This is a genomic window from Flavobacterium sp. CSZ (assembly GCF_015350725.1).
Classification (GTDB): Bacteria; Bacteroidota; Bacteroidia; order Flavobacteriales; family Flavobacteriaceae; genus Flavobacterium.
The window spans coordinates 56,215-113,885 of record NZ_JADKPQ010000001.1; the positions used below are offsets into that span (position 1 = coordinate 56,215).

The window sequence follows — 57,671 nt, forward strand, 5'->3', positions numbered from 1 at the left end:
CTATCCGTTAAACCTTGAACAATTGTTCCATCAGCAAGAACTGCTTGAATCGGGTCAATATCACGGCTTAAAGTCTGCAATTCGAAAGGCAAGTATTTAACCACCTGACCGTTTGCATACTGGTATGACAAATCACTTACCGAATTATGTACAGTCATAACAGCCAAATCAAATCCCTGAACATCAATTTTTTTGTTAAACTCCTCAGAAGCAACAGATTTTTGTTCAAAAAAGAATAAATTATTTGTTTGCTCAGGCTCTTCAATACCGTGTAAATCATAGCGTTTACCTGCAATTAAATCTTCAAGAGTAATTTTAATACTCTCTTTATCTGCAAGATAAATTGAACCTTCATCCGCCAATTCACATAAAGCGATTAAAGCATTATTAGCATCCGATTGAGTGTTTTCAGTTCCGTAAGTACTCGCTAAAATGAAATCTTTAAGCAATACTTTGTTTGCTAAAATCACATTTGAACCGTTACCACGTTCAATGTAAACACTAATTTTTTCAGTAGTCAAAGCCGATAAAGCTAAATCACTTGAAACAATCAAAGAACCAATTGATTTTGTCACTTGTAATTCTGGCGATTTTGTAACGCCTGTAATAGTTGCAATTTTCATTTGTTATAAATTTTATTTGTTTAAATTCTTTCACAAAGGTTATTGCAACTATAAAACAGGGTTAACTAAATTTGATGATTTTTGATGATTTTTAAATAATTTTGACGATTTTTAAAACATCATTTTTAAGATAATTCTATAAAATACCGTATTTAATTAAATCCGAAATCATCAAATAAGACCGCTTTAACTCAAGGCTATCTATAATAACCTGATATTCCTTTAGAGCAGTATTATAACTTACTCCAAGCAAATGCATTAATTCAGTCTTAGTTACTTTTTGGCTTGTATTCTGTGTTTTCATGGCTTATAAAAATAAAAGTTGGTGTTCGTGGAATAATTCAGAATCAAAATCATTTACTAATTTTTCCTTTGTTCTAAATTCGTGCAGATAAAAATGTAATTTGTTTTTAAACCATAGTAAAAGCGGTTTTTCGGTAATCATGTCCATATCTTCAAGTAAAAGATTTAGAGCAACGATATAAGATATATCCTGATTGTTTGCGTAATACTCTCTAAACAGAGATTTCGCAAGGCGTTTTTTAATTGTTGTTGACGAAAGGACAACTTTCTTCAAACGTTTGATTATAGGATTGAATTTTGTAATTTGAGATTGTAAAAAATCAAAATCAAACAGAGTTATAAGCTTTTCTTTATTGATCTGACTTTTGCCAGTATTCTCACGAAGTTCAAAAAAACCTTTATTTGCAATCTTCAACAACTCATAAAGGTTTGCTTTATCAAAAATACCCCAAGTCATTGTCTGACTGATAGTTTCATTAACTTTTGAATGTTCATTTAAACCTCTGAAAAACGCAGAATTTAACTGATATTCAAAACGCCAAACATTATCATTTTTTAAACCATTATTTGTGTAATATTCATTTATATATGGTTTTTCAGTCAGTTGCAACGACAGCGTTTTGTTGTAGCATCGTATTATTTTATCAGATGTTCTTTTTCCAATTTGGAAACCGTTAAGAATTGATTTTCCTTTATAGGTTTCAAAATAGCTTTGTAAATTTTTCGGACGCCCTGAAATAAGATAGTTACCTGCAACAACATTACTATATAAATTACGGTAAGAATTGTTGATATCAGACTTATCAAGGCATATATCCAGTCTATTAACTGACTTAAATAAATAGTTCGTTTCATCGCAAAAAGCGTTTATGACACCCCTTAAGGCATCGTTAGACAATGTGTAAAATAGATTGTTTTCGAATTGTAATTGCGCAAATTGTTCGCTCATAATAACTGAACGAGGTTTTGCGGTATAAATACCAATTTTTAAATCTTCATAATATAAGTCGGCTCTGAGTTCAAAAATCTTAGTTCCATATTCGTATGGTTTCAAACGAAACTTTGAATTTTCAGGAAATTCTCCAAAAGGCTGACCCTCGAGATTAATAATTAAGTAGTCTATATTTATAAGAGTTGGTTTTAAATTATTGTTTTTAAATTTAGTTTGGGCTTGATGCCTTTCTTTATATGAAATCATTGTTTTTATGTAGGTTTGAGTGAGTTAGTTGCCGTTATACCCTACGGCAACTATTGAAAAATCGAAAGGGGAGTAGCAAAAAATTAATTTTCTAAATTTTGCCACAACGAATAATGATTTTTAGGTAAATCGTTAATTGTAAATTCCTTTTTCGAAACAGCTTCAGTTATTTTCTTTTCGACTTCAAAAAATTTGTTTTTATAATTTGAAATTTGAGAATTAAAAAAAACATTTATCTGCTGACCAATTTTTGTAATTTCTCTAATAGTAAAATCATGCTGATACTTAAGACCAATCAGGTCAACAGTTTCTACAGGGTTTTTTGAATACTCGTTTAAATCGTGATTTAATCCAGCTAATTCCAGTATTAAATTTTCTCGTTTTTGAATTAAGAGTAAAATTGTTGACATATATTAAGGTGTTAAAAGATTATGTTTAAGAAGTTTTGAAAGAAGCGTTTTATGTGAATTGCAATAAAAAATAAACTCATGTACACAAAAAGATTGAGTAACTATAAAACAATCCGTACAAACTTTAATAGTTATTCCTATATTTGAACCACGTATTCGAATGAATAATATTTTGTGTTTTAAGTGCGAAGTCTTGCAAAATGGACGCATTTTCTTTAAAAATGTTTTTGCTTGAAAATCTGTGTGACGCATTTTGGTTAACTCTACAAGTAATAGAGTATAATTCTCCAAAGAAGATCGTTTTAAGGCCATGTGATATTGTTAATTAGTTATATCACAAATGAACTATAATTTATATTATGTAAAATAGAATATTTTAAAACCTTCTCCAATACAATCTCCAATCCAGTCTTTTTTCTGAAACAAAATCAGATAATTTAACCACAAAAGAATTCTTTAGAATTAATTGCTGCTCTATTTCCGGATATGCATATAATTTCAAATGATAATAATGATTTTAAAATCCCAAAAAGTCATTTTTAAAGCCTGTAAATCATTAAATTTTAACATTTTATTAAAATAATTACATTCTGGCAAAGATGCTTTCATTGTAAGAGTTTATTTTATTATTTTTACATTCGATACTTTAAAAAAATTATCAAACATATGAATACAATTGCTGAGCATATTGCAGATTTTTTAAAAGAATACCCGCCATTTGATAATTTAACTTTTCAGGAATTATCTGATATTGCTACGAACATTCGTGTTATCAACTTAGAAAAACACGCTATACTTTTTCAAATTAACGACTTACTTCATGATAGTTTTTATGTTGTGGCTTCGGGTGTCATAAATTTAACCACAATTGCTGATGCTGAAGAAACAATTATAAACAAATGCCATGAAGGCGACATTTTTGGTTTACGTCCGTTTTTTGCCAAAAATAACTATATGATGACAGCAAAAGCACGTGAAGAAAGTATTATTTATGCTATTCCGATCGCTGTTTTTAGGCCTTTTGTCGCTAATAATTCTGATGTTTTAAACTTTTTATTAGAGAATTTTGCAATTAATTCAAGACATGCAAAAGACAATGTAAACTCTAACGGAAAACTGATTTCTGATACTGCTTTCTACGTAGATCAGCAATCAGAAATGCAATATATTCAATCACTTGCCTATAATAATTCTCCATTAACAACAGAATCTAATCGCATTATTAAAGATGTTGCGATCCTGATGACGGAATCAATGGTAGATAACATTGTGATTTGCGAAAAGAATAATCCAATTGGTATCGTAACCAATGCTGATTTATCCTCTAAGATTGCAACTGGCCGCTATCCTATAACAGAAACGATTGATAAGATTATGTCATCTCCGGTAGTTACTGTGATCGAAAACGTTTCTCTTGCCGAAGCGCAATTGCTTATGCTTAAAAATAACGTAACGCATTTATGTGTTACCAAAGACGGTACAAGCAAATCTGCTGTAAAAGGAATCATTTCTGAGCACGATTTAATTGTAGCTCAGGCTAGTAATCCTGGTGTTTTAATTAAAGAAATTAAACGCTCTCAGCTTCCTAAAGACTTAAAACAAATACGTGATCGTTTATCTGACTTGATTCAAAATTCGATTCAAAAGAATATTCCGATTTCACATGTTAGTAATATTGCCAGCGAAATTAACCTGGCTATCATAAAACGTGCTGTTGAGCTTTCGATTTTAGATTTAGGCTCACCTCCTGCCCGTTTTGCATGGTTAAGCATTGGTAGTCAAGGACGTAAGGAACAACTTTTACTTACAGATCAGGACAGTATTCTTATTTTTGAAGATGTTGCTCCTGAGAAATACAGAGAAGTAAAAGATTATTTTTTAAGACTGGCCAAAAGAACGACTTCTATCTTAGAAAAAGTTGGTTACGAATATTGTCCAAATGGTCATATGGGAAGTAATATGTTATGGTGTAAATCATTGACAGACTGGACAAAACAATACAACAGCTGGATGAATACTCCAGGTGAAAACAGTAATGATTTAAGCAGTATTTTCTTTGATTATGAAATTGTTTTTGGAGAACCAAAGATCGAAGAAGTAATCGAAAATGTTATTTTTAAGAATGCTGTCAATAATACCTTATTCTTTGACTTTTTAGGCAACGATGCTTTAAAAAGAAATTCTCCTTTAAGTTTCTTCAAGAAATTTATTGTTGAAGAAGAAGGTCCGCATAAAACAAAATTTGATATTAAAACCCGCGCATTAATGCCATTAATTGATGCAGCACGTTTATTAATTTTAAATGCCAATATCAAAGGAATCAAAAATACTTATTTAAGATTCAAACAATTAGCAATAACAGATTCTAAAAATGCTGAAATTTATTTAAGCTGTGCCGAAGCTTTTTTAACGCTGTCAAAATTTAGAACTGTCGAAGGATTAAAGAATGATGACTCAGGACAATATATCAATTTGCGAGAAATGTCTAAAACAGACAAAGAAAAGTTAAAAAATGCCTTAACCCCAATGAAAGACCTTGAGGAACTAATTAAGAGTAAATTTCAACTTACACAATTCTCATAAATATGCTAGACTGGATTAAAAATATCAACAAAGAATATCCGGATTTCTGGAAAGAATACCTGACAAAATTCGAAACAAAACCTAATAGATTTGTAGTTTTATCTACTGAAACTTCTGGGTTAAACCCTAATAAAGATGTTATTTTATCTCTGGGTGCTTTTTCAGTAATTGATGATGGAATTGTAATAAAAGATAATTTCGAAGCTGTTTTACTGCAATACAAATTTTTGCAGGATAACGGACTTTCGAATGAGTTTATCATTGAAAGCAAAATGCTTAAAATGCCTGAACCAGATGCTATTGAAGCATTTGTTAACTTTATAGGCAATTCTATTTTAGTAGGACATCATATTAATTTTGATATCGAAATGCTAAATGCGGCTTTAGAGCGTCTGGATTGTGGAAGATTGAAAAATGAAGCTTTAGACATTGATATGATGTACAGAAAATTAATGGACATCAATGACAAACAGTTTTCTTTGGACGACTTAAGCGAAATTTACAAAATTCCAAAAAGCGACCGAAATTCCTCTGCAGAAGATGCGTATAAAATTGCGCTGTTATTTTTGAAGTTGAAATCGAGATTAGGAATTAAGTAAAAAATTCAAACCATATAATATAAGTTATATAAGGAAATTTAAGTTTAGAATCTTTGCTATTATTATTTAAAGAAAATATAAGAAAACCCTTTTCTATACGGAGTTACTTGCGAAGATTTCTCCTTACGTCGAAATGACAAAAAACGCGCTAAAATCTACAATTAATTTTTACAATATAAAAAAATGCCTCTTAAAATTAAGAGGCATTTTTTATTCTATTATTTTCAAAATTAAGAAATTCTTTCGTTCTTAATTTCGTCTACAATTTCCGGATTCAATAAAGTCGAAATATCTCCAAAGTTCGAGTAATCACCTTCGGCAATCTTACGTAAAATTCTACGCATGATTTTTCCTGAACGTGTTTTTGGCAAACCAGATACGAACTGAATTTTATCTAATTTGGCAATTGGTCCAATATGATCAGAAATATATTGATTGATCTCTTTGGTTAAGTTAGCTCTATCTCTATATTCTCCAGTTTCTTTTAGAATCACAAAGCCATATAAAGCATTTCCTTTAATATCGTGTGGGAATCCAACAATTGCAGATTCTGCAACTGCAGGATGCTCGTTGATTGCATCTTCGATAGGAGCTGTTCCTAAATTATGTCCTGAAACAATTACAACATCATCTACCCTACCGGTAATTCTATAATATCCAACTTCGTCTCTTAAAGCTCCATCTCCTGTAAAATATTTTCCAGGGAAAGCAGAGAAGTAAGTGTCTTTGTAACGTTGGTGATCTCCCCAGATTGTTCTGGCGATTCCTGGCCATGGAAATTTTATACACAAACTACCTACAACCTGATTTCCTTCGATCTCGTTGCGTTTTTCATCCATCAAAACGGGTTGAATTCCCGGTAATGGCAAAGTTGCATAGGTTGGTTTTGTTGGCGTTACAAAAGCAATTGGCGAAATCATGATTCCACCCGTTTCTGTTTGCCACCACGTATCAACCACCGGACATCTTTTATCTCCAACGTGGTCATTAAACCAGTGCCAGGCTTCTTCGTTGATAGGCTCCCCTACTGATCCAATAACTTTTAGCGATTTTAGAGGATATTTTTGAATATAATCTAAACTTTCTTTTGCTAATGAACGGATAGCGGTTGGTGCTGTATAAAACTGAGTTACTTTGTGTTTTTCGATAATATCCCAAAAACGGCTAAAATCCGGATAAGACGGTACACCTTCAAAAATTACGGTTGTTCCTCCATTCAATAATGGTCCGTATAATATATAAGAGTGACCTGTAATCCAGCCAATATCTGCAGTACACCAGAAAATATCATTTTCTTCATGACTAAAAACATTTTTAAAAGTATAGGCTGTGTAAACCATATATCCGGCTGTGGTATGCACCATTCCTTTAGGTTTTCCTGTAGATCCGGAAGTATACAAAATAAATAAAGGATCTTCGGCATCCATAATTTCAGCAACGCTATTATCTAAAGCTGCATCCAATAAAGGCTGTAACCATTGGTCACGTCCTTCTTTCATTTTAACGTTAGTGTTTGTTCTTTTTACAACCAAAACGTTAGAAACAGATGGGCAGGTATCTAATGCTTCATCTACAATTCCTTTTAAATCAATGTTTTTATTTCCTCTGTAACCTCCATCTGAAGTAATTACCATTTTACACTCGCAATCATTGATTCTTGCAGAAACCGCCGAAGCTGAAAATCCTGCAAAAATAACAGAGTGAATTGCCCCTATTCTGGCGCAAGCTAAAACTGCAACAGCCAATTCAGGAATCATTGGTAAATAAATACAAACTCTGTCTCCTTTACGAACACCTTGCTCACGCAAAACATTCGCCATTTTCGAAACTTTTTCGTATAGTTCGTTATACGTTATATGTAAAGCACTTTCTGAAGGATCATTTGGTTCAAAAATAATCGCCGTTTTTTCCCCTCTTTTACTTAAGTGTCTATCGATGCAATTTTTGGTAATGTTAACTTTTGCGTCAGTAAACCATTTCACTTCGGCATCAGCCATATTAAAATCAACTACTTTTTCCCATTGTTGGTACCAGGTAAAATTTTCTTCAGCAATCTTCCCCCAAAACTTCCTTGGTTCCCTTATTGACTTATTGTAATGTTTAAAATATTGTTCTAAATTTTCAATTTTATAATAACTCATATGTTTTTGGAATTTTTTTATAAATGTATTAAATATCAGCGTATTCTTAAAATTATTTAATTCATAAATTTTATCTAAAAAAAACACATATTAAAAAAAATATTGCTTTTTTCTACATAAACTATAAAATTTTACTTTTTTAACCAAAAAAGCATGTTGCAAAAAAGGCACAGTAAATGAATACCATGCCTTTTTATTTTAACAATTTCAATAACAATTAATTTTGTAATTCTGTATTACAATGCATTGGTCTATTTTGAAAATAGCAGCATCTGTATTAATTATAAATGAAACTTCAACAAGTATATCTTTTACCAAATATACCCCTTATTAGGGATTAGCTTCACTTAACTTACTTGCTCGCAGAAGTTAAGTGAATGCAATATGCATCTATATCCATTTTTTTTTAATAAGTGCTTACTAATTCAAAATATCATACAAAACAAAGATACAGTGCAAATTCCACAACCGAATGTGTGGTAATTCCCAATTTATTATCCAATTTTTTTCATTGCAGTCATAGACTCTCTCAACCATGCTCCTACTTCTTCGATAGGATGTTGACGAATTTCTTTGTTTACTGCAATTAAGATTGCATTGTCTACTCCGTTAGAAGTCGAGAATGGTTTTCCTATAACATTAGTTTCAACAGTTTTCATATAATCTGTCAATAACGGTTTACAAGCGTGGTCGAATAAATAACAACCATATTCTGCTGTATCCGAGATTACACGGTTCATTTCAAATAATTTTTTTCTTGCAATTGTATTAGCAATCAAAGGCAATTCGTGTAATGACTCATAATAAGCTGATTCTTCGATAATTCCAGCTTCTGTCATGGTTTCGAAAGCTAATTCTACACCAGCTTTCACCATTGCAATCATTAAAACTCCGTTGTCAAAATATTCCTGCTCAGCAATTGGCGCATCAGTTGGAGCTGTTTTCTCAAAGTTAGTTTCTCCTGTTGCAGCTCTCCATGTCAATAAGTTTTTATCGTCATTAGCCCAGTCAATCATCATAGTTCTTGAGAATTCTCCTGAAATAATATCATCCTGGTGTTTTTGGAATAACGGACGCATAATGTCTTTTAATTCTTCAGCAATTTCGTAAGCTTCGATTTTTGCCGGGTTAGACAAACGATCCATCATATTGGTAATACCTCCATGTTTCAACGCTTCTGTGATAGTTTCCCATCCGTATTGAATTAATTTTGAAGCATATGCAGGCTCGATTCCTTTTTCTACCATTTTATCAAAACACAAAATAGATCCTGTTTGCAATAATCCGCAAAGGATAGTTTGCTCACCCATTAAATCTGATTTTACTTCAGCAACGAATGATGATTTTAAAACTCCTGCTTTATGTCCTCCGGTTGCTACAGCATAAGCTTTTGCCTGATCTAAACCAAAACCGTTTGGATCATTCTCCGGGTGAACAGCGATAAGTGTTGGCACACCAAATCCTCTTTTGTATTCTTCACGAACCTCAGAACCTGGACATTTAGGCGCACACATAATTACTGTAATATCTTTACGAATCTGCATTCCTTCTTCAACAATATTAAATCCGTGAGAGTATGCTAAAGTCGAACCTTGTTTCATTAATGGCATAATGGCGGTAACTACAGCAGTATGTTGTTTATCTGGTGTTAAGTTACAAACTAGATCAGCAGTTGGAATTAATTCTTCGTAAGTACCTACTGTAAATCCGTTTTCAGTAGCATTTTTATAAGAAGCTCTTTTTTCAGCGATTGCATCTGCACGTAATGCATATGAAATGTCTAATCCGGAATCTCTCATGTTTAACCCCTGATTCAAACCTTGTGCACCACAGCCTACAATGACAACTTTTTTTCCTGCTAATGCTGAAATCCCGTCTGCAAATTCTGATTGCTCCATAAATTCGCAAACGCCTAATTGTTCTAATTGTAATCTAAGTGGTAATGTATTGAAATAATTTGCCATTTTGTTTTTAATATTTAATGAGTGTTGTAATTTAATAATTGATTAATATGTAACTAAGATGATACTATTTGAATGTTTCTAACAATGATGAAATTTCCATTTTTTGTTTAGAAACTGATATTCTGCCCGAACGCACAAATTGCATAATGCCGTAAGGTTTGAACTTTGCATATAATTCTTCAATTTCAGAACGTCTTCCTGATTTTGAAATCACGAAGAAATCACGAGAAACGGTTACGATTGTTGCCTGACTTTCTTTGATGATATTTTGAATTTGTTTTTCATCAAACAATAAACTTGAAGCAATTTTGAATAAAGCATTTTCAAGATAAATAGTCTCTTCATCTGTATGATAAAAAGCTTTTATTACTTCTATTTGCTTTTCTATCTGCCCCACAATATTCTTAACCCATTTCTCCGTTGTATTTACAACGATAATAAATCTAGAAACATTCTCTATTTCTGATTCTGAAACATTTAGGCTTAATATATTAATGTGACGCTTTAAGAATATACCTGATATTCTATTTAACAACCCCACGTTATTTTCTGAGTATACCGATATGGTAAATGTTTTATCTTCCATGTAATTTTTGTTTAAAGTTTATTTTGTTTCAGGTTTGAAGTTCCAATCTTAACTTGAAACTTTTAACCTGAAACCTGAAACTTTTTTTCTTTAGCTTAATCTAATTTCAGAAACACATGCTCCTGTTGGAATCATTGGGAATACATTATTCTCTTTTTCGACCATAACTTCTAAGAAATAAGAATCTTTTGAAGCCATCATTTCTGCGACAGCTGCATCCAGATCTTCTCTTTGTGTTACTTTTTTAGATTTAATGTAATATCCTTCTGCAATGGCAACAAAATTTGGATTAATCATATTTGTAGAAGCGTATCGGTTATCAAAAAATAACTCTTGCCACTGACGTACCATCCCTAAGAATTCATTGTTCAGGATAACAATTTTTACCGGAACTTTTGTCTGGAAAATTGTACCTAATTCCTGAATGGTCATCTGGAAACCGCCATCTCCAATGATAGCTACTACTTCTCGATCCGGCCTTCCCATCTTAGCTCCAATCGAAGCCGGCAATGCAAATCCCATTGTTCCTAAACCTCCCGAGGTAATATTACTCTTGGTCTGATTAAATTTAGCGTAACGACAAGCAAACATTTGATGTTGTCCAACATCTGAAACAATAATCGCATCGCCTTTTGAGTGTTTGTTGATCATTTCCATAGTTTCACCCATCGAAATACCTTTATTGTTTGTTGGGTTTAACTCTTCGTTTATAACCGTTTCTACTTCTATTTTATGTAATTCTTTGAATTCGTTATGCCACAAATCATGTGATTTTGCTTCAATTAATGGCAATAACGCATTTAAAGATTCTCTTACGTCTCCTAAAACAGCTACTTCAGTTTTTACGTTTTTATCAACTTCTGCAGGATCAATTTCAAAGTGAATTACTTTTGCCTGTTTTGCGTAAGTTTTTAAGTTTCCGGTAACACGATCGTCAAAACGCATCCCTAAAGCAATTAAAACATCGCATTCGTTTGTCAATAAATTTGGCGCATAATTCCCATGCATTCCTAACATTCCAACGTTTAACGGGTGATCTGTAGGCAAAGCCGAAAGTCCAAGGATAGTCCATCCTGCCGGAATTCCTGATTTTTCGATAAATGCTTTTAATTGTTCTTCGGCCTGACCAAGGATTATTCCCTGACCAAAAACGATAAACGGTTTTTTAGCACTATTGATCAAAGCAGCAGCTTCGGCTACTTTGTCTAATTTTAATTTAGGAACCGGAATATAACTTCTGATTCCTGTACATTTTTCGTAACTAAATTCGAACTCATCAAACTGAGCGTTCTTAGTAATATCGATCAATACAGGCCCCGGACGTCCGGAACGTGCAATGTAAAATGCTTTTGCTATAATTTCAGGAATTTGAGAAGCTTCAGTAACCTGATAATTCCATTTGGTCACCGGAGTTGAAATCCCGATAATATCCGTTTCCTGAAAAGCATCAGAACCCAACAAATGCCTTCCCACCTGTCCTGTAATACAAACCATTGGTGTTGAGTCGATTTGAGCATCTGCAATTCCTGTGACTAGGTTTGTAGCTCCCGGTCCTGAAGTAGCAATCGCTACCCCCACTTTTCCTGTAGCTCTTGCATATCCCTGAGCTGCATGTGTTGCACCTTGTTCGTGACGCACTAAAACGTGGTGTAATTGATCCTGAAATTTATATAATTCGTCGTAAACAGGCATTATGGCTCCTCCCGGATATCCGTAAACCAAATCTACTCCCTCTGCTAATAAACATCTAATAACGGCTTCTGCCCCTGATATTTTCATAGTATATTTTTTCTCAAAAATCAATATCAAAAATCAATTTAAAATTCAATTTAAAATTCAATAGCAATGTCAAAAATCAATTTCAGTATTAGTATTAAATTGATCTTTCTTTATTTCTATTTGCTATTGAATTTTGTTATTGTAATTGGTATTGCATTTGATATTGTAATTGACATTGTTATTTAATTATTTATCGGTAACACAACCTGTAGAAGCGCTTGAAACCGATCTTGCGTATTTAAGTAAAACTCCTTTTGTAACTTTTAGCGGTGGCTGAATCCAAGCCGCTTTACGAGCTGCAAATTCTTCGTCAGATATCTTCAGGTCGATTGTATTCTTTACAGCATCGATAGCAATTAAATCACCATCTTTTACTAATGCAATACCTCCACCATCATATGCTTCTGGTGTAATGTGTCCTACGACAAAGCCATGTGAACCTCCGGAGAATCTGCCGTCTGTAATAAGTGCGCAGCTGCTTCCTAATCCGGCTCCAATAATGGCAGATGTAGGTTTCAGCATTTCAGGCATCCCCGGACCACCTTTTGGTCCACAATACCTGATGACGACTACATTACCTGGTTTTATTTTTCCGGCCTCAAGACCAGGAATCACTTCAAATTCACCTTCAAATACAACAGCCGGACCTTCAAAATATTCTCCTTCTTTACCGCTGATTTTTGCTACAGCGCCTTCAGAAGCAAGATTTCCGTATAAAACCTGAATATTTCCGGTTGGTTTCAACGCTTTTTGAATTTCATGAATTACTTGTTGTCCGTCTTGTAAATCCGGAGTAGAAGCTAAATTCTCTGCTACTGTTTTTCCTGTTACCGTCAAACAATCTCCGTGAATCAATCCTACTTTTAATAAATATTTCATTATAGAAGGAATTCCTCCAACTTCATGAATATCTTCCATCATGTATTTTCCACTTGGTTTCATGTCTGCCAATACAGGTGTTCTGTCATTAATGGCTTGAAAATCATCCAGAGTAATTTCGATATCCACCGCATGAGCCATAGCGATTAAGTGCATAACTGCATTTGTAGAACCTCCTAAAACTGCAACAATTGTAATGGCATTTTCGAAAGCTTTACGAGTCATGATATCTCTTGGCTTAATGTCTTTTTCTAATAATATCTTAATAGCCTCTCCTGCAGCCAAACATTCATCTCTTTTATCCTGACTTAGAGCAGGGTTCGAAGAACTGTATGGCAAACTCATTCCTAATGCTTCAATTGCAGAAGACATTGTATTTGCAGTGTACATTCCGCCACAAGCACCAGCTCCGGGACATGCATTTTGAATTACACCTTTAAAATCTTCCGGAGTAATTTCATTTTTAACTTTTTTTCCTAAAGCCTCAAAAGCAGAAACAATATTCAAAGATTCACCTTTCCATTTTCCGGAGTGAATTGATCCTCCGTAAACCATGATAGACGGACGGTTTACTCTTCCCATCGCAATTAAAGCTCCGGGCATATTTTTATCACAGCCAGGAATTGCAATAATACCATCGTACCATTGTGCCCCTACAACTGTTTCTATAGAATCTGCAATCACATCACGGGAAACCAATGAATAACGCATTCCTTCAGTTCCGTTAGAAATTCCGTCACTTACGCCAATGGTATTAAAAATAAGTCCGACCAGATTTGCATCCCAAACACCCTTCTTCACATCTTTTGCTAAATCATTCAGGTGCATATTGCAAGTGTTACCATCGTAACCCATGCTCACAATACCTACTTGTGCTTTTTTCAAATCTTCTTCAGTTAAACCAATACCGTACAACATCGCTTGCGCCGCAGGTTGTGTTTGATCTTGAGTGATGGTTTTGCTGTACTTATTTAATTCCATTATTGTATTATTTTATTTTAATTTTTATTCAAAAAAAAACCTTCCAGTATTTGGAAGGTTTCTAATATAGTTTTTCAATTATATTTATACCATTCCCGATGCAGATGTGCTAAACACATTGACAACAACGACAGAAGTAATAATAATTGAGATTTGCATCATTTATTTTTTAGTGTCACAAAAGTATGAAAACTTACAGGACTAAAAAAATAAAATCTCAACATTTCACATACTTCTTGTTATTTATTTCATTATTTTAATAAAAAACCTAAACAATTGTCGATTGACCGATATGAACATTGTCATTATTAAAATATAGCAAGTCATCTTTGCTGAAAATAAAATTTGAAACAAACTCGCCTACTTCATTTGTACCGAATTTTGAATCTGGTTTTAAATCAACCGTAACAACTTTATATTCGATTGCTTTTTCAACCGCCTGATAAATTACATTTGCTTCTTTGAATAAACCAAAATGCTCTAACAGCATCGCAGCTGATAAAATGGAAGCAATTGGGTTGGCAATATTTTTTCCTTTTGCCTGAGGATAAGAACCGTGAATTGGTTCAAACAATGCATTTTTTTCTCCTAAAGATGCTGATGCCAATAAACCGATAGATCCTGTAATAACACTTGCTTCATCTGATAAAATATCTCCAAATAAATTTTCCGTCAAAATCACATCAAATTGTTTTGGATTCAAAATCAATTGCATTGCTGCATTATCCACAAATAAAAAATCTAAAGCCACATCAGGATAATTCGCACTCACTTTCTGAACAACTTTTCTCCATAATCTTGAGGTTTCCAAAACATTTGCTTTGTCGACCATTGTCAGCTTTTTGCGTCGGTTTTGTGCCGATTTAAAAGCTAAATGTGCAATTCTGGTAATTTCTTCTTCTGAATATTCACATAAATCCGAAGCATGTGTTCCTTCTTCATTTAATGTTTTAGCTCCAAAATAAGCGCCACCTGTTAATTCTCTGAAAATAGTAAAATCAGCTCCTTCGATAATTTCTCTTTTTAAAGGAGAAGCATCAATTAAAGCTTTATAAGGTTTTATAGGACGAATGTTAGCAAACAATCCAAGCTCTTTACGAAGCCTTAACAATCCCTGCTCCGGACGAACTTTTGCATTTGGATTATTATCATACTTAGGATCCCCGATCGCACCAAACAAAACCGCATCTGTGTTCAAACAAAGATTCAGGGTTTGCTCCGGTAATGGATTTCCTGTTTTATCAATAGCAATGGCTCCCATGAGCGCCTCTTCAAATACAAATTCATGATTGTACACCTCACCAATAGCGTATAATGCTTTTTTGGCTTGTAAAATTACTTCTGGTCCAATTCCGTCTCCTGATAAAACTGCTATTTTCAAATTCATAACGTCTCGTTCTTTATGTATTTAAATCCTTATTTTTTGTTTCTTCTTTGTTCTATTCTCTTTAATCTATTCTCTTTATTCTATATTAACTAGCTTCTGATTAAATCACCTTCAATTTTTGAAGCTTCAATAATCTGGTGAATATCTGCATCGATCACTTCTTTTTTGATATCAGCAAACTTCAAAAACTCAACATATACAATGTCTAATTGTACTTTTGTAAGTTCGTAACCTACTTTTTTAGCACGGTAAGCCAAAGCAGCTCTTCCGCTTCTTGCTGTAAGTATAATCGAAGATTCATTTACACCCACATCAAGCGGATCCATGATTTCGTAAGTTGCTCTGTTTTTGATTACACCATCCTGATGAATTCCTGAGCTGTGCGCAAATGCATTCGCTCCAACAATAGCTTTATTAGGCTGCACGATCATTCCCATACTTTCAGAAACTAATCGGCTCATTTCGTTCAATTCTCTTGTATTAATGTTGGTATCAAGATTTAAGTAAGGATGTTGTTTAAAAATCATTACCACTTCTTCAAGAGCTGTATTTCCGGCTCTCTCACCAATACCATTGATTGTACATTCTATTTGTCTTGCTCCATTTATAGCACCTGCAATAGAGTTTGCAGTAGCCATTCCTAAATCATTATGACAGTGACATGAAAGGATCACGTTTTCGATTCCTTTTACGTTTTCTTTTAGATATTTAATTTTTGCTCCGTATTCTTCTGGTAAACAATATCCTGTTGTGTCTGGGATATTTAGTACAGTAGCACCAGATTTTATCACTTCTTCACAAACCTTAGCCAAAAAAGCGTTATCAGTTCGTCCGGCATCTTCTGCGTAAAACTCAACATCTTCTACATAAGATTTTGCGTGTGATACAGCATATTTTGCTCTTGCGATAATATCTTCTCTTGTGGTATTTAATTTATGAAGTATGTGAGATTCAGATGTTCCGATTCCTGTGTGGATTCTAGGTCTTTTAGCATGCTTTAGTGCAGCTGCAGCAACATCGATGTCGTTTTTTACGGCTCTTGTTAGTCCGCAGACGGTGGCGTTTTCTACAATTTTACAAATCTCAGAGACCGATAAAAAATCGCCCGGACTTGACACAGGAAAACCTGCTTCGATAACGTCAACTCCCATTTTATCAAGTCGTTCTGCGATAACTAATTTTTGTTTAGTATCTAACTTACATCCTGGAACTTGTTCGCCGTCGCGCAAAGTGGTGTCAAAAATTTGAACTTTCTCTCTATTCATATTCATTTATTTAATGTAATTTCACATCTTGATAACAAATATATATTGTACTTCTTCAGTACGAAATTCATTTTAATGAAATTATACTGTTCATAAAGCAATTTATAACGTATTAAACAATTAATAATCAATAAGTTACACTATTATATTTTACAATGGCTAACCATCAAAAAGATTTCTTATTTGTATTAATAAAATCACTTTCTAAATCCGAAAAAAGACAGTTTAAGATTTTTGCAAGCCGTTTAGAGACGAGTTCAAATACGAAATTCATCGAATTATTCAATATCTTAGATAAATCTGAAAACTACGATGAAAAGCTTATTCTTAAGAGCGGGATCATTAAAAAAGTACAGTTATCTAACTTAAAATCATACTTATACAAGCAAATTCTGGTAAGTATTCGACTGAATATTCCTAGTCAGAACATTCGTTATCAATTGCGCGAACAAATAGATTTTGCCGGTATCCTATATAATAAAGGTTTATATAAACAGAGTTTGAAGATTCTGGATAAGACAAAAATCATTGCTCTTGAAAATGATGAGAAATATATGGCGTATGAGATTGTGGAGTTCGAAAAACTAATCGAATCACAGTATATTACCCGAAGTATTCAAGGGCGCGCGGATGAATTGGTTATTCAGGCCAAAGAATTAAACTATCGAAATACAATCTCAAGCAAATTATCGAATTTATCGCTTCAGCTTTACGGGATCATGCTTAAAACAGGTTACGTTAAAAATGATGAGGAATACAAATATATCGATGATTATTTCAACAAACATATTGCTAAGTTAGACGAGAGCAAGTTTGGTTTTCGCGAAAAGTATTGGTTTTATAATGCTAATTTATGGCGTAGTTTTCTTGTTCAGGATTTTCTGGCAAGTTATAAATATGCCTATAAATGGGTTACGTTGTTTTATGACAACCAAAATATGATTTATCAGAATCCCGTATTTTTTCTAAAAGGAAATCATTACTTTCTGGAATCTTTATATATGTTGAAATACAAATCGAATTTCAAAAAATACCTTTCTCTTTTAGAAGAAACAATTAAGGATGAAAAATTCCCTGTAAATGACAACATTGCATCGCTATCATTTCTATACGTTTACAACAATAAGCTAAATTTGCATATTCTGGAAGGTACGTTTGCCGAAAGCGAATATTTGATTCCTGAGATTTTAGAAAAGATCAAAATACACAGCGAACATCTTGATGAACATCACGAAATGTTGTTTTTCTATAAAATAGCGTCTATTTATTTTGGAAACGAAAAGTATAATGAATGCATCTTTTATCTAGACAAAATCATTAACAATAAAAACTTATCTATGCGTGAGGATCTAATGTGTTTTGCGAGACTCTTGTCTTTAATTGCGCATTATGAGCTTGGAAAAGATTATTATCTTGAAAATCATCTTAAAAACACCTATAAGTTTCTAATAAAAATGAATGATCTTCATGAGGTTCAAAAGGAAATTATCAAGTTTTTAAGGAATTTGAACAACTTATATCCTGCAGATATCAAAAAAGAATTCATTAAAATGCGTTTGCGTTTTATTGAATTAGAAAAGAATACTTATGAAAAAAGAGCTTTTCTTTATTTAGATATTATTTCATGGCTTGAAAGCAAAATCGAGAATAGAAAAATTGCTGATATTATTAAAGAAAAAGCGAAGTTGAATAGTCGATAGAAAATTAAATTTCAAGTTTTTATCTTGAACGAAGTCTCGGTAGCAAATTCCAATAAAAAAGCCTGAAAAGACCTTAATCTTTTCAGGCTTTTGTCATTTCGACGCAGGGGAAATCCTCGTGAGAAGCTCGACAAAGATTGGGTTTTCGTTGCGGAGTTACTTGCGAGGATTTCTCCTGCGTAGAAATGAGAAACTGCACGGAAATAGTGTTGCGAAATGATTGTCCTAGCCCCGATAGAAGTGGAAATCCTTTTGTGTCCGCCGTGGCGGACACAAAAGATTGGAACGTATAGCGGGATTAGCTCCTAAAAAAATAGTTTTATGGCGGAAATTGAAATGACAAGATTGTCTATAAACAATAAACCCGACAAGTTTTAAAAACCTGTCGGGTTTACTATTTGCATACAATTCAAATGCAATAAAAAGATCCCAAATCCTAAATGGTTTATGTCCCAACCTTTGTCAAAGTTTTAAACTTTGACAAAGATCTTTGCCTAAAGTTATCGAATAAAAAATCCCAAACTCCAGTCAAGAATTGGAATTTGGGATTTTAAAAACTTGAAAATTTTTAGGTTTTATTCTATAATATTAGAAGTCGTCACATAAAAATCTTTACTCACTTCTACTTTTCTATCTTCATTATTTGTCTTCTCTGATTTCCATTCTGTTGTTGGTTTTAACCAAATATCTTCACCATTCAAATTCACTTTTACAGGCATATCAAACTTTGCTACACAATTTGTCCAGTGATATCCAAAAGATCCGTCTTTGAACATATATTCAAAAACAGGAATTTGAGTTGTAGTCAAATATTGCGCATAAACCCTGTTGAAGTTAATTCCTGATTGTGTATTGATATAATCCTCAATTTGCTTTCCGGTAACAGTTTGATGATAAAAAGTACTGTTTAAACCTCTTAAAATAGATTTCCATTTTGCATCGTCATTGATAATCTGGCGCATCATATGCAGCATACTTGCTCCTTTTGGATACATATCGCCTGATCCTTCATTGTTTACCTCATAATTACCTATAATTGGCTTATCGTTTTTGATACCTTTTCTGCAGCCAATGATATATTCGGCAGCAGCATCTTTTCCGTAATAATATTCAAGGAAAAGGCTTTCAGAATAGTTGGTAAAACTTTCGTGCACCCACATATCGGCAATATCTTTATAAGTGATATTATTAGCAAACCATTCATGTCCTGATTCGTGAATAATAATAAAATCAAATTTTAATCCCCAACCCGTTCCGCTTAAGTCACGGCCTAAATAACCATTTTTATAACCATTTCCGTAAGTTACGCTACTTTGATGCTCCATACCCAAATAAGGAGCTTCGACCAATTTATAGCTGTCTTCGTAAAAAGGATACGGTCCAAACCAGTTTTCAAACGCCTTAAGCATTTTTGGAGCATCTTTAAATTGCTCTTTGGCCAAAGCCAAATTATAACTCAAAACATAATAATTACAATCTAAATCGCCTTTTTCTCCTTTAAATTTCTCTGAGAAGTTTACATAATCACCAATATTAATGTTTACGCCATAATTATTAATTGGGTTAGAAACATACCAATTAAAAGTCTTGGTTCCGTCTTTTTCCTTATTAACGCTTTGCAGTCTTCCGTTTGAAACATCAGTCAAATGTCCGGGAACATTCACGCTAATCAGCATATTTTCGACTTCGTCATACATATGATCTTTGTTTGGCCACCAAACGCTGGCGCCTAATCCCTGACAGGATGAAGCGATAAAATCTTTTCCGTTTTTGTCTTTTTTCCAGGTAATTCCGCCATCCCACGGTGGATTAACCGCTTCTTTTGGTTTTCCTCCAAATGAAATTACGATTTCCTTCGTCTCACCTACTTTTTGCGCAGCTGTTAATTCAATAAAAAAAGCATTTCCGTCTCTTTCAAATTTCAATTCTTTTCCATCTTGAGTCACTTTGTAGATTTGCATAGGTTCCTGCAAATCAATCTGCATTTTATTATAAGCTGTCAAAACAGTATAACGAACCGTATTTGAGCCTGTAATCGTTTTTTCTTTTGGATTTACTTTTACATCTAAATGATAATATTTTAAATCCCACCAGGCACGTTCTTTTGTAATGCTTCCGCGTAAAGAATCCTGATGTGTAAAAACGGTTTCAGACTTATTCAGAAGTCCTTGTGCATTGGCAGTAAAACCAAACAAAAAGGCGATAAAAACGCCACCAAAGTATTTTTTCATACGAAGTAAATATTTCATTTAATCGAAATAAACAGAGCATTTCGACAAGCTTAAAGTTCAACAAATGTAAACATTCGAATCAAGTTTTGAATGATTTTATAATCCTGATTCGGAGAATTTAATGTTAAAATTTATTTATTCTTCTGTATTTTAGCCAATCAAATTCATTTATACCATTTTATGAAAATTAGTGCCATTATTACCTTTTTAATTTTTACATGCTCGGCGACAAATTATTCACAAACGATTCCAATTCATAAAACAAATGAAAAAATAAACATCGACGGAGACTTATCCGATTGGAAAACTTCATTTTTAGGGCCATTTGTAATTCATAATTCCGGAGAAAGCGCCACTCAAAATACTTTTGTCTCACTTGCGTGGAATGATCAAAACCTATATATTGCCTATCATTCTGACGATTCTAAAATAGTAGGAACACCTCAAAAAAAAGATGCTTCAATTTTTAATACCGATGATTTGGTCGAATTTTTTATTGATCCCGACGGCGACAGCCAAAATTATCTGGAAATCGGAGTAAATGCTTTTTCGTCTAATTATGATTTATTGCTAAAATGTATTTCGCCCAATTGTGGCGGTTGGAATACTACTATGAGTTTTGATATTGCAGGATTAGAAACTGTAAGTAAAATAACTTCCGAAGGTTATAATACTGAAATTAAGATTCCTTTTTCGAGTTTAAAAACCATTAAAAACGGCAATTTTAATCAACCAAAAGCAGGAACAAAATGGAAAGGAAATGCTTTTAGAATTGATTACGGTAACACAACGGAATATCTTGCATTACAATATCATAAGAGTTTAAAACATGGCTTTCACCAACCGGAGGAATTTGCGGTTTTTGAGTTTATGGAGTAGCGCCGAGATGGTACGCGGATGACACTGATTCGCTTACGCGAAAACACGGATTTATAAGGATTTTTTATTCTTTTTTATTAATTTCAATTTTCGTCAGACTGAACGAAGTCGAAGTCCCGCAAAGTGATTCAACAAATTAGACTTTGGATTTGTGAAGTACTTTTTTTAATCTTTAATTGATAAACTGTGGTAGCAAATTAAATTTAACTTCAGAATAAGGTACATCGTTTTGAACTAAAAATTTAAAAACCTTATTATTTTCTTTCATTTTATAAATTTCAAATATAGTTTTATTGGACTGAATATAAATATTTTGCAAGAACCGATCATTTAGATCTCCGCAAACTTGATAAGTTTGTAAAAACATAGAAATCCCTTCTTTTAAAACTTCAGGACTAGTAAATTCTTTTGGGAGAAATATATTAACAAAAGAATTACTATCTATGTATATCTCTCCAGTGCTACCATTAATTGTACTAAAACTACCGTGAGCACTTTTTTCTAAAAACAAAATTAATCGTTGACCAGTTTTTAACTCTTTAATTTTTGGATCACAAATCCATTCCTTCCAGATCTGGACCTTAATTTTTAAAGATGATCTCCCTTTTACAAACTGGTTTATTGTAAATTCATATTCATCCTTTGAAACTTTAGAAATGGTTCCGTCAACAATTAAATCTGCCTTCGCAATAACAATTGCATATGGTACTTCATGTTTTTTGAATCCGTAGTTTAAAGTTGGAAGCAAAAACAAAAACAGACACACAAATAGTTTCATAAGACTTATGCTTTTAGCTAAAATAATACTTTTTTATCAGACTGAGCGAAGTCGAAGTCCCCGCAAAGTGATTTAGCAACGGGACCTCGACTTCACTCAGTCTGACAATTGAAATTATTTTTTATTACTTCTGACGTTTCTTCAAAACATCCACAACATCATTCAACTGAAAGCCTTTTGCCTGCAATAAAATCAAATAATGAAACAATAAATCCGCGCTTTCGCTTAAGAATAAATCGTCATTATCATCTTTTGCTTCAATAACCACTTCTACAGCTTCTTCGCCTACTTTTTGGGCGATTTTATTGATTCCTTTTTCGAATAATGACGCCACATAACTCTTCTCAGAATCGGCATTTTCTCTTCTGGTTTTGATGGTGTTTTCTAATTGAGAAATAAAACCGTAATTTTCTTTATTTTCTTCTTGCCAGCATGTATCAGCGCCTGTATGACACGTTGGCCCTACAGGTTTTGCCTGAATTAAAAGTGTATCGCCATCGCAATCATTTTTAATACTTATCAGATTCAAAAAATTACCACTCTCCTCGCCTTTTGTCCAAAGTCTTTGTTTGGATCGGCTAAAGAAAGTTACTTTTTGAGTTTCTATTGTTTTTTGAAGCGATTCTTCATTCATGTATCCCAACATCAAAATATTCTTTGTTTCAGAATCCTGAATTATCGCCGGAATCAATCCGTGTGCGCTTTTTATATCTATGTCCATATTTATTTTAGATTTTAGAGTTCAGATTTTAGATTACCGAATTCTATATTTTATTTATTTCTTCTTGATTCTTTGTTCTATTTTCTATGCTCTATTTTCGATACTCTATTTTCGATACTCTATTTTCTAAAGCCTAACCTCAATATCATTATACCTAAGTTCCTGTTTTAGAGCTTTTATCTCGATTTCTTTAAAGTGAAAAACACTCGCTGCCAACGCTGCATCTGCTTTTCCTTCTTTAAACGAATCTACAAAATGCTGAATATTTCCTGCACCACCCGAAGCAATAATCGGAATATTGATTAACGTTGATAATTTAGCCAAAGCTTCGTTTGCAAAACCATTTTTGGTTCCGTCATTGTCCATTGAGGTGAATAGAATTTCTCCTGCGCCACGCTCGGCCACTTCAACCGCCCAATCGAATAGATTTAGCTCTGTTGGTACTTTTCCTCCAACCAAATGCACGATCCATTGTCCGTTAATTTGTTTAGCATCGATGGCAACTACAACACATTGACTTCCGAATTTTTGGGCCAAATCATTAATTAGTTGTGGATTTTTTACTGCTGATGAATTAATCGAAACCTTATCAGCTCCATTATTCAACAGAATCTCTACATCTTCTACAGATGAGATTCCGCCACCAACTGTAAACGGAATATTGATTTTTTCGGCAACACTTCGTACCATATTGACCAATGTTTTACGACGTTCTTCAGTAGCTGAAATATCCAGAAAAACCAATTCATCAGCTCCTTCTGCCGAATAAATTTCGGCCAATTCTACCGGATCTCCCGCATCACGCAAGTCAACGAAATTAACACCTTTTACGGTTCTTCCGTTTTTTATATCTAAGCAGGGTATGATTCTTTTTGCTAACATCTTTTTAATGTGTCAATTTTAATTTGTCAATGAGAAAATTAGGTAATTAGATAATTTATTTACACAACGTATTAATTATTTAATTATCAAGTTATCTCATTATCTAATTATCTAATTTATTTAAATACAGGGCTTAAAAATGTTCTTTCATAACTTAGAATACATCTTGTATCTTCGGCAATTTTAAAAGCTTCTACACACTCCTGATCGTCTTTAGAAAACATTTTTGTTCGGTAATTTTCATAATCTGCGAGACTTGGAAAAGAAAATAAAGCATACGCAACATTATTTGCTCCTTCCGAAGGCATAAAATAACCATGATGCTGACCGCCTAAACGATTTACGATTTTAATCCATCTTTTACCATAATCCTCAAAAGCCTCTAATTGATAAGGATCTATAATGTATTTTAAATGACATGTTATCATAGTCTGTGTTTTTAATGCGTTAATTAGAAAATTTGATAATTAGAAAATTTTAAACACAACGTAAAGAATTATCTAATTGACTAATTTTCTAATTATGTAATTATGTAGTTTTCCAGTTGTTTCAAAGTAATTCTTCCTTCGTAAATTGCTTTTCCAATGATTGTTCCTTCACAGCCTAATTCAGCTAATTTAGGCAATTCGTCAAAGGTTGAAATCCCTCCGGAAGCAATTAGTTTTACGCCAATAGCTTCTTTCAATATCTTTTCATACAAATCAAAACTTGGTCCTTCAAGCATTCCGTCTTTTGCAATATCAGTACAAATAACATATTGAATTCCTTTGGATTGATAATCCTGAATAAACGGAATCAAATCTTCATCTGAATCTTCTAACCAACCTGAAACGGCAATTTTTTCGTCTTTGGCGTCAGCCCCAAGAATAATTTTATCAGATCCGTATTCTAAAATCCACTTTTCGAAAATAGTTCTGTTTTTAACCGCAATACTTCCTCCGGTAATTTGGTTGGCACCACTTTCAAAAGCAATTTTCAAGTCTTCATCAGATTTTAAACCTCCCCCAAAATCAATTTTTAAAGTGGTTTGTGTGGCAATTTGTTCCAGAATTTTATAATTCACAATTTTACTCGATTTTGCCCCGTCAAGATCTACTAAATGTAGATATTCGATTCCGTGCGCTTCAAATGATTTTGCTACTTCAAGCGGATTTTCGTTGTAAATTATTTTGGTATCATAATCGCCTTTTGACAAACGAACGCATTTTCCGTCGATGATATCTATAGCTGGTATTATTCTCATTTTTTGATATTTTAGATTTTAGAGTTCCGATTTTAGATTATTTAAAAACGATTTATCTAAATTGATATTTTGATTGATTTTTGATATTGTTATTGGAATTTTAAAATTTTACATTTTTAAGAAATTTTCTAAAATCTTTTCCCCTACTGCCCCGCTTTTCTCGGGATGAAACTGAGCTCCGTAAAAATTATCTTTTTGTAAAGCCGATGCATATTCCAATTCGTAATTTGTTATGGCAATAGCTTCAACACAATTTGGAGCGTAAAAACTATGTACCAGATACATAAATTCATTCTCAGCAATTCCTTTAAACAAATCCGATTTTAAATCATAAATCTGATTCCATCCCATTTGTGGTACTTTTACTTTTGATGTAAATTTAATCACATCAACATCAAAAATCCCTAAACCTTTGGTATTTCCTTCCTCAGATGATTTACACATCAATTGCATTCCGAGGCAAATACCAAAAACCGGTTGTTTCAAATTCGGAATCAAATTATCCAAACCGCTTTCTTCCAGTTTTTTCATCGCCGAACTCGCTTCTCCTACTCCCGGAAAAATCACTTTATCAGCGGCTAGAATTTCTTCGGGATTATTACTCAAAACAGCTTTAAAACCAAGCCTTTCAATAGCAAACATAATGCTCTGAATATTTCCTGCTCCGTAATTTATAATTACTATTTTCATTAAAAAAAGCTTTAAGCTTTAAGCCTTAAGCTTTAGGCCTAATGCCTATCGCTTATAGCTTAATGCGTTTTTACAACATTCCTTTTGTTGATGGTAAAATCATTTTCTCTGTATCTCTTTTCACCGCTACTTTTATGGCTTTCGCGAAAGCTTTAAAAATAGCTTCGATTTTATGGTGTTCGTTTGTTCCTTCGGCTTTTATATTGATGTTGGCTTTGGCACCGTCTGAGAAGGATTTAAAGAAATGATAAAACATTTCTGTTGGCACTTTACCTACCATTTCACGTTTGAATTCAGTTTCCCAAACCAACCAGTTTCTTCCTCCAAAATCAATCGCAACCTGCGCCAGACAATCATCCATAGGCAAACAGAAACCATAACGTTCGATTCCTAGTTTATTTCCTAACGCTTTAGCGAAAACTTCACCCAAAGCAATAGCAGTGTCTTCTATTGTATGGTGTTCGTCGACTTCAAGATCGCCTTTTACAAGGATTTCCAAATCCATTTGCCCATGACGCGCAATTTGGTCTAACATATGATCAAAAAAAGCAATTCCGGTTTCGATTTTACTTTTTCCTGTTCCGTCTAGATTCAAATCGATAAAAATATCGGTTTCATTCGTTTTACGCGTAATCGAAGCCGAACGTGCTTCCAGTTTCAAAAACTCATAAATCTCTTTCCAACTCATCGTTTGAAGAATAATCGTTTCGTTTAACTCTTCACGTTTCGACGCAATTTCATTGCTTCCAATTCCGTCATTATCATTGATAAAAATTGCTTTTGCCCCAAGGTTTTTAGCCAATTCAACATCTGTCAAGCGATCACCTAAGACAAAAGAATTTGCTAAATCATATTCCGGATTACCCAAATATTTCGTCAACATTCCCGTTCTTGGCTTGCGGGTTGGCGCATTATCTTCAGGAAAAGAGCGGTCAATAAAAATTTCATCAAATAAAACTCCTTCATTTTCAAAAGCTTTCAGGATAAAATTTTGCGTTGGCCAAAACGTATCTTCCGGAAAACTATCCGTTCCTAATCCGTCCTGGTTGGTCACCATCACCAATTCATAATCTAATTCAGTGGCAATTTTAGCCAGATATTGAAACGCTTTTGGATAAAATTCTACTTTCTCCAAAGCATCTAATTGATAATTTTCAGGTTCTAAAACAATCGTTCCGTCACGATCGATAAAAAGTACTTTTTTCATAAATTATATTTTTTGTTCTTCCACTCCCGATAGCTATCGGGATACACAGATTCAAATGATTTTCTTTTGCCACGAATTTGCTTCGCCTGTTCGCTATCACTCGAGTCACGAATTCTCACTGATTCTTGTTTCACACAGATTTTAAAAAGATTTAAGCAGATGCACCGGGACTATTTTAAATTTAAAATCAAAATTAAATATGCTTTAATCAGCAGAATCTGCGTGAAAAAATCTTTTTAATCCTTTAAATCTGTGGCAAAAAAACTTTGCGTTCCTCGCGGTTAAACATTTACTTCAACAACTTCAATTCTTTAATTAAAACTGCATTTTCCTCCGGGATTCCAATTGTAAAACGAAGGCAATTTTCGCATAAAGGCTGAGTTGTTCTGTTACGAATTACAATTCCTTTTGCAATTAATTGATCGTATCTTTTATTAGCGTCATCTACTTTTACCAATACAAAATTAGCTTCTGTAGGATATATTTTTTCAACAAAATTCACCTCAAGTAATACTTTAAGCAATTCTTCTCTTTGCTCAATAATAGAAGCTATTTCTTGTTTTATTTTATCTGAATCATTCAAACGAACGATCGCTCTTTGCTGAGTTAATTCATTGACATTATAAGGAGGTTTTATTTTATTCAAAACCGAAATTAGCGCTTCAGAACCATAACAAATTCCCAAACGAATTCCGGCCAAACCATAGGCTTTTGAAAGCGTTTGTGTAATCACCAGATTAGGATATTCGTCGATTTCTGTCAACCAGCTTTCTTTGTCCGAGAAATCGATATACGCTTCATCAATTACAATTAAACCTTTAAAGTTTTGAAGTAATTTTACCACACTTTCATCCGAGAAAGAATTTCCAGTTGGGTTATTTGGTGAGCATAAAAAGATGATTTTTGTATTATCGTCAACAGCATCTAAAATCTTTTCAACCTGTGGCTGAAAACCTGTTGAAAGCAATACTTCTCTATTTTCTACCGCATTAATATTCGCCAGAACGCTGTACATTCCGTATGTAGGCGGCAGCGAAATAATATTATCGATCTTTGGTTCGCAGAAAGCTCTAAAAAGCAGATCCAAAACTTCATCGCTTCCGTTTCCTAATAAAATCTGGCTTGATTTTACATTATTATTCTTAGCCAAAATCGCCTTAACCGAACTCTGTTGCGGATCCGGATAACGATTTACGCCATTTTGAAACGGATTTTCATTGGCATCCAAAAAAATCATTTCGGCCGTATCAAAATCCTCAAACTCATCACGTGCAGATGAATAAGGTTTTAATGTTTTTACATTTTCTCTTGTTATTGTATTTATATCGAATTTCATTATCTTATTTTTTAAGGAGAAGAAAGAATATAGAGGCAAGAATAAAGACTTAATCGAACCCTTTCTCTTGATTCTTTGTTCTTTCTTCTATAATCTATTCTCTTTCTTCTATTCTCTTTCTTCTATTCTCTTTCCTCCAAACTCTTCAATCTCAGCGTTACAGCATTCTTATGCGCTTGCAGTCCTTCGGCTTCAGCCATAACTTCAATTGCTTTACCGATGTTTTGGATTCCTTTTTCTGAGATTTTCTGAAATGTCATTGATTTCATAAAGCTATCGAGATTTACTCCGCTGTAATTCTTAGCGTATCCGTTTGTTGGCAGGGTGTGATTCGTTCCTGATGCATAATCCCCTGCACTTTCCGGAGTATAATTCCCAATAAAAACAGAACCTGCATTCAATACACCATTGCAATAGAAATCATCAAATTCTGAACAGATTATAAAGTGTTCAGGTCCGTATTCGTTGATTAAATCTAAAGCAATCTGATCATTTTTAACATAAATCAGTTTTGAATTTTCAATCGCTTTTTTGGCAATTTCTTTTCTAGGAAGTGCTTCTACCTGAATTTGAACTTCTTTTTCTACAGCATCAATCAGCTTTTTTGAAGTCGAAACTAAGATTACCTGACTGTCTGTTCCGTGTTCTGCCTGAGATAATAAATCGGAGGCTACAAAAGCGGGAACAGCAGTATCATCTGCCACAACTAATAATTCTGAAGGGCCCGCCGGCATATCAATCGCTACTCCAAATTGTGTTGCCAATTGTTTTGCAACAGTTACAAACTGATTTCCAGGTCCGAAAATCTTGTATACTTTAGGGATTGATTTTGTACCGAAGGTCATTCCGGCGATTGCCTGAATTCCGCCTGCTTTTAATATTTTGGTTACTCCGCATAAATTAGCTGCGTACAAAATAGCAGGATTAATTTTTCCGGTTTTATCCGGTGGCGAGCATAACACGATTTCTTTACATCCTGCAATTTCAGCGGGAACGGCCAACATTAAAACTGTTGAAAACAAAGGTGCTGTTCCGCCTGGAATGTATAAGCCAATTTTTTGAATCGGCCTTTTCTCCTGCCAGCAATTTACACCTTCGGTAGTTTCTATCGAGATTCTATCTGTTTTTTGAGCTGTGTGAAATTTATAAATATTTGCTTTTGCTAACTGAATGGCGTCTTTTAATTCAGTAGAAATCGAATTAAGCGCTTCCTGAATTTCTTCTGAGGAAACTTCGTAATTTTCTAAAGCAATTCCATCGAAGATCGAAGTGTATTTTGCAACGGCTTCATCTCCTTTTTTCTGTACTTCTTTAAAAATTTCTTTAACCGTAACTTCGATATCATCGATGGTTTTGGTTGGTCTTTTTAATATTTCTGACCAGGTATCTGGTTTTGGATTGTCTATTTTATTCATTTTTTTATGCTTTATGCTATAAGCTATAGGCTTAAAGCTTTAGTAACTTTGTCATTTTTTGGGCTTAAAGCTTATTGCCTAAAGCCTAATGCGGGCGAAGCCCTAAAGAACCATTTTCTCAATTGGGCAAACTAAAATTCCCTCGGCTCCGGCTTCTTTTAATTTATCTATTACATCCCAAAAGGTATCTTTATCGATTACCGAGTGAACACTGCTCCAGCCTTCTTGAGCTAATGGTAAAACAGTTAAACTTCTTAAAACCGGTAAGATTTTACCAATTTCATCGATTTTGTCGTTTGGAACGTTCATCAGGATATATTTTGAATTTCTTGCTCTTAGAACCGATTGAATTCTGAATTTTAGAGTATCGATGTGTTTCTGGATTTCCGGAGAAACTTTTGGAGAAACGGCTAAAACTGCTTCGCTTTTCAGGATTACTTCTACTTCTCTCAAATTATTTTTGAACAAAGTACTGCCACTTGAAACAATATCTACAATAGCATCAGCAAGACCAATATTTGGTGCGATCTCTACAGAACCTGAAATTTGGTGAATATCAACTGTTAATCCAAAAGAATTGAAATATTCGTTGACTGTATTAGGATAAGAAGTAGCAATACGTAAACCTGATAAATCCTGAATCGAATTGTACTCAAAAGTTTTAGGTACAGCAACAGAAACCTTGCATTTTGAAAATCCCAGTTTCTGAATCACTTCTATATGTTTTCCTTTTTCTACCAAAAGGTTATCTCCTACGATCGCAAGATCTACAACGCCATCGATTAGGTATTGAGGAATATCTGAATTTCTTAAATATAAAACTTCAAGGGGAAAATTTGAGGCTTCGGCTTTTAGCTGATCGTTTCCGTTGTTGATCGAAATACCGCAATCTTTTAGGATTTGAATGCTGTCTTCGTTTAAACGACCTGATTTTTGAATTGCAATTTTTAACGTACTCATTTTTTTTTAGTTTTTGTTGGATTAATAGTTTGAGTACAAAGAATTGGTATAAAAAAACCCGTTTGATGTACTCAAACGGGTTTTAAAATATGATGATTTACATGCATATCATTAACACATCGCCTGAGAGCAATAATGAAAATGATGATGATGTAATTGAATTGAAATCATGATTTGTGTTGTGTTTTATTCTTTGATTCGGTTGCAAATATACTAGTTAATTTCATAAAAAAGCAATTTTTAATTTAACTTAACTATAGTTTATTGTTAAAAAAAAGCCCGCGCTTCTATTTTATTAGATTTTTTCAATTTACGATAACGTTTTCATATTATCATCAAAACTCAATATAACAGTAGTTCCTACTCCTATCTGGCTATCAATTTTAAACTTAATATGAAGCAATTCTGTAATTCTTTTTACAATAGACAAACCTAAACCAGTTCCTTTAATCTCTGGATGATCTGTTGAATTGGATCTGAAAAATGGATTAAAAACAGCTTCTAAATCATGCATTTCAATTCCTATTCCGTTATCGGAAATTTTACACACTATTTTTTCGTTTTGTTTCGAAAGTAAAATAGTTACTTCTCCATCCTTGTTCGTGTATTTTACCGCATTCGAAATAATATTTCTCAAAATCGTAATCACTAAAAAATTATCAGATTGAATGTAATAATCTTGCGGCGCATCAAATTTAATCTTGATTTTTTGACTGCTTATTTTCTCTGAATTTAAAGTTAAAACATCCAAAATAAGGGAATTCAAATAAACAGATTCTGTATTTATATTTTTGCTTTGGTTTTCAAAACGTGCCATTAATAGCAGCTGATCTACCAACATATTTAAATGATCAACTTCTTTTATACAGTAATTAATTTTCTCTTCGTATTCTTTATTATCACGCGGTTTACGAATTAACACTTCAAGTGTTCCTTTAATGACAGTAAGTGGTGTTCTTAATTCGTGAGAAGCATCAGAAGTAAATTGTTTTTCGCGTTCTATTGCATCTTCAATACGGTTAAGAAGGTTGTTTATGGTTTTAGAAAGTGTGTATAATTCGTCTCTGGTTTTGGGCAGCGGAATACGCGTTTTTAGATTATCCTTAGTAATAATTTTTGAGGTATTGATTATCGAATTTATAGGCTTTATACTTCGGCCGGCAAAGAATCTGGCAATAAAAAACAGCAACAACAAAATCCCCAAAAAAGACAAACTCATAATATCAAACAAATTGTTTAATACCATTTTCGAATCTGACAATGACATTGCTACAATAACATATCCTATTTTTTTGTTTCTAATATGTAGCGGAACCTGAATTTGCCTGATATCATGATCACCCATTTTAGTATCAAACAATTCAAAATCTTCTACTGAATCATTAAACTTCAGTGTTTGTGTTTTAAGGTTGGGCGCTTTTTCTGTAATATTCTTATTTACATCGAGAAATTCAACAAATACAGGGTTTACATCTACTGTATTGTGCTCGCGTTCGTTCCATTCTTCTTCATCGATAAGGATTACTTTACCATCGACTTCTTTAATTTCTTCTTGATGATTCTGAATTTCAACCTTTATTTTTTCATCAATATGATTATAAACGGTATGTTTGACAATAGAATAAATTACCGAAAAAACGACTACAATTAATAAGCCTGTGGTAATAATATAGTTTAAGGCAATTCTGTTTTTAAAAGAAAGCTGTATCATTTATAAGTCGTTAGCGATATAACCAATGCCGCGAATTGTTTTTATATAATCTTCTTCAATTTTTAAATTGAGTTTTTTTCGAATAGCGTTCATAAAAACATCGATTACACCGGTATCATATTCAAAATTAATCTCCCAAACATCTTTTAAGATTTGATTTCGGGTGCAGACTTTTCCTTTGTTTTTTATCAGATAAGTCAATAACTCAAATTCACGCTGGGTTAAGGCTACTTCATCCTGATTTTTAAGAACAATATGTTTTGATAAATCAATTTTGATAACACCCAAGGTTAAAACCTCTGAGCCTTTTTGATTTCGAAAATGAATTTTTATTCTCTCTACCAGTTCTTCAAAGCTAAAGGGCTTTTTTATATAATCGTTGGCTCCTGCTTTTAAACCTTCTATCGTTTCCTGAACGGTATCTTTTGCGGTCAAAAAAATAATTGGAGTGGTTTGATCTTTAATTCTGATGGCTTTACACAAATCTAAACCGTTAATTTTAGGAAGCATCCAATCGAGTAAAATCAAATCAAATTTCTGATTTTGAATCAATTCAAAACCTTTCGAACCATCATTTGCCGTGGTAATCTGATAACCTTCTTCCTGCAAACCCTGCTGCAAAAACTGAACAATCCCTAACTCATCTTCGACTATTAAAATATGCATTTGCCTTTTTTAATTAAGATTATATCTTCTTTTTATTATTCAAAGATAGATATTTTACCTTTCAGAAATTGCTTAAAACCATTAGAATAGCGAAAACAACTTCATCTTAAGTAAACTTTAAGTTTACTCTAAGCAAGGTAAAAGCATAACTTCATCTGGAACTAATTTATCGCCATTAATTTTGTAAAAAATTTATTTCATGACTTTTTACAAGAAGCTTTCTCCATTTTACAATCTAATTGTATTTTATTGTATCATCAGTTTTCTATTAAGAATAGTTTTATTATTTCACCCGATTACGCAAAGTTCATTTACTATTCTTGAGTGTCTGAAAATCTTTGGTTTAGGATTTATTTCAGATCTGTTTACTTTTATAGTAGCAAGTGTTTTTTTATGGCTGTATCTTATTTTTATTTCAAACTCTAAGTACAACACGCCTTCCGGTTATATTATTTTGGCTGTTTTTGTTGCGTTGTTTCTTTACATCGCATCAGGAAAAAGTATTTTTGATGAATACGGAGGTGCTTTGCCAAGAATTATTTTGATTTTTGTGGGAATCAAAACTGTGCTTTTTGCCCTTTTACTTTTTCTTCCAAAACTAAGAGACAAGATCAGGTACTGGTTATTTGTTTTTGTGATTTTCCTATACGTTTTACTAATCCTGCAAAACGGAATAAGTGAGTATTTTTTCTGGAATGAATTTGGCGTGAAATACAATTTTATTGCTGTAAATTATTTGATTTATACCAATGAAGTTATCGGGAATATTATGCAGTCTTATCCTGTAATTCCTATATTTTCGGCTTTGTTTCTGGTAACGGCGATTTTTACGTATTTCATTGTTAAAAGGTCTGGAAATTATATCGATGCGATTCCGTCTGTAACCGATAAATTAAAAATTACCGGAGTTTACGTTGTATTATTTATGATCTCTTTAGCAGCGATACCTACATTGGCAAAAACTGAAAACTCTAGAAATGTTTTTGTGAATGAATTACAATCTACTGGTTTGTATAAATTTTATCTTGCTTTTGAGAACAATAAACTTGATTATTTTAAATTCTACAAAACACTTCCGGCAGAAAAAGCATTTAATATTTTAAAACGACAGTTGCCTGGCATTTCCGGAGAAAATACAAAACGAACAATTACAAGTGATTCTCTTGAAAATCATAAAAATGTAGTATTGATTACAATAGAAAGTTTAAGCGCTGAATACATGAAAATGTACGGAAATAAAGAAAACATTACGCCTTTTCTGGATAGTTTAGCTCAAAAAAGTTTACAGTTTACTAATCTTTATGCGGCAGGAAACAGAACGGTTCGCGGACTGGAAGCGGTTACTTTATGCTTGCCGCCAACCGCAGGCGAAAGTGTTTTAAAAAGAGAGGACAATAAAAATAAATTTTCGACCGGATCAATTTTTAAGCAAAGGGGTTACAATGTAAAATTCATGTATGGCGGTGATGCTTTTTTTGATAACATGCAGGATTTCTATTCGGGAAATGGTTACGACATTGTAGATAAATCCAGTTTTTCTGCTGAAGAAGTTACTTTTGAGAATGTTTGGGGAGTTTGTGATGAGGATATGTACAACAAAGCAATTAAGGTAATGAACGCTGAGGCAAAAGAAAACAAACCTTTCTTTAATCATATTATGACAGTGAGTAATCACAGACCTTTTACGTATCCTAATAATAAAATTGATATTCCGGGTGATATTAAATCGCGTGACGGAGGAGTAAAATATACAGATTACTCGCTTAAAAAATTCTTTGCCATGGCGAGTAAACAGCCTTGGTTCAAAAATACTGTTTTTGTAATTGTTGCAGATCACTGTGCGTCTAGTGCAGGAAAAACACAGCTTCCGTTGGATAAATACCGAATCCCGGCTTTTGTTTATGATCCGAATGCTAAACCTAAAAAATACAATCAGTTAATGTCGCAGATTGATCTTATGCCAACGCTTTTTGGATTATTGCATTTTAGTTATAAAAGCAAGTTTTTTGGTCAGGATGTTTTGAAACCGGATTATAAACAACGTGCTTTTATTGCCACTTATCAGGATTTAGGTTTAATAAAAGATAATGTATTAACGATTTTATCTCCTAAACAGCAGGTAAAACAGTTTAAACTAAAACCAGAACCAAAAGATGGTATTGCGCCGGATTATCAAATTGATTATAACGAAAAATGCATGAAAACGGAAAGAACTGATTTAGTAAATGAAACCATTTCGTTTTATCAAACAGCTTCGGATATGTTGAAGAAAAAGAAATATCAGAAGTAGATTGAACTTAAAAATTCCAATTCCCAAGCTTTCGGATAAATTCCAAATTCCAATCTCGAAATTTCGGGATGGGGAAAATTCCAAATTCCAAAGGTGGCGGGATGGCAAGCGGATGACACATATTTAACTGATTTTCGCTGTTTTTTTTTGTAATATCATGTTATTCTTTTGGTTAGATTAAGCATCTTATGAAAAACGAGTGCCATAGCCCTGAAGGGAGGGAAATCCTTTTGTGCCCGTCCCGATAGCTATCCGGAGGCGCAAAAGATTTGGAAGGACAGCTGGAAATAGCTCCTAAAACTTCAACTTTACTTATATAAAACACTAAAAAAGCCTCAAATTCAAATGAATCTGAGGCTTTTTTGTGATCTGTAAACTAAAAACTGAGACTGAAAACTTTTTCTAGTCGTTTTGATTTTTAAGTCCAAATAAGTTTCCTTGTTGAAACAACTTTTGATCGTCTTTTAATGACTGGTAGTTCCTTTGTGTTACAGCAGGCGCATCTAAGTCGCTTAAATCTGGTTTTCCGGCATTTACCCATGCAGTATACCAAAAACTTGCAGTTGCTGTAATGGCTTTTCTCATTTGGCTTTCTACCATTCCGTTTAACTGTTCGTGTAGTTTCTTGGCGTAATCATCAGAAAAAACAGCTGTATTGTATTTACTTTTCAGTACTTTTCCGTCAGCATCCATTTTAAAAACCTGAGCTTCCGGAGTTGCGGTTCTAAGTTTTTTATCAATGTCTAATAACGGTTTAGCTAAGCTATGTGTATCATTAATCATATCCCAGGTTGCTTTATGAACATCTTCATAGTATTGTGCCTGAGGAACATTTAACTTGTAATTTTTAGCAAATAACTCCGGTAATCTGCTTTCCCAAAGTGAATGAATTCCTTTTTGGTCGCTTAATTGTCCGTCATGATTGGCAGAAGTATGCAACGGCATGTGTGCATCGCCAATATAATGACCTAAATCTGCAGCAAGAAACAAGATTTCGGCTCTGTTTTTCTCTTTAAACGCTTTGGTTAATTTTACCATCATGTCTTCGATATACCAAGGTAAAATTCCGTTATCATTCAGGAATTTGGCATCGTATTTTTTCTTTGCTGCTTCCATGGTTTGTGGTATACTGTCTAGAGGACCAAAATTTTCCATGTCAAAATAATGCCTTGGGTTTTCATCTTTATAATTTAAAGCATATTTACGAATGTCCGGAACTGATGCTTCTTGTGTAATAAAATCAATGTGGTTGTAAAAAAACACTTGTATTGATTGAGGTAAAGCCATTACTGCGGCTTTATTAATACGCTCATGGCCAACGATTCCCCATGATAGTGTCAAAAATCCAATAGCTAATACGAATAGGGCGATTAGTCTTGGCTTCATTCTAAAATTTTTCATTTGTATTTTGTTTGAGGGTGCAAATTTATCCCATTTAAACCGAATTCAAAACAATAGTGACTATTATTGTTATAATTTAATTCCTTTTAATTTTGAAACCGTTTATATGATATAAGTTCATATCAAAAGTTTCTTTGTAAATTCGTTTTGATTTTTATCCTAAAATTTAAATTTATGCGCCCTACTTATTTAAGTATTCTTTTCTTTTTAATTACTTCTGTTTCTGTTGCTCAAGACGATATTATACAGCTTAAATCTGTTAGCGACACTATTTTAAATACCAAAAGAATCTTACAGATATCTGATCCTTTTGATGGTGTAAAAACCATGCAAAAACTGTTTCCCGGTAAATTATATAAACTTTCTGATAACAATACTTTTTTGAGCTGGAAATGCAAAAGCTGTAAACCCAGTGCTTATACTGATGTTAATGGTGTCGAAGGGGATCAAATGTTTCCTTACGAAAGAGGTGTTGCAACCAGAATACTTGAGAATATTGCTTATAAAGATTCTAAAGGAAATGAATTCAGGCTGTTATTTTTTAACCATTCAAATTATGATGAAGACGGACTGCAAACCGGAAGATTTTCGGGTGGTCTTGTAGGCGTGGCTAAATTTGCAAAAAATGATAAAGTTTGGGAAATGAGATCTTTTCAGCCTGCAATCGCTGCTTTTGGCTCTTTTGCCCAAGCTCCAAAACCTAAACTTGTAGAAATTGGAGAAGATCAATATGCTTTTACTTTATTGCACGTAAATGGTGGTGCCGGAGGTCCTTTTGAAGGAACTCTTTATCTTATTGCAGGACTTGACGGTAAATATCAGCCTATTATGGAAGTAAATGATTATAAACTTACAAATGTGGCAAGTTTAGAATGGTCGAGTTCGTATAAAGTTGTAAATAAGACTAGTAATAAACATTTTAGAGATATTATTATAAAAACAAATGGGGCTTTTAGCAAGGCAGCAAAAGCAAATGATGAATTTGAAACAAATCCGCCTGAAGAAATAGCTGCAATGGCAAAATCAAAAAAGCAGTTTAATTTTGAGATTGAAAGACGTTTTTCGTTTAAAGGAAAGTTTTACAAAATGATCGGCAAGCCAATCGTGAAGTTTTCCAATGTAAAGTAAATTTTACTATTTAATTGAGATATAAAATTGAAGCCAAACCTAAACCGGCAATAAAAATCCAGAGTAAAACTCCCTGAAATAAAGGCTTTACCCCTACCGCTTTTAAAGTATTTATATTTAATGTTGCGCCAATTAAAAACAAGGTTATTGTTAAACCAATTTTGGCGACATTGACAATATATGGCGAAATAATAGCCGTTTGAGGTACATAAGAATTAAAAAGCATCGCCAGAATAAACAGGCCAATAAAGTATGGGATTTTGATTTTTTGAGATTTATTTTTGAAAATAAAAGCCGTTAAAAGCGAAATTGGGATAATCCATAGTGCTCTGGCTAGTTTTACAGTTGTGGCAATTTGCAGTGCTTCTGCCCCATATTTATTGGCCGCGCCCACAACTGAACTGGTGTCATGAATAGCAATCGCACACCATAAACCAAATTCTTTCTGAGACAAATCAAGCTGATGCCCGATAAACGGAAAAACAAATAATGCAATTGAATTTAGAATAAAAATAACTCCCAAAGCTATAGAGGTTTGATTTTCGTTTGATTTGATTACGGGAGAAATCGCCGCAATGGCACTTCCGCCACAAATGGCTGTTCCGCAAGAGATTAAATGTGATGTTTTTTTATCGGTTTTAAGCCATTTTCCTAAAAATGTACCTAATAGTAATGTGCTGAAAATTGAGAATATTGTGAGCAAAAAACCTTCTTTTCCAGCTGAGATTGCTGCTGTGGCGTTCATTCCGAATCCTAAACCAATAACTGAGAATTGTAATAAATAAGTAATGGCAATGTGATTGAAAGCTATAAATGGATTCCCAAAAACATTTACCATGACAACTCCTAATAACAAGGCAATTGGCGGAGAAATAATCGAAAATAGACCTAATACTATTATAAGAGCAAAAATAGCTTGTTGCAGGTAAAGATTAATTTCGAATAAATGTGATGCGGTATGTTGTTTCGTTTTCAAAATAAGCAATTTGATATTTCCTTACAAAGGTCTGCCCTTTATACGATAATCGCCAATCTTAAATTACAATCGACTATAACCCTAAGTTATAGTAGCTGGATATATTTTGAATAAAAAGCTCCGATAAGGAATCGGATTTACCTAATAAAGTGATGATATAAAAATAACGTTCGATAGATAAATTCTCAACATCCAAAACTATTAATTCATTATTTTTAAGCTCTTTACCCGCAGCGTGTATTGACATAAAGGCAAAACAATCTGAGTTCAACAGATAAGATTTTATACTTTCTGTAGATCCTAATTGCATCTCGATTTGCAAATCAGTTATTTTTACATCAACTTGTTTCAATGCATATTCTATAACTTCAAGTGTTCCAGAGCCACGCTCACGTGTTATGAATTTCATTGTTTTTAAATCTTCAAGCGAGATTTCGTTTTGTTTTACCAAAGGATTTTTGGTATTACAAACCAACACTAATTCGTCTTTTATAAACGGAATATATTTAATGGACTGATTTTTAGATTGTCCTTCAACAATTCCGATTTCAATTTCTTTGTTAATTAGAGCATTTTCGATTTGTTCAGTATTTCCATTTAGCAAATTGACTTTGATTTCTTTTTGCTTTTGATGAAAACGGGCTAAAACCGGAGAAATAATATATTGCGAAATGGTTGTACTTGCTCCTAACCTTAATAATCCCTGACGTTCGTTGATAAATGAACTCATATCAAAGTCGATTTCGCGGTAGATTTCGAAGATATTCTTGGTGTGTTTTAGCAGAATTTCTCCGGCTGGGGTTAACGCAATTTTAGAACCATTACGTTCAAAAAGTTTGGTTTTATAGGTTTCCTCAAGTTCCTGAATATGCTTAGAAACCGCTGGCTGCGAGATATATAATTCTGTTGCCGCTTTAGTAAAATTTAAGCGAAGTGCCACTGTATGAAATACTTTTAGCCTGAAATCCATAATCATAAATTTTTAATTCGCAATCCACTTTCCTGTACAATATTTTTTTCAATAAAATAATTTATAAAAAAAGTTCAGGTCGATACTCAAAATGCATTGTGTCATAATGTTTCCAATTTCCACCCCAAATAAAGCCGTATTTTTCAAAAATTGAAACTAGCTTCAGGGGAATTTGATTTCTATACAAAAGAGTAGCTTCTTCATTTTTACATTTACAATCCCATTGCCAATAATTGGAGTTTTTGACATTAATATCTATAGTCATTCCATAACTATGCATACTCAATCGGTTTGTTCCTGAAATTTTTCTCCAATTAAATGTACCTCCAATAGCATTAATATATTTTTTAAATTCTGGATTATTATCTAATTCTGCCGAGAGTTTTTTTACAATTATATCAATTCCATTCACGGTTGTTACTTTTATTTTTTGATTGACTAATTTGGGGCACCAAATAATTTCAGTCATTTTTGATTCAACTTCTGATTTTGAATTTCCGTAAATTTTCTTAAAAAAAGCTTCATTTCGAATTCTTCCCGCATCTTCCTTTGGAATTAAATTCTTATTTACTTTAGCATAAACAAACCTAAATTGATCCTCAATATCTGGATTTTCTAACATTTCCTGCTTCGTTTTATTTTTAAAATCATCATAAATCAAATTTGATCCATCACTAAAAACAATCTTATTACCCTTAAAACCAGTAACTTTACCCGGGTATGCTTTAATTATTTTTTGAACATTCAATGGGATTTCTTGAGAAAAAACATTTTGAAATATAAGGACTAAAAAAAGGAATCGTTTCATTTAAAACGTTTTAATTGTGAAGAGCTAAAAGTCCATTCGGGTGTTTTGAGAGAGGTTCCAAAATCCACAGCGTACCAAGGACTCAACGAACTACTATTTGGATTTTTCAATATTTGAATTTCCTGTGCTGGCATATAGCTTTGTGCTAAAAGCATAATTTTTTGGTTGTTTTTTGGATTCACAGCTACATCAACCACAATAACAGCGTGACCCGGAAAGCCTCCTTTTATAAAAACATCTCCAATTTTTATGTCTAAAGCATTAATTGATTTCAGTTCTTTTTCTAAAGAAGCAGTTCCTGCATACATAAAAACCGTCTCTAAATATTTCCAATAGGTTTGATAACTGTCAGATGGTTTTGCAGTTTTAACCCAACTGGTTTTGTTGCCTTTAATTGCAATTCTGTAACCTTCGACCCATTTGCTAAAATCAACACGAAAACCATTTGTGAAATTAAAATGTATTTTATCGTACTGTTTTTGTCCATAAAAATAATCCGCTCGCAAACGCATCACGGCATCAGCACATTGATGCAAATCCTGTCTCCCAATCGGTAAATCCACAACTGCTTCATAAACGTTTCGATTTGACTTTATAGTTCCATCAAAATACAAAACATCTGAACCTAAGGGTTTTAATGGAAGTTTTCGCAAAAAAACTCCAAATGAAGTTTTAGATTCCTCTTCTCTCACAAATCCCTGAGGTAGTTGAAAACGTTGCTGAATCGTCGTGTTTCCCAAAAGATTACTTTTGTTAGTATTATTTGTCTTTGAAAATGAAAAAAAACAAAGAAACACCATCAAAATTGCTACAATAAACAAGAATTTAACTTTCATAATTTGGACTTTTAATTCATAACCACAAGATTACAAAAAGCTAGAAGGGATTAGATTATATTTCGATCACAACATTCCATTATATTTTCTAACAAACCATTCCGTAGTTAATACAATAGCAATCAAAATCAACAACCAAATCCAGTCAATTAAAGGAGTTTTGGTAGAGACATTTTTCTCTATCGATTTGTATTCTTTATTTTCTAAAAGCTGCTGAATCAAATCATCGGCCTGATCTTCGAAGAAAGCTTTTCCGTTGGTTTGCAACGCTAATTGCTTCAATTTTGTAACATCAGGATTTACAAATTGTTTTTCGATATCAAAATCTAAAATTTCAAAATGACTTGAATACACTGTATTAGAATTTAATTCTTTTACATTGAAATTATATTTTCCGGCAGCTAAACCATCAAGATTGGCTGAGAAAGAATTGTTTCCTTTTAGTAAATCATAATTTTTATCTAGCTTCGTTTCGGCATTTGTAACTGTAATGGTGAGTCTCGCTTTTTCGTCGAACTCATAATTTTTATTGAAGTATTGTGCATTAATTACAATTGCTTCTCCTGAATTATAAAAACTTTCATGCGTTACTACCAATGATTTTCTTGAAGTTGTCGAAGCTAAATATTGAATGATCTTATCGATAAAAACATCATATTTATCAAACGACTGATTGTCGATATGACTTTGCAGACGCCATTTCCAACTATTTTCTCCTAAAAGAAAAGCGGTTCTCTTTCCCTGATTTTCGGCGAAAGCCAGTAAAGGTGCGTTTGTCGCAACGTTTCTTATTTTTGAAGAAAACAAAACAGATACATTTCCGTTTGTTGTAATAGTTCCGAATAAATTTTGCAGCGGCGGAAAATTTTCAAAACCAATATTTTCTATTGCAAATAAATTAAACTGCGATTCAAACTCTGATAAATAATCTTCTCTTTGTCCGCTCATTTTAAACACCAGACTATTTTGTTGCTGGTTCAAAAAATTAAAATCGGTGTTGTTTCCGGTAATGATAAAGGTATTTGTTCCGGCTAATTTGTTATTATCAAAAATAGCTTTAAAAGCTGATGTTGGCTGATACAAAACTAAAACCGAAACTTCTTGTAACTGATTAATATCATTTGGCTTAGTCAATATTACTTTACGCTGCGCATTAACTTCAATAGATCGTTTTAATGCAGCAATATCCGGATGATTAATAGCCGAAACTATCGCTATAGTCGACTTTTGATCGATCACTTCAACAGCAAAATTTTTGTTATTATTATAACTGTTTTTTTCTTTTGAACCTGATGAAATACTAGCTTTAAAAATTTGCAATCCTACTTTATCAGCAGGTAAAAGCAAGTTTAAAGTCGCTGTTTTTTTTGATGCCGAAAAAGAAATTTTCTCTTTGGCTACGACAGTATTTCCCTGCGAAATTGTAAAATCGGCATTTGCATTTTTATCTCCTGAATATTGCAGAAAAACTTCTACAGGAAATTTATTTTTATGAAAAGCGTATTTATTTACGTTAAGCTGATTGATTTTAAGATCAAGAAAGGTGGTTGTATCTCCCACAACCAAAGGATAAACTTTATTGACAGGATCAAAACGATATACATAATCGTTTCCTGTAGTTTGATTTCCGTCGGTGATAATGACTGTTGGGAAAATCAGGTTTTTATTAATGCTTTTAAGGTTCCTGGAAACTTCATCAAGATTCGTTTGCTTGCCTTTAAAATCGAATTTGTCCGAAGGCTTGAAATCAGCATCAAACTGATACGACTGGATTTCAAATTTTTCTTTAAGGGCAGGATTCGAAATTATTTTTTGATAAAGTTCTTCAGCTTTTTTATCCGATTTTAAAACTGTAATCGAACTTGAATTGTCCACTGCAATTGCCAAAGGGGTTTTGGTAATTTCCAGCGAGTTCTTTGTCATTATAGGATTTATCAATAAAACTAATAATCCAAAAATGGCTAAAAAACGTAAAAAAGCCAAAAACACAACCACATTGGATTTGTTTTTGGCTTTAAAAAAATATTGAAAATACGACAAACCACCAGCTATTACTAAGGAAAGTAATAATAATAGAATCGTGTTTGTAGTCATATTTTATAGTTTTCAGTGACAGTTTTCAGTAATCAGTGCTACTGAAAACTTAAACTGAGATTTATTCTTTAGGTTAACATTCCTCCACAAACATTAAGTACTTGTCCGGTAACATAAGCACTCATGTCAGAAGCAAGGAAAAGACAAGCATTTGCAACGTCTTCTGCCGTTCCACCACGTTTTAACGGAATTCCTTCTCTCCACCCTTTTACTACATCTTCGCTTAATTTTGCTGTCATTTCGGTTTCAATAAATCCCGGAGCAATTGCATTACAACGAATATTACGAGAACCTAACTCTAATGCTACAGATTTTGTAAAACCAATTGCACCTGCTTTAGAAGCTGCATAATTTGTTTGCCCTGCATTTCCTGAAACTCCAACTACAGAACTAATATTAATTATAGAACCAGCACGTTGTTTTAGAAAAGTTTTCTGAATTGCTTTTGTCATATTAAATACTGACTTTAGATTTACATCGATAACCTGATCAAAATCAGCTTCAGACATACGCATCAATAAATTATCTTTTGTAATTCCTGCGTTGTTTATTAAGATATCTACTGTTCCAAAATCAGCTAAAACAGCATCAACAAAAGTTTGCGCTTCATTAAAATCGGCTGCATTCGATTGGTATCCTTTTGCTTTAATTCCTAAACCATTTAGCTCAGATTCTAAAGCCTGGGCAGATTCTACAGACGAACTGTATGTAAACGCAACATTTGCGCCATGTTTAGCAAAAACTTCTGCAATTCCTTTTCCAATTCCACGGCTAGCACCTGTAATAATGGCAACTTTTCCTTCTAGTAATTTCATATTCAAAATTAATTTTAATATTTATTTGTAGCTAATCCTGCGATTCATTTCAATCTTTTGTTTTTTAAAGAAAAAAAACAAAGGGATTTTCATTTCTATCAGAGCTATGAACGACTTGTCAAATATATGATAATTCCCTTTTTAAAAAAATAACAATAGTATAATTTATGACTAAGTCCGATTTCTTTAAAATAAAAAAACCGTTTCAAGAATTTTGAAACGGTTTAATTTTTAAAGTTTTTTATAAATTACGGACAAACTTCCCCTTCAGCTGTTTGATAGCATGTGTCTACTGGCAGATTTATGCATGGTGTTAAATAAGGCCCCATCACCGCGCCATCTCCCTTTTCACAATCATAAGTTAAGATAGGTCCTCGACCTGCAATATTTTTTTGCTCGTTACGACTCAAAATTTCTACTCCTTTAAAATTTAAAATTGTTTTTAACATATTAATTAGGTTGTTTAATATTTATATAATGATTTTTTATCGATTACTTACTCTTTATCTTTGAATAATATGAAGAAACTTTCTTTTATTCACAAACTACACCATCAAGTGTTATCCTGCAAATTGGTTCTGCGGGTTGTATAGGCGGTAACATGATACATGGACCATTATAAGTTCCCGGTCTCCACGGTATCATACATACCACTGGTTCTCCACCAATTGTATTTTTTTGTTCTACTGTACTTAATACTTCAACTCCTTTAAAATTTAAAATTGTTTTTAACATAGCGTTTAAATTGTTTGATGTTTTTGTATACTCAATCCTTTTTGCCTGTTGAGTTTCAGACAAAAAACCAAATACAACTACTTGGTTTTCAGAATAAATATACGAAAAAACTTCTATTAAAATTAATTTTTACAAGATTTTATCTTTGATAAATAAAAAAAAGCAACTCAAAAATGAGTTGCTTTTTTCTAAATAAAAACTAAAATTGAGATACTTAATTTTTACTGATAACAAAAAATAAAATTACCAGTATAACTGCTGAAATCAAGATGTTGTACATTTAAAATTTTCTGTATCATTAACTTTGTCTCCTTTTCTCACTTTTATCAACTTCGAAATAAGCATTAGAATCATTACTATTAACGGTTAACTCTCTTCTATGTTTTAGCTTAAAAAAGGCAGTTCAATCGAACTGCCTTCTATCAAAAAAAATAAATTAATTAAGTTGCCAAGCGGTCATTCTAAATGAACTCGAAGCACTGGTAAAGGTGTAAACGGTATTTGTATAACCTAATTTAAAGTTTTCCTTTTTAACATAAACACCACTAGCGTTTACCAAGTGTTTGTCAAAATTTGCTAAAAATGCCGGAGCTGCCGCTGCTGGGTTTCCGTTCCATGATTTATGCTTTAAAATAATTTTTTTGCCTGTTGCATCCTCTTCAACATCTATATAATGAAAAACGGCTGCTCTTCCTGCAAATGTGTAATAGATAAAATTTCCAAGTGAATGATTTAAATAAACCTGAACAGATGCCAACGCAACGCCTTCTGGCAAAGCAGCATCAATTGCAGCTAGTTCATTTACAAATAGTTGTGAGTTTGTTGGTGCATCTTCTACATAATCGCCAACATAATAACCAAATCTAGCATATATTTTACCTGGCAATAATATTTTATAATCGTCAGTTAACGTAGGTGGCACATTGGTATATTTAATAGTAGCGCTTACTCCTCCAGTCCCTGTAGCTACAAAATTATCACTAGCACTATCGTAAACAAAATTAGATATTTTTTGTCCTTTTACTACTAGAGCAGGTTTGGCAATTGCACTTGTTGGCGTAAATGAAAGTGCAAGGTTATAAATTTGATTTGATGCAGGATCTAAAGATGTTGCCGTACCAAAACGTGCGTTTGCATTGAAATCAAAATCATAAAGATGCAATGCACTACCATCATTAATTTCTAACAATCTAAACAATGGGCTTGTAGGTCCTCCGGTAATACCTTCAATTATTGGAGTATTTTTAGGTAAATCTGTCCAGTCTTGTGCTTTAGCTTTTACAAATCTCAACTCCTGAACATTTCTGTTTGTTTTAAAAATAATATCTCCATTTTCCTGTCCGTAATAAAAAAACTGAAAATCTCCCAAATATCCTTTTCCTCTAAGGGCTGCAGTAGGATAATTATCTGACTGAGATAAAAGATGTATCCTGTTGGCTGTTGTAAAAACTAAACCCACTGAACTTCCTAATTGAATATCGTATTGACTTCTGTAAGTAGATGTATCTCCGTCAAAATCAGATGCCATATCAACTTTACCATCAGGAAGAAATTTAAAAAGATGTGTCCATCCTCCTAATTGTGTACTATCAGTATAATAAACTACTTTCCATCCTTCTGGTGATGAAAGTAATAAGTCATTTAATTCTTTTTCTCTAATATTTAATCGCTCTATAGGAGTCTGATCAAATTTTGAATCTGCTTCTGTACTTGTACATGCAACTTGCAGCACTGCCACAAAAGCAACTATCAAGTACTTATATATATATTTTAATTTCATAATATTGATTTTTATATTAATTACTACTCATTATTATTAATATGTTTAGTTTCCGAGAACAGCGTCTGTGTTTTTTTGTGCCTCATCTCTTAAAGCATAAAAATCAATATCAAAAGCATCTTTATAATATTGTACAACAATGGCTTCTTTCTTTTGAATGTTGGCTCTGGCCTCAGGATCTGTAATACTTGCTAAAATTGCATCATACTCTGCTTGAGAACTCGTTAAAATTGTAGAAGCTGTTTCAGCAAAATCTTCATAAATATTTAATCTTGCATAACTCGTAATAAAACCTAACTCTCTTGAGTCTTCAATTTCCTCAACATACCAGCTGGTAGTATATCCCGAAGGGGTTAATTTAGACCACGCTTGCTCATCAAATGGCTTAGTTTGGTTTAGAATATGTACATATTCATGTTGAATAGTATGGATAAATTCTGTAACATCCGGTCTGCTATTCTTATTTAAATAATCTATCTGAAAAAGCGAAACTCTTTGACCTCCTTCTGCAAGTCCTAATGTTCTTGTACCTGTTGTGTTCAGGTTCATTCCTCCTACTAAAACAAATTCTCTTGGTGCTATTTTCTTTACAAAATTTTCCCCTCCTATAGTGGTGTAACTATCAATCCAGATTTTTTTAACAATCTCAAGAGCTGGTTTCACTTTTTCTAGAGTTGGTGGAAATAGATAACGGGTATTATCTACTAAATTTTGATTCCATTCATAATATACTTTTATATTATAAGGATCTAAAAAACTGGTACCTATCCATTTATCTAATTCCGTTTTATTAGGTTGCGAAAAATCTAACTGACTTTCTATAGGCTGATCTTCATGAGCGCAAGCCACAAATAGCATTGCTCCTGTAATCATTGCAATCGCTTTATATCTTTTTAATATTTTCATAATAATTAAATTAAATTTTTATCTAGGATTTAGTTCGATTCCATTATCAGATGCTCTAACTGGTATTTGTAATGCTCTACGTTTGTCATCTTTTACTAAAACATTATGTCTTGATACTTTTCCAAATTCATAAGTATCGTGTTCTACAACAAGATTAAAACGTTTGATGTCAAACCATCTAACACCTTCATGTAAAAAATCTCTTCTTCTTGCTTCTGCAATAGCTTTTATATATGATGCCTGCACCGGAGTTAAAGTATAAAACGGCGTAAACTCATTTGCTATTACAGGAAATTTGGCTACAACTTTCTCTTCTGTCAACTGATCTGTAGCCGGATTATACCCTGCGGTTCTTGTTGCTAAAAAGTATTCTAGTTCTTCATTCGCTTCTGTAATTTGATTTTTCATTACATGAGCCTCAATTCTATTTAGGAAAAATTCATCATTACTAAAAAGAACTGTACTGGTATAAGGTTCACCAACACCAGATGTTAGATTTGTATATTTAAAATATTCATAAAGTTTAGGTACTAAAACTGTTTGTCCTCCTTTGTACTGACCTGCTGCACGTATTAACCAGGCTTTATCAAAAAGACTAGTTTCTTTTCCTAAAATTAAATCTACTTTGTTTCCTGACAGTGTAAATCTACTTGTAAAGCTTCTGCTCCAAATTGATCCCGGATAAGCTACTAATAAATTCGTTGCTTGCTCTACTTTAGAATATTCAATAGGCATTTGAGCAAAAGCAGCTGCATTAAAAGCCGCATAATCTCTAAGTGTAGTAGGTTTTGAACCCAATCCTTTTGAAAACTCAAGCACTTTATCCCAATCTCCCTTTATTAAATAAAAACGACTGGCAAAAGCTTTTGTAGCCTCTACATTAAAATGATATTTTGGTTCTTTATAATTACTGGTCACGTATTTCAACCCTTCATTAAGATCCTGCTCAATAAAATCAAACACCTCCTTAACTGTGTTTCGTTTATACTTTACCAATAAAGCTCCTTCTGGTTTTGTTATATATGGAACTCCTAAATCTGTAGCAGCAGTTGCAGGATTATACCTGTTTGCCCATAATTGAACCAGCATAAAATGAGAATAAGCTCTCGCTATTAATGCCTCTCCTTTTTGAGGATTTAAACTGGTAGGATTACCAAGCTCATCTATAGCTACTAAAGCCTGATTTGCAGCTGCTATCGCCTTATATGAAGAATTCCAAAATCCTGCTTCGGTATCTTCGTCAAATTGAGTCTGCATTTCCCAGTTGTAACTTTGCGTATTATTTAAATCTGAACCCGGTAATGCGCTATCAAATACATTATCAGACATCGTTTCTGCAATTGCCATATAGGTTCTGTCAGGATAAGCAGTTACTAATAATTCTGAAATCTTTTCTGGTGTATTTATTTGTGTTCTGTTATCTGGGACTTCTGAAAGAAATTCATCGCAGCTACTAATACTTACCAGTAATACTAATGAAAGTGCTATTTTTATATTTTTCATGATTAATTGTATTAGAATGAAACATTTAAAGTAAATGTATATTGAGAAGTAATAGGGAAAGCTACCCCTCCTGTATTACGAAACTCCGGATCCTGACCGTGTAACCTTTTATCTGAATAAATCAGCCAAGGATTTACTGCCGATCCTTTTAAGGTAAATGTACTAACACCTAGTTTTCTCTTAAAATCTTTAGGAAATTCCCAACTAAGCGAAACATTTTTTAATCGTACAAAATCACCATCAGCAACTCTTACATCAGAATAATTATAAGTATTATAAGCGATTTGCAAATCACTATCTCCGTAATTTCTATTTAATAAACGGTCAGCAATAACAGGAACGTTTGTAACATTTTCATCCCCAGGATTTATCCATCTATTTTTAAATTCTTTCGTAAAAACCGTCAAATCGTTGTATTCATTACTGTAAACTGGATTTAAGCGAACTTTATTCCCTCCTGAACCTACAATAAATACATATAGTGACCAGTTTTTATAAGTAAAGGTATTGGCTAAACCAACTGATTTATTAGGTTCAATAGATCCTTCATACTTTAAATAATTTGTAACATCTTTAGTATCCTGAAAATTCGCTTTTGTAATATTATTCTCTGCACCATCTTGCAAAAGAAAAGTAGGTAGTCCCTGATTATTCAATCCGGTAAACTGGTAAGAGTAAATTGAATTTCTAGGGTGTCCTACTGTATTACCTCCATTAGCATCTACTAAATCATATACTGAAGGTTTGTTTGCTAATTTTGTAATATTTTGATCATAAACTGAAAAGTTTAATGTTGTAGACCACTTAAAATTATTAGTAACCACATTTTGAGTAGTAAAACCAAGCTCAATACCTTTAGTTTCCATATTAGCATTATTTCCTTGTTTAACAGATTGTCCGCCAACACCAGAAGTAATTACATAGTCAATTAAGTCGAATGCTTTACGTCTGTAAACATCTGTAGTTAATTGTACCCTGTTATTAAACATACCTATGTCTACACCAATATTAGTTTCATATTGTTTTTCCCAAGTCAAATCCTTGTTCTGTAAATCTTCGATTCTTATTGCATTTTCTCTGTCTGAAAGATTAAAACGGTCTGTAATGAAACTTTTATAAATAGCTAACGAATTTGTTGCAGGTCCAGCTGTAGCAGTAAGTCCGTAAGAAGCTCTCAAGGCCAAAGTATTGATTGATTCAACATTTTTCATGAATTTTTCTTCAGCAACATTCCATTTTCCACTAACTGTATAAGTAGGCAACCATCTTGATGATCCTGTATCTCCTTGTCTGTTAGACCCATCATAACGACCTGTTACAGAAGCTGTATAACGACGATCATAAGTATACCCAACTTTTCCAAAAAAACCTACAGTTCTTTCTCTATCAGCACCAAATTCATAATACGAATCACCTCCGTTTACAATTTTTTCGATCATTTTAGGATCGATAAAAGAAGTAAGACCTTTATCATATTGAATTCCTACAGCTGTAAAATTATCATTGTTTCTATCTACAGATCTTAGCTCAGTACCAAAGAAACCTTCTACTTCATGTTTTTCTTTAAAAACATTTCTATAAGTTATACTATTTCTAACATTGTATGAAGTCATATCATTGGTGTACTTTCTTAAAAATCCACCACTTGGCAGTACAGATACTTTTGGTATAGTTAAATCAGTTGGATCCTGATACAAGAATACGTTGTCTTTTTGTATTTGTGCATTTACATTGTCTCCAACACCTGCATTATATGCCGCTACTACGTTTGAATTTTCAAGAATCTTGTGCTCTCTCGAAGTATTTGCGTAACGTGCAGAACCTGTAAGATTGTAAGTTAAATGCTTAGTAATTTTATAATCTAAATCAACTTGAAAACGAATATCATTTACTTTAATTCCTAAAGTATTGTTTTCTAATTCGTTCACAATATTCATTGGCGCCCAGTTATTTTGATAATATTCTAAATTTCCATTATCATCATAAGGTCTTAACGTTCTACTAGTGCTTAAAACATAATTGAATGGATTGATATCAAAATCTCTGCTTGTTTTTCCAAAAACAACGTCTTTTTTACTGTCATATGCTCCGGGAGCTTCCTGATCGCGAATAGACCCCATTGTAGATAAGGTAATATTTAATCTGTCGTTGATAAAGAAAGTACCTTTAATATTTGATGTTAATTGTTTTACATTATCAGCAATCGTCCATCCCGGATCTGTGTAATATCCTAAAGAGGCATAAAAAGTATTGTTTTTTCCACCACCAGAAAAACTCAAAGAATGATTTTGAGTAATTGAAGGTCTAAATAACACATTAAACCAATCTGTATTAGCCAGTTCGTATTTTTTTAGAAATTGATTAATATAAGGTTGTTCGTTTTTAACCCCATATTGACCATTTGTTTCATTATAACGGTTAATTTCTTTTGCAAGAATATTGTATGCTCCTCCAAATCTACCTGTATAAGACGAACTTAAATCAAGATATCCTTTTTGTTTCATTTCCTGAAACACACTCATAGATTCCTGAGAGTTCAGGATATCATATTGTGTATAGCTCGGTACCGTTCTCACTGTATTCTCTACAGAATAACTTACTTTTAGCGGAGAATCTCTACGACCTTGCTTAGTTGTAACAACAACAACACCGTTTAACGATCTAGAACCATAAATAGAAGTTGCAGATGCATCTTTAAGAATTTCTATACTTTGAATGTCATTAGCATTTAAACCTGCTACAGAAGAACTTAACAATGTTGATGAATTTCCTGATGCTAAATCAGCAAATGAAACATTGATAATATCCTCCTGAACAACACCATCAATAACCCATAAAGGTTTTGTATCTCCAAAAATAGAAGAAGATCCACGTACAGTGATTTTAGGAGCTGTACCAAAAGTACCCGTAACATTTTGAACCGTAACCCCGGCAGCTTTACCCTCAATCATCCTACTTACATCTACTACCCCGTCAACTTTTAATTCAGCACCTGAAATTTTACTAATAGCGCCTGTAAATGTTCTTTTTGATGTTTTTTCGTAACCTGTTGTAACTACTACCTCTTTTAAGTTTTGTCCTTCTTCAGTTAAAACAATTGTAGGAGTAGTATTTCCAATACCAATTTCTTTGGACTCCATTCCAACATAAGAAATTACAAGTTTGTCGCTATTTGATGGTACTTCGATAGTAAATCTACCATCAAAATCAGTAAGAACTGCATTTTTTGTTCCTTTTACCAACACAGTAGCTCCCGGAAGTGGACTACCACTTGCATCAGTAACTATACCTTTGATGATTGGACCTGCAGTTAATATTTCAAACAAAGAATTACCGGCATCTAAACTCGCAAAAGAATCTGATGCGGCATTTTTTTGCAAAACAATTTGGTTGCTTACTTCAGTATAACTTATATTAAAAGGTATCAGAATACGGTTTAGAATACTCGAAAGAGTTTCCTGATTAGCATCTATACTTACCTTTTGGGTAAGCTGAGGCAATCTTGAGTTATAAGAAAATTTTACGTGAGCAGACTTTTCCAGCTTGGTCAAGGCGTTGTCCAATGTTAAATTAGCAACATTGATGGTAACCTTGGTATCTAGTTTTTTTTGCCCATTTACATTATTTGCCATGGCAACACTTGAAAATACAAGTGCCAAGACAAACTGAAATAGTGTTATTTTCATGATTCGATGGAGTAATCGTTGTTTAACAACTGGTTTTTTCATAATTTTGGATTGTTTTGATTAATACTTATTCGAGTGTATTTTGAAACGTAATGAATAACTCTTTACAGAGAGAAATTCAACTAATTTAAGTGTCGATAATGTTACAGCATTTCGGCACTTTTTTTTCTGCATTATCATCTTTTACATAGGCATTTTATTATTATTGGTTGTAGTTTAGTTTTGGTTTAGTTTTTTTGTTGATTTATTAGATTTAATTCGGCTATGTAATTACAGTTACAGAGAGAATTAATTACATCCTTGAGATGTTATAATGATTTGATTACCATTCATTTGAAAACTAGTATTATTGCCTATGCTATTACAGACAATTTTCAGTTTTTCTGTTAAAGGCTGATCACTAAGTGAAGTAGTCAAGTGGCAGTCTTTCAACTTATCTTTAGGATAATCTATGTCTACCAGATAAGCCTGCTCTATTGTTTCAAAAATCTGAGCAACAGGAATATCAGTAAATTCAAAGCTCAATTGCTCAATATTACCAACACTGCGAGTTAGTGTTTCGTCCTGAGTAATATTTGTAATTTTATTGAAACTTAAATCACTGCGTAAAAAACGAAGCGCCTGATTAGGAAGCAAGATCACTTCTTCCTGATTGGATCTCGAAACTAAATCATTCGATTTTACCCTAACTTTACCGGTGCGCACAAGAACTTCTACATCAGGCTGATCAGAATAAGCTTTTACTCTAAAACTGGTTCCAACTACCTTTGTAACAATTTCGTTTGCATAAACAAAAAAAGGCTTTTTAGGATTTTTACTAATTTCAAAGAAACCTTCGCCGGATAAATACACCTTTCTTTCGTTGCCGGTAAAGATTTTAGGATAACTTAATTTACTATTGGGTTGTAATAAAACCGAACTACCATCAGATAATGTGATGATTTGTGGTTTGTTTGAATTATTGGTCTGCTCAACCAAGCCTTCGTTATTTTCCTCGATAAGTTCTTTGTAGGTTACAACTTTACTTTCCGGACTAATTTGATTTTGATAAAACCAAATTGATATCAGACCAATCACTACAGCAGCAGCAACAGAGCTAAAGATTTTTTTTCTAAGAAATTTTACTTTTGAGTCCTGGATTAAATCGTTGTGAGTTTCTTTCTCTTCAATTTTAATCCATGTGGTTTGTAAAGCATTATGAAGATCAGATGCCGATAAGTTAGTTTCCGGCACCTTCATAGCTAATAATAACAATCTTGCATCTTCTACCAACTTGGCACGTTGGCGGCTTTCTAAGGTCCACTCTTCCCAACCATATTCGTCAATTTTATTTAAAATCCATGACTGGAATGATTCGTCAGATAAAAAATCTTCAATTTCGGTATATTTATTACGTTTTTGCATCTAAAAATGAGGTTACAAAAACATAGAGGACAGCTCTTTTATTATATACTCACCAAATTGTGATTTTTTTTACATTTTTTTAAAATAAATTTAACAAGCCATTGAAGATAGTACAACAATTAATGAAATACTCCCCTTCCATTCTTTGCGCAAGGTAAGTAAACCGCGATGTAACAAGTTGCTTGCCGACTGATAATTCACATCCAGCATGTCTGCAATTTGCTCCACTGTTAAGCCTTGATGGTAACGTAAATACAACGCTTCTTTTTGACGCGCAGGCAAATCATTCAGTAATTTATTAAGATAAACAACCTTTTCTTTAGTTGCATAATCATCATCCATAAGATCGTGTTCTACGGAGAATTCTAATAAAAATGCTATGGCATCTGTACTGGTTGATTTACGAAAAATATGATCCCGTTCGTGCAAACGTGCAATTCTCTTACGTACACTTGATAATAAGTAAGCTTTTACCACAACAGAACTCTGAAGTCCGTTACGATATACCCAAATATCAGTAAAAACATCCTGAACACAATCCTGTACTTTTTCAGCGTAAGGAGAAAGTGAATTTCCGTAATTAACCAGATCTGCGTAGTATTTCTCAAATAGGGTTGAGAATGATTTTTCATCACCATCTTTCAAGTTATTCCAAAGTGTAATGTCGTCAAAAGTTTTGAATTGTAAATTTTTGGTCTTCATATTAATTTGGGGTAGAATTCTTGAAAATAAGCACTTAGTTTTAACATAAAGAATACGGTTTTTTAACATTATTCTCTAGTTCTGTGCGATAAATATATAAAAGCAAAAATACAAAAGCAATTTTTTTACATAAAAGAACCTTACTCTTAACGTAAGAAAAAGCCCCTATCGGCTGATTTAATGAGGTATTAGCGTGAATTAAAAAAAATATAATAATTCAAAAAACATCTTTATTGTAAGATTAAATCACCATTTTTTTTTATTATATTTTTAACATTTAAAAAAAAACTTAATTTACACACTTTTATATAAAATCTTCCTCGATAAGAATTACCATAAGATTGAAAATCGAAATGCTGTAAAAGACTAGGCATTTGAAGAAAGAAAACTAATGCTCAGCGGTTTTCACATTTAAAACGCGCTGTACAGATCTATAAGTTAGAATTCTAATAATTAATCCCTGACTTATAAAAATTAAATACAATATTAGTAATTAAGTAAAAAAAAAGTCTTACTAAAACTAGTAAGACTTTGATTATATTGATAATAAAACCGACTTAGAAAGCCACATTCCATCTAGGTAATTTTGCATTTTCATCTAAGAAATTTTGCAAAACCTGTCCTTCAACAGCAGTTGGAATTGCTTTTACATCTGCATTAAAAGTTTCGTACCAAACCACTTCTAAAGCATCAATACTTTCAAGTTTCATTTGTGCCGGCCATGAATATTTTCTTCCTGTTTTAGCAAATTGGTGTCCGTTTACAATTTTATCGTATAAACCGCCATTTTTACTTTTTAAAGTTCCATCGTTCTGAACAGTTCCTGTAGAACCTACCATGATCAATTCTTTTGCATCACCTTCAATAGCATAAACAACAAAAACTCCCGCACCTTCAGATGCATTACAAGCTTGTTCTAAACTATCTTCAATAGTAAAAGTAAAACTATTGCTTACTTTAAATTTTTCTAATTCTTTGTACATATTTATTTTTTTTAAGCCACTAAGAGTTTGAGAATCTAAGTTGCTAAGTTTTTATTTATAGTTCCAACATTTTAAAAATGTAAAAAAGTCTCAACAAAATATTGAGACTTTTTTTGGAATTTATTATTTTAAATATTAGAGATTATCCTAATATTTCTTTTACTTTTTTACCAATTTCAGCTGGTGAATCAACAACGTGAATTCCGTTGTCTCTCATAATTTGTTTTTTAGCAGCAGCTGTATCATCAGAACCACCAACAATAGCACCTGCGTGACCCATTGTTCTACCAGCAGGAGCAGTTTCTCCAGCGATAAAACCAACAACTGGTTTACGGTTACCATCAGCTTTAACCCATTTAGCAGCATCAGCTTCTAATTGACCTCCAATTTCACCAATCATGATGATAAGTTCAGTCTCTGGATCGTTCATTAATAATTCAACAGCTTCTTTAGTTGTAGTTCCAATAATTGGATCTCCACCAATACCAATAGCTGTAGTAATTCCTAAACCTTGTTTTACAACCTGGTCAGCAGCTTCGTAAGTTAAAGTTCCTGATTTAGAAACAATACCAACTGTTCCTTTTTTGAAAACGAAACCTGGCATAATACCAACTTTAGCTTCACCCGGAGTAATTACTCCCGGACAGTTTGGACCGATTAATCTAGAATTTCTTTCTTTAACATAATTATTTGCTTTAATCATATCTGCTACAGGAATTCCTTCTGTAATAGCAATAATTACTTTAATTCCAGCGTCAGCAGCTTCCATAATTGCATCAGCAGCAAAAGCTGGTGGTACGAAAATGATAGATGTATCAGCTCCAGCTTGATCAACAGCATCTTTTACTGTATTAAAAACCGGACGATCTAAATGACTAGTTCCTCCTTTACCCGGAGTAACACCACCAACAACATTAGTACCGTACTCAATCATTTGAGAAGCGTGGAAAGTTCCTTCACTTCCTGTAAATCCTTGAACAATTATTTTGGAATCTTTATTAACTAAAACACTCATGATATATATTTTATGTAGTTTTTAAAATTGTGATGCAAAAGTAAGGTTTTGTAACGTATTTTAACCTTTTTGTCTTCAAAAAAATTAAGAAAATTGACTCATTTGATAACCACGATATAATTTATCGTCTTTTATTTGCCAAATTGTAGAGAAATGAGCCAATAACATCTCTTCTCTTGGGTTCTCAATCGTTTTCACAAAATGAGAATATCGTATCGAAACCAAGTCCTCTTCGGCCAAAATGTGGCTTATTCTCACTTTTGATCGCACGTAAGCACGACTAAGCTCATTGGCCATATCCAACATCGAATTATAATCCATTTCGATCAATCCTTTGGTACTATGCCAATCTAATTTTACCTCGGGATGCAAATAAGTTTTCATTATTTCGCTATCAATTAAGGCATCTGACTTGTAAAATTTCTGAACAAATTCTTTAATAGACATATTACTTCAATTTATTTAAAATTTCAGGAATCTTTTTGATATTGGCTAATTGTTTTAACTTTTCTCTTGATTCTT

General features: G+C 33.0%; 48 protein-coding genes (2 of these 48 only partly in view). 6 read left to right on the forward strand and 42 right to left on the reverse strand.

Annotated elements, in window-relative coordinates; genetic code table 11:
- The 3 genes from IRZ78_RS00320 to IRZ78_RS00330 form a co-directional block, all read right to left on the reverse strand.
- On the reverse strand, window positions 1–623 hold the 5' portion of the coding sequence (locus tag IRZ78_RS00320) for a hypothetical protein (protein WP_194614615.1). 97 nt of this gene lie to the left of the window's left edge; 623 of the gene's 720 nt are visible here — the first part of the coding sequence; the start codon lies at window positions 621–623; its stop codon lies beyond the left edge, outside the window.
- A gap of 307 nt (window positions 624–930) precedes the next feature.
- The gene (locus tag IRZ78_RS00325; protein WP_194614616.1) at window positions 931–2,124 is read right to left on the reverse strand and encodes a hypothetical protein; all 1,194 of its coding nucleotides are present in this window, start codon (window positions 2,122–2,124) and stop codon (window positions 931–933) included.
- 83 nt (window positions 2,125–2,207) lie between these two features.
- The gene (locus tag IRZ78_RS00330; protein WP_194614617.1) at window positions 2,208–2,534 is read right to left on the reverse strand and encodes a hypothetical protein; all 327 of its coding nucleotides are present in this window, start codon (window positions 2,532–2,534) and stop codon (window positions 2,208–2,210) included.
- A 666-nt stretch (window positions 2,535–3,200) separates the two neighbouring features.
- On the opposite strand from IRZ78_RS00330, the gene IRZ78_RS00335 reads away from it, so the two are divergent.
- Together IRZ78_RS00335 and IRZ78_RS00340 are read left to right on the forward strand one after the other, a co-directional pair.
- Window positions 3,201–5,117: a DUF294 nucleotidyltransferase-like domain-containing protein gene (locus IRZ78_RS00335; RefSeq protein ID WP_194614618.1), complete on the forward strand. Its 1,917-nt coding sequence runs from the start codon at window positions 3,201–3,203 to the stop codon at window positions 5,115–5,117.
- Between the two features lie 2 nt (window positions 5,118–5,119).
- The gene (locus IRZ78_RS00340) at window positions 5,120–5,716 is read left to right on the forward strand and encodes a 3'-5' exonuclease (RefSeq protein WP_194614619.1); all 597 of its coding nucleotides are present in this window, start codon (window positions 5,120–5,122) and stop codon (window positions 5,714–5,716) included.
- A gap of 230 nt (window positions 5,717–5,946) precedes the next feature.
- Here IRZ78_RS00340 and acs read toward each other — a convergent pair whose 3' ends face one another.
- The 7 genes from acs to IRZ78_RS00375 form a co-directional block, all read right to left on the reverse strand.
- Window positions 5,947–7,857, reverse strand: a complete 1,911-nt coding sequence (gene acs, locus IRZ78_RS00345) for an acetate--CoA ligase (RefSeq protein ID WP_194614620.1) — start codon at window positions 7,855–7,857, stop codon at window positions 5,947–5,949.
- A 494-nt stretch (window positions 7,858–8,351) separates the two neighbouring features.
- Window positions 8,352–9,821, reverse strand: coding sequence for a ketol-acid reductoisomerase (gene ilvC, locus IRZ78_RS00350; RefSeq protein ID WP_194614621.1), 1,470 nt, complete (start codon window positions 9,819–9,821; stop codon window positions 8,352–8,354).
- A 64-nt stretch (window positions 9,822–9,885) separates the two neighbouring features.
- Window positions 9,886–10,407: an acetolactate synthase small subunit gene (gene ilvN / locus IRZ78_RS00355; protein WP_194614622.1), complete on the reverse strand. Its 522-nt coding sequence runs from the start codon at window positions 10,405–10,407 to the stop codon at window positions 9,886–9,888.
- A 90-nt stretch (window positions 10,408–10,497) separates the two neighbouring features.
- Window positions 10,498–12,186, reverse strand: a complete 1,689-nt coding sequence (gene ilvB, locus IRZ78_RS00360; protein WP_194614623.1) for a biosynthetic-type acetolactate synthase large subunit — start codon at window positions 12,184–12,186, stop codon at window positions 10,498–10,500.
- A 186-nt stretch (window positions 12,187–12,372) separates the two neighbouring features.
- The gene (gene ilvD, locus IRZ78_RS00365; RefSeq protein WP_194614624.1) at window positions 12,373–14,046 is read right to left on the reverse strand and encodes a dihydroxy-acid dehydratase; all 1,674 of its coding nucleotides are present in this window, start codon (window positions 14,044–14,046) and stop codon (window positions 12,373–12,375) included.
- A 268-nt stretch (window positions 14,047–14,314) separates the two neighbouring features.
- Complete coding sequence (leuB, locus tag IRZ78_RS00370) at window positions 14,315–15,433, reverse strand: 3-isopropylmalate dehydrogenase (RefSeq protein WP_194614625.1); 1,119 nt, start codon at window positions 15,431–15,433, stop codon at window positions 14,315–14,317.
- Between the two features lie 89 nt (window positions 15,434–15,522).
- Entirely contained in the window at window positions 15,523–16,698 is a 1,176-nt protein-coding gene (locus tag IRZ78_RS00375) for a 2-isopropylmalate synthase (protein ID WP_194614626.1), read from the reverse strand.
- Window positions 16,699–16,853: 155 nt separating this feature from the next.
- Between IRZ78_RS00375 and IRZ78_RS00380 the strand changes: the two genes are divergently transcribed.
- The gene (locus IRZ78_RS00380) at window positions 16,854–18,398 is read left to right on the forward strand and encodes a hypothetical protein (RefSeq protein ID WP_194614627.1); all 1,545 of its coding nucleotides are present in this window, start codon (window positions 16,854–16,856) and stop codon (window positions 18,396–18,398) included.
- Between the two features lie 575 nt (window positions 18,399–18,973).
- Here IRZ78_RS00380 and IRZ78_RS00385 read toward each other — a convergent pair.
- Entirely contained in the window at window positions 18,974–20,629 is a 1,656-nt protein-coding gene (locus IRZ78_RS00385) for a M1 family metallopeptidase (RefSeq protein ID WP_194614628.1), read from the reverse strand.
- A 180-nt stretch (window positions 20,630–20,809) separates the two neighbouring features.
- On the opposite strand from IRZ78_RS00385, the gene IRZ78_RS00390 reads away from it, so the two are divergent.
- Window positions 20,810–21,508 carry a carbohydrate-binding family 9-like protein gene (locus IRZ78_RS00390; protein ID WP_194614629.1) on the forward strand — a complete coding sequence of 233 codons (699 nt, stop codon included), beginning with the start codon at window positions 20,810–20,812 and terminating at the stop codon, window positions 21,506–21,508.
- 172 nt (window positions 21,509–21,680) lie between these two features.
- On the opposite strand, the gene IRZ78_RS00395 is transcribed toward IRZ78_RS00390, so the two are convergent.
- The 12 genes from IRZ78_RS00395 to IRZ78_RS00450 all read right to left on the reverse strand — a co-directional run bounded on the left by IRZ78_RS00395 (window position 21,681) and on the right by IRZ78_RS00450 (window position 33,117).
- Window positions 21,681–22,286 carry a hypothetical protein gene (locus IRZ78_RS00395; RefSeq protein ID WP_194614630.1) on the reverse strand — a complete coding sequence of 202 codons (606 nt, stop codon included), beginning with the start codon at window positions 22,284–22,286 and terminating at the stop codon, window positions 21,681–21,683.
- 124 nt (window positions 22,287–22,410) lie between these two features.
- Complete coding sequence (gene hisIE, locus IRZ78_RS00400; protein ID WP_347349809.1) at window positions 22,411–23,013, reverse strand: bifunctional phosphoribosyl-AMP cyclohydrolase/phosphoribosyl-ATP diphosphatase HisIE; 603 nt, start codon at window positions 23,011–23,013, stop codon at window positions 22,411–22,413.
- Between the two features lie 120 nt (window positions 23,014–23,133).
- Entirely contained in the window at window positions 23,134–23,889 is a 756-nt protein-coding gene (hisF, locus tag IRZ78_RS00405) for an imidazole glycerol phosphate synthase subunit HisF (protein WP_194614632.1), read from the reverse strand.
- A gap of 116 nt (window positions 23,890–24,005) precedes the next feature.
- Entirely contained in the window at window positions 24,006–24,317 is a 312-nt protein-coding gene (locus IRZ78_RS00410; protein WP_194614633.1) for an NIPSNAP family protein, read from the reverse strand.
- Between the two features lie 92 nt (window positions 24,318–24,409).
- Window positions 24,410–25,132 carry a 1-(5-phosphoribosyl)-5-[(5-phosphoribosylamino)methylideneamino]imidazole-4-carboxamide isomerase gene (gene hisA / locus IRZ78_RS00415; RefSeq protein WP_194614634.1) on the reverse strand — a complete coding sequence of 241 codons (723 nt, stop codon included), beginning with the start codon at window positions 25,130–25,132 and terminating at the stop codon, window positions 24,410–24,412.
- 108 nt (window positions 25,133–25,240) lie between these two features.
- The gene (hisH, locus tag IRZ78_RS00420) at window positions 25,241–25,822 is read right to left on the reverse strand and encodes an imidazole glycerol phosphate synthase subunit HisH (protein WP_194614635.1); all 582 of its coding nucleotides are present in this window, start codon (window positions 25,820–25,822) and stop codon (window positions 25,241–25,243) included.
- 70 nt (window positions 25,823–25,892) lie between these two features.
- Window positions 25,893–27,029 carry a bifunctional histidinol-phosphatase/imidazoleglycerol-phosphate dehydratase HisB gene (hisB, locus tag IRZ78_RS00425; protein WP_194614636.1) on the reverse strand — a complete coding sequence of 379 codons (1,137 nt, stop codon included), beginning with the start codon at window positions 27,027–27,029 and terminating at the stop codon, window positions 25,893–25,895.
- Between the two features lie 289 nt (window positions 27,030–27,318).
- On the reverse strand, window positions 27,319–28,365 hold the full coding sequence (gene hisC, locus IRZ78_RS00430) for a histidinol-phosphate transaminase (RefSeq protein WP_194614637.1): 1,047 nt from the start codon (window positions 28,363–28,365) through the stop codon (window positions 27,319–27,321).
- Window positions 28,366–28,487: 122 nt separating this feature from the next.
- Window positions 28,488–29,780 carry a histidinol dehydrogenase gene (hisD, locus tag IRZ78_RS00435; RefSeq protein ID WP_194614638.1) on the reverse strand — a complete coding sequence of 431 codons (1,293 nt, stop codon included), beginning with the start codon at window positions 29,778–29,780 and terminating at the stop codon, window positions 28,488–28,490.
- A 102-nt stretch (window positions 29,781–29,882) separates the two neighbouring features.
- Window positions 29,883–30,740, reverse strand: coding sequence for an ATP phosphoribosyltransferase (gene hisG / locus IRZ78_RS00440; RefSeq protein ID WP_194614639.1), 858 nt, complete (start codon window positions 30,738–30,740; stop codon window positions 29,883–29,885).
- Window positions 30,741–31,050: 310 nt separating this feature from the next.
- The gene (locus IRZ78_RS00445; protein ID WP_194614640.1) at window positions 31,051–32,451 is read right to left on the reverse strand and encodes a HAMP domain-containing sensor histidine kinase; all 1,401 of its coding nucleotides are present in this window, start codon (window positions 32,449–32,451) and stop codon (window positions 31,051–31,053) included.
- Entirely contained in the window at window positions 32,452–33,117 is a 666-nt protein-coding gene (locus IRZ78_RS00450) for a response regulator transcription factor (RefSeq protein ID WP_194614641.1), read from the reverse strand.
- Window positions 33,118–33,316: 199 nt separating this feature from the next.
- On the opposite strand from IRZ78_RS00450, the gene IRZ78_RS00455 reads away from it, so the two are divergent.
- On the forward strand, window positions 33,317–35,407 hold the full coding sequence (locus tag IRZ78_RS00455) for an LTA synthase family protein (protein ID WP_194614642.1): 2,091 nt from the start codon (window positions 33,317–33,319) through the stop codon (window positions 35,405–35,407).
- 402 nt (window positions 35,408–35,809) lie between these two features.
- Here IRZ78_RS00455 and IRZ78_RS00460 read toward each other — a convergent pair whose 3' ends face one another.
- Window positions 35,810–36,808 carry a zinc dependent phospholipase C family protein gene (locus IRZ78_RS00460; RefSeq protein WP_194614643.1) on the reverse strand — a complete coding sequence of 333 codons (999 nt, stop codon included), beginning with the start codon at window positions 36,806–36,808 and terminating at the stop codon, window positions 35,810–35,812.
- A gap of 174 nt (window positions 36,809–36,982) precedes the next feature.
- Between IRZ78_RS00460 and IRZ78_RS00465 the strand changes: the two genes are divergently transcribed.
- Window positions 36,983–37,936, forward strand: a complete 954-nt coding sequence (locus tag IRZ78_RS00465) for a glycoside hydrolase family 68 protein (RefSeq protein WP_194614644.1) — start codon at window positions 36,983–36,985, stop codon at window positions 37,934–37,936.
- A gap of 10 nt (window positions 37,937–37,946) precedes the next feature.
- On the opposite strand, the gene IRZ78_RS00470 is transcribed toward IRZ78_RS00465, so the two are convergent.
- The 18 genes from IRZ78_RS00470 to IRZ78_RS00555 form a co-directional block, all read right to left on the reverse strand.
- The gene (locus IRZ78_RS00470) at window positions 37,947–38,912 is read right to left on the reverse strand and encodes a putative sulfate exporter family transporter (protein WP_194614645.1); all 966 of its coding nucleotides are present in this window, start codon (window positions 38,910–38,912) and stop codon (window positions 37,947–37,949) included.
- Window positions 38,913–38,985: 73 nt separating this feature from the next.
- A complete protein-coding gene (locus IRZ78_RS00475; protein WP_194614646.1) occupies window positions 38,986–39,882 on the reverse strand; it encodes a LysR family transcriptional regulator in 897 nt (298 codons plus the stop codon).
- Between the two features lie 61 nt (window positions 39,883–39,943).
- Window positions 39,944–40,690 (reverse strand): M15 family metallopeptidase, encoded by a 747-nt coding sequence (locus IRZ78_RS00480; protein ID WP_194614647.1) that lies wholly within the window; start codon window positions 40,688–40,690, stop codon window positions 39,944–39,946.
- Window positions 40,687–41,526, reverse strand: coding sequence for a DUF4846 domain-containing protein (locus IRZ78_RS00485; protein ID WP_194614648.1), 840 nt, complete (start codon window positions 41,524–41,526; stop codon window positions 40,687–40,689). The genes IRZ78_RS00480 and IRZ78_RS00485 overlap by 4 nt, the downstream gene beginning before the upstream one ends.
- A gap of 66 nt (window positions 41,527–41,592) precedes the next feature.
- Window positions 41,593–43,620, reverse strand: coding sequence for a hypothetical protein (locus IRZ78_RS00490; RefSeq protein WP_194614649.1), 2,028 nt, complete (start codon window positions 43,618–43,620; stop codon window positions 41,593–41,595).
- A gap of 68 nt (window positions 43,621–43,688) precedes the next feature.
- Entirely contained in the window at window positions 43,689–44,435 is a 747-nt protein-coding gene (fabG, locus tag IRZ78_RS00495) for a 3-oxoacyl-[acyl-carrier-protein] reductase (protein ID WP_194614650.1), read from the reverse strand.
- Window positions 44,436–44,683: 248 nt separating this feature from the next.
- Window positions 44,684–44,884: a hypothetical protein gene (locus IRZ78_RS00500; RefSeq protein WP_194614651.1), complete on the reverse strand. Its 201-nt coding sequence runs from the start codon at window positions 44,882–44,884 to the stop codon at window positions 44,684–44,686.
- Window positions 44,885–44,969: 85 nt separating this feature from the next.
- Window positions 44,970–45,170 carry a hypothetical protein gene (locus IRZ78_RS00505; RefSeq protein ID WP_194614652.1) on the reverse strand — a complete coding sequence of 67 codons (201 nt, stop codon included), beginning with the start codon at window positions 45,168–45,170 and terminating at the stop codon, window positions 44,970–44,972.
- A 436-nt stretch (window positions 45,171–45,606) separates the two neighbouring features.
- A complete protein-coding gene (locus tag IRZ78_RS00510; RefSeq protein ID WP_194614653.1) occupies window positions 45,607–46,950 on the reverse strand; it encodes a DUF4302 domain-containing protein in 1,344 nt (447 codons plus the stop codon).
- Window positions 46,951–46,995: 45 nt separating this feature from the next.
- The gene (locus IRZ78_RS00515) at window positions 46,996–47,856 is read right to left on the reverse strand and encodes a putative zinc-binding metallopeptidase (RefSeq protein ID WP_194614654.1); all 861 of its coding nucleotides are present in this window, start codon (window positions 47,854–47,856) and stop codon (window positions 46,996–46,998) included.
- Between the two features lie 18 nt (window positions 47,857–47,874).
- The gene (locus IRZ78_RS00520; RefSeq protein WP_194614655.1) at window positions 47,875–49,359 is read right to left on the reverse strand and encodes a RagB/SusD family nutrient uptake outer membrane protein; all 1,485 of its coding nucleotides are present in this window, start codon (window positions 49,357–49,359) and stop codon (window positions 47,875–47,877) included.
- 11 nt (window positions 49,360–49,370) lie between these two features.
- Entirely contained in the window at window positions 49,371–53,087 is a 3,717-nt protein-coding gene (locus IRZ78_RS00525; protein WP_194614656.1) for a SusC/RagA family TonB-linked outer membrane protein, read from the reverse strand.
- Between the two features lie 246 nt (window positions 53,088–53,333).
- Window positions 53,334–54,449 (reverse strand): FecR family protein, encoded by a 1,116-nt coding sequence (locus IRZ78_RS00530; RefSeq protein ID WP_194614657.1) that lies wholly within the window; start codon window positions 54,447–54,449, stop codon window positions 53,334–53,336.
- Between the two features lie 90 nt (window positions 54,450–54,539).
- Entirely contained in the window at window positions 54,540–55,151 is a 612-nt protein-coding gene (locus IRZ78_RS00535; RefSeq protein WP_194614658.1) for a sigma-70 family RNA polymerase sigma factor, read from the reverse strand.
- 557 nt (window positions 55,152–55,708) lie between these two features.
- Window positions 55,709–56,134, reverse strand: coding sequence for a hypothetical protein (locus IRZ78_RS00540; RefSeq protein ID WP_194614659.1), 426 nt, complete (start codon window positions 56,132–56,134; stop codon window positions 55,709–55,711).
- A gap of 142 nt (window positions 56,135–56,276) precedes the next feature.
- Window positions 56,277–57,149, reverse strand: a complete 873-nt coding sequence (sucD, locus tag IRZ78_RS00545; RefSeq protein WP_194614660.1) for a succinate--CoA ligase subunit alpha — start codon at window positions 57,147–57,149, stop codon at window positions 56,277–56,279.
- Window positions 57,150–57,233: 84 nt separating this feature from the next.
- On the reverse strand, window positions 57,234–57,596 hold the full coding sequence (locus IRZ78_RS00550) for a nuclear transport factor 2 family protein (RefSeq protein ID WP_194614661.1): 363 nt from the start codon (window positions 57,594–57,596) through the stop codon (window positions 57,234–57,236).
- Window position 57,597: 1 nt separating this feature from the next.
- Window positions 57,598–57,671 carry the final stretch of a UDP-3-O-(3-hydroxymyristoyl)glucosamine N-acyltransferase gene (locus IRZ78_RS00555; protein ID WP_194614662.1) on the reverse strand. The gene runs 856 nt beyond the window's last position, so only the last 74 of its 930 coding nucleotides appear in the window; its start codon lies off the right edge, out of view; its stop codon occupies window positions 57,598–57,600.

What these genes read in the sequence shown, in the direction of transcription:
- IRZ78_RS00325 (WP_194614616.1), bottom strand. Translation starts at nt 2,124, where the DNA reads ATGATTTCATATAAAGAAAGGCATCAAGCCCAAACTAAATTTAAAAAC.
- IRZ78_RS00330 (WP_194614617.1), bottom strand. Translation starts at nt 2,534, where the DNA reads ATGTCAACAATTTTACTCTTAATTCAAAAACGAGAAAATTTAATACTG.
- IRZ78_RS00335 (WP_194614618.1), top strand. Translation starts at nt 3,201, where the DNA reads ATGAATACAATTGCTGAGCATATTGCAGATTTTTTAAAAGAATACCCG.
- IRZ78_RS00340 (WP_194614619.1), top strand. Translation starts at nt 5,120, where the DNA reads ATGCTAGACTGGATTAAAAATATCAACAAAGAATATCCGGATTTCTGG.
- acs (WP_194614620.1), bottom strand. Translation starts at nt 7,857, where the DNA reads ATGAGTTATTATAAAATTGAAAATTTAGAACAATATTTTAAACATTAC.
- ilvC (WP_194614621.1), bottom strand. Translation starts at nt 9,821, where the DNA reads ATGGCAAATTATTTCAATACATTACCACTTAGATTACAATTAGAACAA.
- ilvN (WP_194614622.1), bottom strand. Translation starts at nt 10,407, where the DNA reads ATGGAAGATAAAACATTTACCATATCGGTATACTCAGAAAATAACGTG.
- ilvB (WP_194614623.1), bottom strand. Translation starts at nt 12,186, where the DNA reads ATGAAAATATCAGGGGCAGAAGCCGTTATTAGATGTTTATTAGCAGAG.
- ilvD (WP_194614624.1), bottom strand. Translation starts at nt 14,046, where the DNA reads ATGGAATTAAATAAGTACAGCAAAACCATCACTCAAGATCAAACACAA.
- leuB (WP_194614625.1), bottom strand. Translation starts at nt 15,433, where the DNA reads ATGAATTTGAAAATAGCAGTTTTATCAGGAGACGGAATTGGACCAGAA.
- IRZ78_RS00375 (WP_194614626.1), bottom strand. Translation starts at nt 16,698, where the DNA reads ATGAATAGAGAGAAAGTTCAAATTTTTGACACCACTTTGCGCGACGGC.
- IRZ78_RS00380 (WP_194614627.1), top strand. Translation starts at nt 16,854, where the DNA reads ATGGCTAACCATCAAAAAGATTTCTTATTTGTATTAATAAAATCACTT.
- IRZ78_RS00385 (WP_194614628.1), bottom strand. Translation starts at nt 20,629, where the DNA reads ATGAAAAAATACTTTGGTGGCGTTTTTATCGCCTTTTTGTTTGGTTTT.
- IRZ78_RS00390 (WP_194614629.1), top strand. Translation starts at nt 20,810, where the DNA reads ATGAAAATTAGTGCCATTATTACCTTTTTAATTTTTACATGCTCGGCG.
- IRZ78_RS00395 (WP_194614630.1), bottom strand. Translation starts at nt 22,286, where the DNA reads ATGAAACTATTTGTGTGTCTGTTTTTGTTTTTGCTTCCAACTTTAAAC.
- hisF (WP_194614632.1), bottom strand. Translation starts at nt 23,889, where the DNA reads ATGTTAGCAAAAAGAATCATACCCTGCTTAGATATAAAAAACGGAAGA.
- IRZ78_RS00410 (WP_194614633.1), bottom strand. Translation starts at nt 24,317, where the DNA reads ATGATAACATGTCATTTAAAATACATTATAGATCCTTATCAATTAGAG.
- hisA (WP_194614634.1), bottom strand. Translation starts at nt 25,132, where the DNA reads ATGAGAATAATACCAGCTATAGATATCATCGACGGAAAATGCGTTCGT.
- hisH (WP_194614635.1), bottom strand. Translation starts at nt 25,822, where the DNA reads ATGAAAATAGTAATTATAAATTACGGAGCAGGAAATATTCAGAGCATT.
- hisB (WP_194614636.1), bottom strand. Translation starts at nt 27,029, where the DNA reads ATGAAAAAAGTACTTTTTATCGATCGTGACGGAACGATTGTTTTAGAA.
- hisC (WP_194614637.1), bottom strand. Translation starts at nt 28,365, where the DNA reads ATGAAATTCGATATAAATACAATAACAAGAGAAAATGTAAAAACATTA.
- hisD (WP_194614638.1), bottom strand. Translation starts at nt 29,780, where the DNA reads ATGAATAAAATAGACAATCCAAAACCAGATACCTGGTCAGAAATATTA.
- hisG (WP_194614639.1), bottom strand. Translation starts at nt 30,740, where the DNA reads ATGAGTACGTTAAAAATTGCAATTCAAAAATCAGGTCGTTTAAACGAA.
- IRZ78_RS00445 (WP_194614640.1), bottom strand. Translation starts at nt 32,451, where the DNA reads ATGATACAGCTTTCTTTTAAAAACAGAATTGCCTTAAACTATATTATT.
- IRZ78_RS00450 (WP_194614641.1), bottom strand. Translation starts at nt 33,117, where the DNA reads ATGCATATTTTAATAGTCGAAGATGAGTTAGGGATTGTTCAGTTTTTG.
- IRZ78_RS00455 (WP_194614642.1), top strand. Translation starts at nt 33,317, where the DNA reads ATGACTTTTTACAAGAAGCTTTCTCCATTTTACAATCTAATTGTATTT.
- IRZ78_RS00460 (WP_194614643.1), bottom strand. Translation starts at nt 36,808, where the DNA reads ATGAAAAATTTTAGAATGAAGCCAAGACTAATCGCCCTATTCGTATTA.
- IRZ78_RS00465 (WP_194614644.1), top strand. Translation starts at nt 36,983, where the DNA reads ATGCGCCCTACTTATTTAAGTATTCTTTTCTTTTTAATTACTTCTGTT.
- IRZ78_RS00475 (WP_194614646.1), bottom strand. Translation starts at nt 39,882, where the DNA reads ATGGATTTCAGGCTAAAAGTATTTCATACAGTGGCACTTCGCTTAAAT.
- IRZ78_RS00480 (WP_194614647.1), bottom strand. Translation starts at nt 40,690, where the DNA reads ATGAAACGATTCCTTTTTTTAGTCCTTATATTTCAAAATGTTTTTTCT.
- IRZ78_RS00485 (WP_194614648.1), bottom strand. Translation starts at nt 41,526, where the DNA reads ATGAAAGTTAAATTCTTGTTTATTGTAGCAATTTTGATGGTGTTTCTT.
- IRZ78_RS00490 (WP_194614649.1), bottom strand. Translation starts at nt 43,620, where the DNA reads ATGACTACAAACACGATTCTATTATTATTACTTTCCTTAGTAATAGCT.
- fabG (WP_194614650.1), bottom strand. Translation starts at nt 44,435, where the DNA reads ATGAAATTACTAGAAGGAAAAGTTGCCATTATTACAGGTGCTAGCCGT.
- IRZ78_RS00500 (WP_194614651.1), bottom strand. Translation starts at nt 44,884, where the DNA reads ATGTTAAAAACAATTTTAAATTTTAAAGGAGTAGAAATTTTGAGTCGT.
- IRZ78_RS00505 (WP_194614652.1), bottom strand. Translation starts at nt 45,170, where the DNA reads ATGTTAAAAACAATTTTAAATTTTAAAGGAGTTGAAGTATTAAGTACA.
- IRZ78_RS00510 (WP_194614653.1), bottom strand. Translation starts at nt 46,950, where the DNA reads ATGAAATTAAAATATATATATAAGTACTTGATAGTTGCTTTTGTGGCA.
- IRZ78_RS00515 (WP_194614654.1), bottom strand. Translation starts at nt 47,856, where the DNA reads ATGAAAATATTAAAAAGATATAAAGCGATTGCAATGATTACAGGAGCA.
- IRZ78_RS00520 (WP_194614655.1), bottom strand. Translation starts at nt 49,359, where the DNA reads ATGAAAAATATAAAAATAGCACTTTCATTAGTATTACTGGTAAGTATT.
- IRZ78_RS00525 (WP_194614656.1), bottom strand. Translation starts at nt 53,087, where the DNA reads ATGAAAAAACCAGTTGTTAAACAACGATTACTCCATCGAATCATGAAA.
- IRZ78_RS00530 (WP_194614657.1), bottom strand. Translation starts at nt 54,449, where the DNA reads ATGCAAAAACGTAATAAATATACCGAAATTGAAGATTTTTTATCTGAC.
- IRZ78_RS00535 (WP_194614658.1), bottom strand. Translation starts at nt 55,151, where the DNA reads ATGAAGACCAAAAATTTACAATTCAAAACTTTTGACGACATTACACTT.
- IRZ78_RS00540 (WP_194614659.1), bottom strand. Translation starts at nt 56,134, where the DNA reads ATGTACAAAGAATTAGAAAAATTTAAAGTAAGCAATAGTTTTACTTTT.
- sucD (WP_194614660.1), bottom strand. Translation starts at nt 57,149, where the DNA reads ATGAGTGTTTTAGTTAATAAAGATTCCAAAATAATTGTTCAAGGATTT.
- IRZ78_RS00550 (WP_194614661.1), bottom strand. Translation starts at nt 57,596, where the DNA reads ATGTCTATTAAAGAATTTGTTCAGAAATTTTACAAGTCAGATGCCTTA.